This window comes from Croceivirga radicis, assembly GCF_002072105.2.
Lineage (GTDB): Bacteria > Bacteroidota > Bacteroidia > Flavobacteriales > Flavobacteriaceae > Croceivirga > Croceivirga radicis.
The window spans coordinates 173,015-230,685 of record NZ_MTBC01000003.1; the positions used below are offsets into that span (position 1 = coordinate 173,015).

At 35.6% G+C, this 57,671-nt stretch carries 52 protein-coding genes, 1 tRNA gene and 1 other RNA gene (2 of these 54 running past the window's edge); 38 read left to right on the forward strand and 16 right to left on the reverse strand.

Annotation, left to right across the window (positions count from 1 at the left end; translation table 11 throughout):
- Both BUL40_RS05690 and ribB read left to right on the forward strand, forming a co-directional pair.
- Nucleotides 1-1,172: the 3' portion of an LptF/LptG family permease gene (locus BUL40_RS05690; RefSeq protein ID WP_244901827.1), read on the forward strand. The gene continues 244 nt to the left of window position 1, outside the view; the window shows 1,172 of its 1,416 coding nt (coding positions 245-1,416); its start codon lies beyond the left edge, outside the window; its stop codon occupies nt 1,170-1,172.
- A 1-nt stretch (nt 1,173) separates the two neighbouring features.
- On the forward strand, nt 1,174-2,301 hold the full coding sequence (gene ribB / locus BUL40_RS05695) for a 3,4-dihydroxy-2-butanone-4-phosphate synthase (protein ID WP_010516561.1): 1,128 nt from the start codon (nt 1,174-1,176) through the stop codon (nt 2,299-2,301).
- 7 nt (nt 2,302-2,308) lie between these two features.
- Here ribB and BUL40_RS05700 read toward each other — a convergent pair whose 3' ends face one another.
- The gene (locus BUL40_RS05700) at nt 2,309-3,499 is read right to left on the reverse strand and encodes a DegT/DnrJ/EryC1/StrS family aminotransferase (protein ID WP_080318436.1); all 1,191 of its coding nucleotides are present in this window, start codon (nt 3,497-3,499) and stop codon (nt 2,309-2,311) included.
- Between the two features lie 117 nt (nt 3,500-3,616).
- On the opposite strand from BUL40_RS05700, the gene BUL40_RS05705 reads away from it, so the two are divergent.
- The 5 genes from BUL40_RS05705 (at nt 3,617) to BUL40_RS05725 (ending at nt 9,099) form a co-directional block, all read left to right on the forward strand.
- Nucleotides 3,617-3,701 (forward strand) — tRNA-Ser (locus BUL40_RS05705).
- Between the two features lie 598 nt (nt 3,702-4,299).
- Nucleotides 4,300-5,430, forward strand: a complete 1,131-nt coding sequence (locus BUL40_RS05710) for a TolB family protein (RefSeq protein ID WP_080318437.1) — start codon at nt 4,300-4,302, stop codon at nt 5,428-5,430.
- A gap of 57 nt (nt 5,431-5,487) precedes the next feature.
- Complete coding sequence (locus BUL40_RS05715; RefSeq protein ID WP_080318438.1) at nt 5,488-7,155, forward strand: PorP/SprF family type IX secretion system membrane protein; 1,668 nt, start codon at nt 5,488-5,490, stop codon at nt 7,153-7,155.
- Nucleotides 7,156-7,626: 471 nt separating this feature from the next.
- Nucleotides 7,627-8,271 (forward strand): response regulator transcription factor, encoded by a 645-nt coding sequence (locus BUL40_RS05720; RefSeq protein ID WP_010516553.1) that lies wholly within the window; start codon nt 7,627-7,629, stop codon nt 8,269-8,271.
- Between the two features lie 120 nt (nt 8,272-8,391).
- The gene (locus tag BUL40_RS05725; RefSeq protein WP_080318439.1) at nt 8,392-9,099 is read left to right on the forward strand and encodes a Bax inhibitor-1/YccA family protein; all 708 of its coding nucleotides are present in this window, start codon (nt 8,392-8,394) and stop codon (nt 9,097-9,099) included.
- A 70-nt stretch (nt 9,100-9,169) separates the two neighbouring features.
- On the opposite strand, the gene dnaK is transcribed toward BUL40_RS05725, so the two are convergent.
- A complete protein-coding gene (gene dnaK, locus BUL40_RS05730; protein ID WP_080318440.1) occupies nt 9,170-11,089 on the reverse strand; it encodes a molecular chaperone DnaK in 1,920 nt (639 codons plus the stop codon).
- 231 nt (nt 11,090-11,320) lie between these two features.
- On the opposite strand from dnaK, the gene BUL40_RS05735 reads away from it, so the two are divergent.
- Nucleotides 11,321-12,745 carry an L-serine ammonia-lyase gene (locus BUL40_RS05735; RefSeq protein ID WP_080318441.1) on the forward strand — a complete coding sequence of 475 codons (1,425 nt, stop codon included), beginning with the start codon at nt 11,321-11,323 and terminating at the stop codon, nt 12,743-12,745.
- A gap of 2 nt (nt 12,746-12,747) precedes the next feature.
- Here BUL40_RS05735 and BUL40_RS05740 read toward each other — a convergent pair whose 3' ends face one another.
- Entirely contained in the window at nt 12,748-14,238 is a 1,491-nt protein-coding gene (locus BUL40_RS05740) for an alpha-L-fucosidase (protein ID WP_080318442.1), read from the reverse strand.
- Nucleotides 14,239-14,324: 86 nt separating this feature from the next.
- A complete protein-coding gene (locus tag BUL40_RS05745) occupies nt 14,325-14,819 on the reverse strand; it encodes a nuclear transport factor 2 family protein (protein ID WP_244901828.1) in 495 nt (164 codons plus the stop codon).
- A 32-nt stretch (nt 14,820-14,851) separates the two neighbouring features.
- On the opposite strand from BUL40_RS05745, the gene panB reads away from it, so the two are divergent.
- The 4 genes from panB to BUL40_RS05765 are packed head-to-tail and all read left to right on the forward strand — an operon-like array spanning nt 14,852 to nt 17,383.
- Complete coding sequence (gene panB / locus BUL40_RS05750; protein ID WP_010516541.1) at nt 14,852-15,673, forward strand: 3-methyl-2-oxobutanoate hydroxymethyltransferase; 822 nt, start codon at nt 14,852-14,854, stop codon at nt 15,671-15,673.
- Nucleotides 15,674-15,680: 7 nt separating this feature from the next.
- A complete protein-coding gene (gene lspA, locus BUL40_RS05755; protein WP_080318444.1) occupies nt 15,681-16,178 on the forward strand; it encodes a signal peptidase II in 498 nt (165 codons plus the stop codon).
- 38 nt (nt 16,179-16,216) lie between these two features.
- The gene (locus BUL40_RS05760) at nt 16,217-16,849 is read left to right on the forward strand and encodes an RluA family pseudouridine synthase (protein WP_244901829.1); all 633 of its coding nucleotides are present in this window, start codon (nt 16,217-16,219) and stop codon (nt 16,847-16,849) included.
- 27 nt (nt 16,850-16,876) lie between these two features.
- Nucleotides 16,877-17,383 carry a DUF4252 domain-containing protein gene (locus BUL40_RS05765; protein WP_010516535.1) on the forward strand — a complete coding sequence of 169 codons (507 nt, stop codon included), beginning with the start codon at nt 16,877-16,879 and terminating at the stop codon, nt 17,381-17,383.
- Nucleotides 17,384-17,387: 4 nt separating this feature from the next.
- Here BUL40_RS05765 and BUL40_RS05770 read toward each other — a convergent pair whose 3' ends face one another.
- On the reverse strand, nt 17,388-18,932 hold the full coding sequence (locus tag BUL40_RS05770; protein WP_080318446.1) for a hypothetical protein: 1,545 nt from the start codon (nt 18,930-18,932) through the stop codon (nt 17,388-17,390).
- 146 nt (nt 18,933-19,078) lie between these two features.
- On the opposite strand from BUL40_RS05770, the gene BUL40_RS05775 reads away from it, so the two are divergent.
- Together BUL40_RS05775 and leuB are read left to right on the forward strand one after the other, a co-directional pair.
- The gene (locus BUL40_RS05775) at nt 19,079-20,251 is read left to right on the forward strand and encodes a 2-isopropylmalate synthase (RefSeq protein WP_010516533.1); all 1,173 of its coding nucleotides are present in this window, start codon (nt 19,079-19,081) and stop codon (nt 20,249-20,251) included.
- Nucleotides 20,252-20,264: 13 nt separating this feature from the next.
- A complete protein-coding gene (leuB, locus tag BUL40_RS05780; protein ID WP_080318447.1) occupies nt 20,265-21,383 on the forward strand; it encodes a 3-isopropylmalate dehydrogenase in 1,119 nt (372 codons plus the stop codon).
- 1 nt (nt 21,384) lies between these two features.
- Here leuB and BUL40_RS05785 read toward each other — a convergent pair whose 3' ends face one another.
- Entirely contained in the window at nt 21,385-22,614 is a 1,230-nt protein-coding gene (locus tag BUL40_RS05785) for a peroxiredoxin family protein (RefSeq protein WP_080318448.1), read from the reverse strand.
- A 127-nt stretch (nt 22,615-22,741) separates the two neighbouring features.
- On the opposite strand from BUL40_RS05785, the gene pheT reads away from it, so the two are divergent.
- On the forward strand, nt 22,742-25,168 hold the full coding sequence (gene pheT / locus BUL40_RS05790; RefSeq protein ID WP_080318449.1) for a phenylalanine--tRNA ligase subunit beta: 2,427 nt from the start codon (nt 22,742-22,744) through the stop codon (nt 25,166-25,168).
- A 65-nt stretch (nt 25,169-25,233) separates the two neighbouring features.
- Here the strand turns inward: pheT and BUL40_RS05795 are convergent, their stop codons facing one another.
- A complete protein-coding gene (locus BUL40_RS05795; RefSeq protein ID WP_176465451.1) occupies nt 25,234-25,740 on the reverse strand; it encodes a fasciclin domain-containing protein in 507 nt (168 codons plus the stop codon).
- Nucleotides 25,741-26,014: 274 nt separating this feature from the next.
- Here BUL40_RS05795 and BUL40_RS05800 point away from each other — a divergent pair, with 274 nt between their 5' ends.
- Nucleotides 26,015-26,695, forward strand: coding sequence for a hypothetical protein (locus BUL40_RS05800; RefSeq protein WP_080318629.1), 681 nt, complete (start codon nt 26,015-26,017; stop codon nt 26,693-26,695).
- A gap of 12 nt (nt 26,696-26,707) precedes the next feature.
- Here BUL40_RS05800 and BUL40_RS05805 read toward each other — a convergent pair whose 3' ends face one another.
- A complete protein-coding gene (locus BUL40_RS05805; protein ID WP_080318451.1) occupies nt 26,708-28,336 on the reverse strand; it encodes an ABC-F family ATP-binding cassette domain-containing protein in 1,629 nt (542 codons plus the stop codon).
- A 165-nt stretch (nt 28,337-28,501) separates the two neighbouring features.
- Between BUL40_RS05805 and BUL40_RS05810 the strand changes: the two genes are divergently transcribed.
- Nucleotides 28,502-29,902, forward strand: a complete 1,401-nt coding sequence (locus BUL40_RS05810; RefSeq protein WP_080318452.1) for a TlpA family protein disulfide reductase — start codon at nt 28,502-28,504, stop codon at nt 29,900-29,902.
- A gap of 76 nt (nt 29,903-29,978) precedes the next feature.
- On the opposite strand, the gene fsa is transcribed toward BUL40_RS05810, so the two are convergent.
- The 3 genes from fsa to ffs all read right to left on the reverse strand — a co-directional run bounded on the left by fsa (nt 29,979) and on the right by ffs (nt 31,629).
- Nucleotides 29,979-30,635 (reverse strand): fructose-6-phosphate aldolase, encoded by a 657-nt coding sequence (fsa, locus tag BUL40_RS05815; RefSeq protein WP_010519072.1) that lies wholly within the window; start codon nt 30,633-30,635, stop codon nt 29,979-29,981.
- 30 nt (nt 30,636-30,665) lie between these two features.
- Nucleotides 30,666-31,475 (reverse strand): SDR family oxidoreductase, encoded by an 810-nt coding sequence (locus BUL40_RS05820; RefSeq protein ID WP_080318453.1) that lies wholly within the window; start codon nt 31,473-31,475, stop codon nt 30,666-30,668.
- A 55-nt stretch (nt 31,476-31,530) separates the two neighbouring features.
- An RNA gene (gene ffs, locus BUL40_RS05825) (signal recognition particle sRNA small type) lies at nt 31,531-31,629 on the reverse strand.
- Between the two features lie 80 nt (nt 31,630-31,709).
- On the opposite strand from ffs, the gene BUL40_RS05830 reads away from it, so the two are divergent.
- From BUL40_RS05830 to BUL40_RS05865, 8 genes are all read left to right on the forward strand, one after another.
- Nucleotides 31,710-32,747, forward strand: a complete 1,038-nt coding sequence (locus BUL40_RS05830) for a glutaminyl-peptide cyclotransferase (RefSeq protein WP_080318454.1) — start codon at nt 31,710-31,712, stop codon at nt 32,745-32,747.
- A 1-nt stretch (nt 32,748) separates the two neighbouring features.
- Nucleotides 32,749-33,141, forward strand: a complete 393-nt coding sequence (locus BUL40_RS05835; RefSeq protein ID WP_080318455.1) for an acyl-CoA thioesterase — start codon at nt 32,749-32,751, stop codon at nt 33,139-33,141.
- 2 nt (nt 33,142-33,143) lie between these two features.
- Entirely contained in the window at nt 33,144-34,664 is a 1,521-nt protein-coding gene (locus BUL40_RS05840) for a hypothetical protein (RefSeq protein WP_080318456.1), read from the forward strand.
- 72 nt (nt 34,665-34,736) lie between these two features.
- Nucleotides 34,737-35,483 carry a LytR/AlgR family response regulator transcription factor gene (locus BUL40_RS05845; RefSeq protein ID WP_237705646.1) on the forward strand — a complete coding sequence of 249 codons (747 nt, stop codon included), beginning with the start codon at nt 34,737-34,739 and terminating at the stop codon, nt 35,481-35,483.
- A 144-nt stretch (nt 35,484-35,627) separates the two neighbouring features.
- On the forward strand, nt 35,628-35,852 hold the full coding sequence (locus BUL40_RS05850) for a hypothetical protein (protein WP_080318457.1): 225 nt from the start codon (nt 35,628-35,630) through the stop codon (nt 35,850-35,852).
- A gap of 121 nt (nt 35,853-35,973) precedes the next feature.
- Nucleotides 35,974-37,998 (forward strand): tetratricopeptide repeat-containing sensor histidine kinase, encoded by a 2,025-nt coding sequence (locus BUL40_RS05855; RefSeq protein ID WP_176465452.1) that lies wholly within the window; start codon nt 35,974-35,976, stop codon nt 37,996-37,998.
- Between the two features lie 64 nt (nt 37,999-38,062).
- Nucleotides 38,063-38,731: a response regulator gene (locus tag BUL40_RS05860; protein WP_080318459.1), complete on the forward strand. Its 669-nt coding sequence runs from the start codon at nt 38,063-38,065 to the stop codon at nt 38,729-38,731.
- A 185-nt stretch (nt 38,732-38,916) separates the two neighbouring features.
- Nucleotides 38,917-39,558: a hypothetical protein gene (locus BUL40_RS05865; protein ID WP_080318460.1), complete on the forward strand. Its 642-nt coding sequence runs from the start codon at nt 38,917-38,919 to the stop codon at nt 39,556-39,558.
- A 26-nt stretch (nt 39,559-39,584) separates the two neighbouring features.
- On the opposite strand, the gene glyA is transcribed toward BUL40_RS05865, so the two are convergent.
- Entirely contained in the window at nt 39,585-40,859 is a 1,275-nt protein-coding gene (gene glyA, locus BUL40_RS05870) for a serine hydroxymethyltransferase (protein ID WP_080318461.1), read from the reverse strand.
- A 215-nt stretch (nt 40,860-41,074) separates the two neighbouring features.
- On the opposite strand from glyA, the gene BUL40_RS05875 reads away from it, so the two are divergent.
- Complete coding sequence (locus BUL40_RS05875; protein ID WP_080318630.1) at nt 41,075-42,259, forward strand: hypothetical protein; 1,185 nt, start codon at nt 41,075-41,077, stop codon at nt 42,257-42,259.
- Nucleotides 42,260-42,293: 34 nt separating this feature from the next.
- On the opposite strand, the gene ytxJ is transcribed toward BUL40_RS05875, so the two are convergent.
- Nucleotides 42,294-42,680 (reverse strand): bacillithiol system redox-active protein YtxJ, encoded by a 387-nt coding sequence (gene ytxJ, locus BUL40_RS05880; protein WP_080318462.1) that lies wholly within the window; start codon nt 42,678-42,680, stop codon nt 42,294-42,296.
- Nucleotides 42,681-42,817: 137 nt separating this feature from the next.
- On the opposite strand from ytxJ, the gene clpB reads away from it, so the two are divergent.
- The 3 genes from clpB to BUL40_RS05895 all read left to right on the forward strand — a co-directional run bounded on the left by clpB (nt 42,818) and on the right by BUL40_RS05895 (nt 46,742).
- Entirely contained in the window at nt 42,818-45,418 is a 2,601-nt protein-coding gene (clpB, locus tag BUL40_RS05885; protein WP_080318463.1) for an ATP-dependent chaperone ClpB, read from the forward strand.
- Nucleotides 45,419-45,514: 96 nt separating this feature from the next.
- The gene (locus BUL40_RS05890) at nt 45,515-46,108 is read left to right on the forward strand and encodes a TetR/AcrR family transcriptional regulator (RefSeq protein ID WP_080318464.1); all 594 of its coding nucleotides are present in this window, start codon (nt 45,515-45,517) and stop codon (nt 46,106-46,108) included.
- Between the two features lie 67 nt (nt 46,109-46,175).
- Nucleotides 46,176-46,742, forward strand: a complete 567-nt coding sequence (locus BUL40_RS05895) for a SixA phosphatase family protein (protein WP_010518050.1) — start codon at nt 46,176-46,178, stop codon at nt 46,740-46,742.
- A 2-nt stretch (nt 46,743-46,744) separates the two neighbouring features.
- On the opposite strand, the gene BUL40_RS05900 is transcribed toward BUL40_RS05895, so the two are convergent.
- Nucleotides 46,745-47,473 carry a DUF6503 family protein gene (locus BUL40_RS05900; protein WP_080318465.1) on the reverse strand — a complete coding sequence of 243 codons (729 nt, stop codon included), beginning with the start codon at nt 47,471-47,473 and terminating at the stop codon, nt 46,745-46,747.
- 77 nt (nt 47,474-47,550) lie between these two features.
- On the opposite strand from BUL40_RS05900, the gene smpB reads away from it, so the two are divergent.
- Nucleotides 47,551-48,012 carry an SsrA-binding protein SmpB gene (gene smpB, locus BUL40_RS05905; RefSeq protein WP_010518047.1) on the forward strand — a complete coding sequence of 154 codons (462 nt, stop codon included), beginning with the start codon at nt 47,551-47,553 and terminating at the stop codon, nt 48,010-48,012.
- A gap of 2 nt (nt 48,013-48,014) precedes the next feature.
- On the opposite strand, the gene BUL40_RS05910 is transcribed toward smpB, so the two are convergent.
- A complete protein-coding gene (locus BUL40_RS05910; RefSeq protein ID WP_010518046.1) occupies nt 48,015-48,656 on the reverse strand; it encodes a protein-L-isoaspartate(D-aspartate) O-methyltransferase in 642 nt (213 codons plus the stop codon).
- Nucleotides 48,657-48,747: 91 nt separating this feature from the next.
- Here BUL40_RS05910 and BUL40_RS05915 point away from each other — a divergent pair, with 91 nt between their 5' ends.
- The 8 genes from BUL40_RS05915 to BUL40_RS05950 are packed head-to-tail and all read left to right on the forward strand — an operon-like array spanning nt 48,748 to nt 57,402.
- Entirely contained in the window at nt 48,748-49,713 is a 966-nt protein-coding gene (locus tag BUL40_RS05915) for a Gfo/Idh/MocA family protein (RefSeq protein ID WP_080318466.1), read from the forward strand.
- Between the two features lie 19 nt (nt 49,714-49,732).
- Nucleotides 49,733-50,620, forward strand: a complete 888-nt coding sequence (locus BUL40_RS05920) for a 3-hydroxyacyl-CoA dehydrogenase family protein (RefSeq protein ID WP_080318467.1) — start codon at nt 49,733-49,735, stop codon at nt 50,618-50,620.
- A 6-nt stretch (nt 50,621-50,626) separates the two neighbouring features.
- Nucleotides 50,627-51,853, forward strand: a complete 1,227-nt coding sequence (locus tag BUL40_RS05925) for a DUF1015 domain-containing protein (protein WP_080318468.1) — start codon at nt 50,627-50,629, stop codon at nt 51,851-51,853.
- A gap of 3 nt (nt 51,854-51,856) precedes the next feature.
- A complete protein-coding gene (locus tag BUL40_RS05930) occupies nt 51,857-52,516 on the forward strand; it encodes a YggS family pyridoxal phosphate-dependent enzyme (protein WP_080318469.1) in 660 nt (219 codons plus the stop codon).
- Between the two features lie 9 nt (nt 52,517-52,525).
- A complete protein-coding gene (locus BUL40_RS05935) occupies nt 52,526-53,818 on the forward strand; it encodes an exonuclease domain-containing protein (RefSeq protein ID WP_080318470.1) in 1,293 nt (430 codons plus the stop codon).
- A gap of 1 nt (nt 53,819) precedes the next feature.
- On the forward strand, nt 53,820-54,671 hold the full coding sequence (locus BUL40_RS05940) for an ion transporter (RefSeq protein ID WP_010518038.1): 852 nt from the start codon (nt 53,820-53,822) through the stop codon (nt 54,669-54,671).
- The gene (gene miaA, locus BUL40_RS15930) at nt 54,668-56,083 is read left to right on the forward strand and encodes a tRNA (adenosine(37)-N6)-dimethylallyltransferase MiaA (RefSeq protein WP_217983355.1); all 1,416 of its coding nucleotides are present in this window, start codon (nt 54,668-54,670) and stop codon (nt 56,081-56,083) included. The genes BUL40_RS05940 and miaA overlap by 4 nt, the downstream gene beginning before the upstream one ends.
- Nucleotides 56,068-57,402, forward strand: coding sequence for a GntP family permease (locus BUL40_RS05950; RefSeq protein WP_080318471.1), 1,335 nt, complete (start codon nt 56,068-56,070; stop codon nt 57,400-57,402). Before miaA ends, BUL40_RS05950 begins: the two co-directional genes overlap by 16 nt.
- Nucleotides 57,403-57,454: 52 nt before the next feature.
- On the opposite strand, the gene BUL40_RS05955 is transcribed toward BUL40_RS05950, so the two are convergent.
- A protein-coding gene (locus tag BUL40_RS05955; RefSeq protein WP_010518031.1) for a response regulator transcription factor crosses the window boundary here: on the reverse strand, nt 57,455-57,671 show its end. Its footprint extends 503 nt past the window's final position; 217 of the gene's 720 nt are visible here — the last part of the coding sequence; the start codon falls outside the window, past its right edge — the gene reads right to left on this strand; the stop codon is at nt 57,455-57,457.

The following is a 57,671-nucleotide window of genomic DNA, read 5'->3' on the forward strand; positions in this document are numbered from 1 at the left end:
TTTTTGTAATGGTTTTAGGTGTTGGTGCCTTTTTCTTGGCCAACAACATTATACCAGCTTCTGAACAGAAGATTTTTAACATGCGAAGAAATATTGCTAAAGTAAAACCTGCAGCGGTAATTGTAGAAGGTGTTTTTAGTGATATTGAAGGTACGGACATGAATATGAAAGTGGCCAAAAAATCTGGAGATAACGACCAATTTCTAGAGGATGTTATAATTCACCAAAAATCAAAAAATAACGTAAACACTACGGTAATTAAGGCAAAGCAAGGAGAGCTTATTAGTAGTGAAGGTTCTGATATTATATCGTTGGTGCTTAAAGATGGGCATTATTACGAAGACATGAATGCCAAATCTGCCGAAAAGAAACGTAAGCATCCTTATACCCGTTCTTATTTTGACGTATACACTAAAAATATAGATGTTTCTTCGTTAAATGAACAAGATATTGAAGCGGAGTCTGATATTATGACGGATAAGATGAAAAATGTCGTTCGGCTTAATAAAGATATTGACTCTCTAAAAGAGAGCAACCAAAAACAAGTTGCAGCCTTTTCTAAGAATATTTATTCTAGGATGGGGGCGTTTCCGGCCACAAAGAAAGATTCGATAAGCAAAACGTTTATCAAGGAAAAAGCACAAGATAGCACCAAAAAAGACTCCACTATTGCCATTGCTTCCATACCAGATTTATACAAAGAATGGCAACAGACGCAAATTTATAACAACGCGAAGAATTCCGTAAAGAATATTATGAATACGGTAAATTCCAAAAAAGATGAGCTAAACAAACGTTACGAAATTTATAACCGTCATATTTTATCCCTTCATAAAAAGTTTGCCTTGGCACTTTCCTGTATTATTCTCTTTTTTGTTGGTGCACCACTTGGGGCCATTATTAGAAAAGGAGGTTTAGGTTTGCCAATGGTAATAGCCATAGTCTTGTTTTTGGCCTATTATTTTATTGGAGTTTTTGCAGAAAATTCAGCAAAAAAAGGCGGTATCAATCCTATTTTAGGTGCTTGGTTATCTACCATCATAATGCTTCCTTTGGGGGTTTATCTAACCAAAAGAGCTACCGAAGATCGGGGCTTAATGGGAGATGGTAATTGGATCCAACAACTATCTAAATTGTTTAAAAAGAAGAAAAAGACACAAGCTGCTAATTAAAATGCAAGAGATACAATTAAATTCAATAGAAGAGGCAATTGCGGACATAAGGGCCGGTAAAGTAATAATTGTAGTTGACGATGAAAATCGGGAAAATGAAGGAGACTTTTTAGCTGCTGCAGAATTGATTACCCCAGAAACCATAAACTTCATGGCCACTCATGGCAAGGGTTTAATATGTGCTCCATTGACCGAAGGCCGTTGTCATCAGCTTGGATTACACCGAATGGTTACTCACAATACGGACCCTTTAGAAACTGCCTTTACCGTTTCTGTAGATTTAAGAGGAAACGGGGTAACCACTGGAATTTCTGCTAGTGATAGGGCAAAAACCGTATTGTCTCTTGTAGATAATAATACCAAGGCCCATGAATTAGGTAGACCCGGACATATTTTTCCACTAATTGCCAAAGAAGGTGGCGTTCTTAGAAGAACAGGACATACAGAAGCAGCTATAGACTTTGCCAGATTGGCCGGTTTAAAACCTGCCGGGGTTATAGTGGAAATTATGAACGAAGATGGTTCTATGGCTCGCTTACCACAATTGATGGATGTTGCCAAGAGGTTCAACCTAAAGATTGTTTCTATAGAGGATTTGGTGGCATACCGAATGGAACACGATAGTCTTATAGAAAAGAAAGAGGATTTTACCATTAAAACCCGTTTTGGTGACTTTCGCTTGCGCGCCTATAAACAAACCACTAACGATCAAGTACATATTGCCTTAACCAAAGGAAGTTGGAAAAAAGGTGAGACCGTTCTTACTCGTATTAATAGCACCTTAGTTAACAACGATATTTTAGGAACTTTGACCAATAATCCGGATGATAAACTATCTGATATGTTCAAGGCTATTGATAAAGAAGAAAAAGGTGCTTTTGTGTTCATAAACCAAGAACCAAAAAGCATGAACTTACTTTCTAGACTTGCTCAAGTAAAAGAGTTACAGGCCAATGGTGTTTTTAAGGCTCCTAAAATAGAAATGGACAACAAGGATTTTGGCGTAGGCGCTCAAATCTTGCATGATCTTAACCTAACCAAAATACGATTGCTTACCAACTCGGAACAAAGTAAACGCGTTGGTATTGTTGGTTATGGGCTAGAGATTGTAGATTATGTAGGCTATTAATAAGTGGCTATAGCGCGGAAATAACCGCTAACATTTTGTTTGCCCTTTCTTGCATTTCAGTTTCGGACCAACCTAATTTTATTAAACAAGAAATGTTTCTAGATACCCATTGATCAGAACTAGAAAAATCTGTCTTGTTATAATCTGGTAACTGGTCAATTACCTCATGTGGCAATTTTCCAAGAGCGGTTTTGTGAATAAGATGTTCCCATTTTCGATAGTAATGCCAATTGTTATCAAACCAATAAAAACAAGCATCTACCCCATTTTCACCAAACAACTTATGCGCTTTTTTAGCCAGTTGATGAGAGGGCAAGTAAAAATTTAAAAAAGAATAATTTTCAACTCCTCCTTCTGGAACTCGTCTAAAATTAACTTTATCTGATTGGCCCAATGTATTTTTTAGAATAGTGAAATTACGTTTTTGCAGGGCCAAAATGCCGTCTAGCTTCTTAAGTTGGGCACAGCCTACCGCCGCGTTCAATTCAGAAATTCTAAAATTATATCCCAAGAATGGATGCGCTTCTGCCCCCCTATCCATACCAATATGGTCATGACCGTGGTCTGCATACATATGGGCATTCTCATAATACGTTTTATTATTGGTAATTACCGCACCGCCTTCGCCACAGGTAATCGTTTTTACATAATCAAAAGAAAAACAACCCAAATCACCAATACTTCCTAAGGGAGCACCTTTATAGGTACCTCCAATAGCTTGGCAGGCATCTTCTAAAAGCAACAAACTATGTTTGGCACAAATAGCCTTTAATTTATCTAAATCTGCCATTGAACCACACATGTGTACTGGCATCACCACCTTTGTTTTAGGTGTTATGGCTTTTTCTACGGCCTCGGGATCTAAGGTAAGGGTGTCATCCACGTCTACTAAAATAGGTACGGCCCCAATAGCTAGAATAGATTCAAAACTTGCAACAAAAGTAAATGTAGGCATGATTACTTCATCACCAGCACCAACTCCGGCACTAGCCAATGCAACGGTTAAGGCAGCGGTACCACTACTTACTACATGTGCGTAATTAGATTGCATACGTTTTGCCAATGCCTTTTCTAGTTCTTTAGCTTTCCAGTGCCCGTTACGCATACCATCAAACCCATAGCGCATTAAAACAGTAGAATTTAATACATCATTTACTTCTTTTTTTTCTTCGTCCGAAAAAATTTCAAAACCTGGCATAGCTTATTTTTAATAGGAAAACAAAAGTAGGAATTAGAAAAGGAATAACCATTGGTAAAATTTACTTGAAATTGTTTTCTAGAAATTAAAAAAGGTTCTTATATTTGCACCCGCTTAGGAGAAATGGCAGAGTGGTCGAATGCGGCAGTCTTGAAAACTGTTGAGGGTCACACCTCCGGGGGTTCGAATCCCTCTTTCTCCGCAAATGGGTGCTAAGCCCAACAATAAAAAACCGCAGAGTTAGCTCTAGCGGTTTTTTTATTACCTCTAATTTGACCTTTTTAAACACAAGTTTCTGAGTTACGCTTTTACCTATTATCAGTTTATGTATTGGAAATGTTTTACACTACCTAATAGTTAAAAGCACCTAAAGGATATCTGAATTAAGCATAGACCATAATAGTACTGTAAACTATTAAGTAGGTTTTGTAACCATTTTAGCTATTGGAATACTTAAATATCACGGCACCATGCCAGCTTTCTTGATTATGAACTATTACTACGCTTTTAAATCATACTCGAATCAGGAAAATACTCTTGTAAAATCCGCTTTACCAAAAATTACCTGTTGAAAAAAGAAATTGAGGGAGGCCCATTACTAGTTTTTAATTTCCGTAATCAATTCAAAATCACGTTAAACGACACTTTTTTACCGCTCATCTACACATCGATCCTCATAAATATCGATGAAATGCGCATTTTTATCGGTTAAAATGCAAAACCTATGAATTTTTCATAAGTCCTTCATTTCATTCTTTACGGACATTTGTAATGTAAATAGTTCAAAAACCCAATTTGTTATGAAACCTACTTTAAAATTTTGCTTAACGGCTTTCTTTGCAGTTCTTGCCAGTAGCGCTTCTTTAAATGCGCAAGGCATAGAAAAAAACGAAACGAACAAAAACATTGATGATTATCTTGAGCTTTTAGCTTTAGGATATTCTGAAGTTGAAATCTTCCAAGATTTAGGCAATGTAAATTTTATACTTGAAAAATATGATGTTGCTGCCTTCTGGTATGAAAAATTGATGGCTACGAATGCTCTTGGTGCAGACAAATCCAAATATGAAGAAAGATTGGCTTTTGCCCAAGAAAAAATGCAAAACGGCAACACCCGACTAACCTCTGCTGAAGACTGGTTGGCTCAAATAGAAAAAGACTATCAACCTAATACCGGCAATGCACAAAACAGTGTTGCAGCCTTAAAAGAAAACTTAAAACTAAGTAGTGAGGTTGTTGTGTCTCCTAATGGTAAATATGCGTTTTTTACCATGGCTTCTTTTATAAAACCAGAATATGGAGCATTTTCTAAAAAAGAAGAAGTACATGAATTATACCGGGTAGAGTTAACTGGCGATAAGTATACTAATATTACCAAGTTAAAGGTATGTCCAAAGCATTTTTCTGCTAAACACCCAACTATTTCCGCAGATGGTAAGCAATTGTTCTTTGCATCTAACATGCCAGGTACTTATGGCAAATATGATATCTATGTTGCCAATGTATTTGCTAACGGCGCAGTTGGTAAACCATTAAACCTAGGCCCAAAGGTTAACACTAAGAAAGATGATATTAATCCAAGCTTTGGTGCAGACAACACTTTATATTTTGCCTCTAACGGTAGAAAAGGTTTTGGCGGATTGGATTTATATGCCGTAACAATAAACGATTCAAAATTAGGCGACTCTAAAAATCTTGGTAACAGCATTAATAGTTCAAAAGACGACTTTGCTATCCAATTTAATGGTCAAGATGGTTTGGCACATGTAACTACAAATAGAATCAAATCTAACACAATTAGTCAGGTTGCTGTAGCTTTTCCAAAGAGTAAAACCGCCATTAGCATACAAAAAGACGAAGACGCCCTAATGAGAGCGTTAAACCACGACACTACAAAAGATTTATCAACAACAACATTTGACGATGAATAATAGCCAATAGCTATAGAGCTCCCCATAAAAAATTTTACCCCTAAATCCCCAAGTATTATGAAAACAAGTATTAACCCCGTATCTAGATTAGCTTTAGTGGCTTTAATGTGGTTGGCGTTTGCTCCAAACATGGTTAAAGCCCAGGAAACCACGAACAACTATAACGTTGTTAGCCCTTTCCATAATCAACTGTTCTTTAATAGGTTCATGATTAACCCTACCTACTCTTTGGTAAGAGAAAACAAATCCTATTTAAACGTCCTATTAAGAAATCAGTATGCCGGTTACCAAGATAACAATCAGAACTATTACTTAGGTTTCAGCAATAAACTGGACAAAAACACGGCACTTGGTTTAGGTATGTACGGGCAATGGTCTGGAGTAATACAAGAATTTGGTTTTAATGCAAATTATGCTACGGGTGTGGCATTAGGTGAAAAAAGCGCTTTAACATTTGGGGCAAATATAAAATACATGAGCATTGGCTTGGATAAAAATAGAACGGTTGCCAATGAAAACGACCCTCTAATTCTTGAAGCTACAAAACAAAACAAAATTGCAATAGAGCCAGGAATTAACCTTTCTGTTGGTGGGTTTGATTTTGGATTGCACATGATAGATATGGTTTCTTACAACCAAACAAGTGATGAGATTGTTACCAACCTAGGATTAGAGGGTATGAGAAGTACGGTGCAGTACACGCATAAATTTGAAAACAACAGGGGAATATTTGAAGATGGAAGGGTTATGCCCTTAGTACAAGTAGGTAAAACTACAGAAGGAGAAATGACGTATACTGGATCACTATTATTGGATTTACCAAAATTTGGTTGGCTACAAGGTACTTACGACAAAAAATATGGATTTAGTTCTGGTATAGGTTTTAACCTAAACAAGAAACTATCCTTAGGGTATGTAATGGGTAAAAACTTTAGCAATACCGGTGAAAATTTAGGGTGGAATCATGAGTTATCTTTGGCATATAGTTTTAAAGACGATTTAAGAGGAACTGGTATTAATGTAAATATTGCAGAAAGCGGTTCTTCTGAAGATGCACGTGTAGACGAAATAGTTAGAAACTATGAAGAGCAATTACACTCTTTAAAAGAACAAATGAGAGAAGAAGCGGTACTAGAGGATACAGATGGCCTAGCGTATGAAAACAGATTGGTACTAGACCAATTAATCTTAAGACAAGATTCTATAGAAAAAGCTAGAGACCGTATGTTCGAAAAAAGATTTGAAACTATGGTACGTCTTATAAGACATGAGGTAAAGCAGATATTAGATAGACCAGAACCAGTTAGAAAAGAAAAGAAACAATACTATGGCTCTAGATTAGCAGAAAACAACACTAAAAAAGCTATAGAAAAAACAACTAAAAAGCCATTTAAAAGAGATTATGACGACTCGTTTATTCGTCAACACAAAAATGCAGACAACGTTGGTGTAAAGTCCGGTTACTATGTAATAGCAAATGTTTTCAAAAACAAAACCTACTTAAACAATTTTATGAGCAACCTTAGGGAACAAGGTTTGGATGCCAAGAAATTTTACAATAAAGAAAACGGACTATACTATGTATACCTAGCCGATTTTAATAGTAAAGAAGATGCATCCTTGGCCATGACTAGCAACTTAGATGGTTCTTATTCAGACGATAAATGGGTAATGGAAGTTTACAACAACCCTGTTGCAACAGCAGAAGTAACTTTTACAGAATAAAAGATGAAATAAGATTGCCAAAACAATATTGAAAATAAAGACTTGGGGAAGTTTTTTGTGGTCTTAAGCAGGTTAGCGTGCTTAAGGCCACTTTTTTTTACCTGTGAATATCAACCAGTTAAAACCAAATACCATAATTTTCTGTGTGTTTTGTCGAAAATTCCTACAAAAAATTATTAGGTTTTAAAAAAAATTATAAATTGCAGTATATTAATTTAAATCCCCGAGTCTATGATTACCTACTTTTACACTTACCAAAAATTCTGGCAGTAATTTTATTTTTTAATAGCTAACGCTCCTTTTGTAAAATCGGATGTCGCAATTTTGATTTCTATCAAAAGCGTTTACCTATTACTGTACTTTAGGCATCAAACCACTGACTGGTGGCCTACGGAAATTTTATTCTGAAATTCTAACCTAATTGAATTTTAGAAGCTAAGATTGCTTTTTACAACCCCAAATCTTTTATTTATGAACGCTAACACTTCAAGAGTTATTGTCATAGACAATGACCCCATTTCCAAAAACAAGTTTGAAACTTACTTTTCACATTTAGGTAATTATGACCTAATAGGTGTATTTGACTCTTTTAACGAGGTCTTGGACCAGTATAAAAAACTTAATCCAGATATTATAATTTCAGAAGTTAACCTTAAAGGAATCAACGGTTTAGAAGGCATTACTATGTTAAGACATAAAAAATATACTCCTAAATGTATTATGATTAGTGAGGTTAATGAGCTAGACCTAATTAAGAAAGCGTTTAAGGCTGGTGTTAACGGTTTTTTAACTAAACCTTTAACATTAGACCGATTATTAAATGCGCTGGAATCTGTTAAACAAGAAGGTACCGCTCTTAGTTATGATGTAGCCAAAAAGGTAGTAACGGTTTTTCAGAAAAAACAATTTGAGTTTTTATCAAAAAGAGAAAACCAAATTGCAGATTTATTGATGCAAGGGCATACCTACAAGACTATTGCACAGCAATTATTTGTAACACCAAGCACGGTAAACTTTCACATACAGAATATATATTTAAAGTTAAATGTGAATTCTAAATGGGAAGCTTTAGAAAAATTGAGAGAAATGGAAATGGCAGAGCTAAAGTCTGCTTAAGCTTTTAGTTACCTAAGGTATTTCGTCTATTTTCTATACAGAATACCAGATTTAAGGTTATATTGTTATACTAAAAACCGTTATTCGGTAGTTGTAACAGTATAACCTTAAATATTTAAAATGGAAAACCAACCCAACCCTGTTCAGCCCTTTGTTGGACAATTAGAAGACCAAGCGAGAGTTGCCTTTTACAAGAAAACCTATGCGCATTTAGCTGGTGCCGTATTACTTTTTATTCTAGTAGAAACCTTATTCTTTCAACTAGACGGAATATTAAATTTAGCATTATCCTTAACTGGAGGAATTAGTTGGCTACTGTTATTAGGTGGTTTCATGTTGGTAACCAATTATGCAGAGAAACTAGCATTACGTAGTAACGATAAGAAAATGCATTATGCAGGACTGGTTCTTTACGTGGTTGCGGAAGCTTTTATATTTATTCCTTTGATATTTATGGCCATGTACATGGCCCAAGACGGCGGTTTTGAAATATTAAACCAAGCAGCTATTCTAACTTTAGCTCTCTTTTCTGGCTTAACTGCCGTAGTTTTTATCACTAAAAAAGATTTTTCTTTTCTACGCTCTATACTCACAATTGGCTTTTTTATTGCTTTGGGGCTTATTATTGCCGGAGCCTTATTCGGTTTTAATCTTGGGCTTTGGTTTAGTGTAGGAATGGTAGTATTGGCTTCTGGTTCAATTTTGTATCAAACGTCCAATATGATTCATAAATATAATGAGGAACAATATGTAGCCGCATCTTTAGGCTTGTTTGCTTCTTTAATGCTTTTATTCTGGTATATACTTAGTATTCTTTCTAGAGATTAAAATTTATATACTTAAATAAAAAAACCCTGATGAATCATCAGGGTTTTTTAGTATCATATACGTTAGAAGCTTATTTTACTTCTTCAAAATCTACATCTTCAACGTTATCGCCTTCAGATGCTCCATCGTTAGAACCTGTAGCTCCACCAGCACTTGCAGTTGAATCACCACCAGCTTGTGCAGCCTCAGCTTGCGCTTTGTACATTTCTTCAGATGCTACCTTCCAAGCTTCGTTAATTTTCTCTAATGCTGGAGAAATTACTGCAAGGTCTTTAGTTTCATAAGCTTTCTTTAGCTCCTCTAAAGCTTCCTCTATCGGTTTTTTCTTATCATCAGAAAGTTTATCTCCAAACTCGCTCAATTGCTTTTCGGTTTGGAAAATCATACCATCAGCTTCATTTAACTTATCTGCTGTTTCTTTGGCTTTTTTGTCTGCCTCTGCATTAGCTTCTGCTTCTGCTTTCATCTTTTGAATTTCCTCTTCGGTTAATCCAGAAGACGCTTCAATTCTAATGTCTTGAGACTTACCTGTTGCCTTGTCTGTTGCAGATACTTTGATAATACCGTTGGCATCTATATCAAAAGTAACTTCAATTTGAGGTGTACCTCTTGGTGCAGGTGGAATACCATCTAGGTGAAATCTACCGATGGTCTTGTTATCCGCAGCCATAGGTCTTTCTCCTTGTAACACATGTATTTCTACAGAAGGCTGGTTATCTGCAGCCGTAGAGAATACTTGGGACTTCTTTGTTGGGATTGTTGTATTGGCTTCAATCAATTTAGTAGCTACACCTCCCATGGTTTCAATACCTAAAGAAAGTGGCGTTACATCTAATAACAATACATCCTTAACATCTCCTGTTAATACACCACCTTGAATTGCGGCACCTACAGCAACTACCTCATCTGGGTTAACCCCTTTGCTTGGTTTTTTTCCAAAGAATTTCTCTACAGCTTCTTGTACCGCAGGGATTCTAGTAGAACCACCAACCAAGATAATTTCGTCAATATCACTCTTAGATAGGCCCGCAGATTTCAATGCAGACTCACATGGAGCAATTGTTCGCTTTACCAAGTCGTCTATTAATTGTTCAAACTTAGCTCTACTCAACGTTCTAACCAAGTGTTTAGGACCAGAAGCCGTTGCTGTTACATAAGGTAAGTTAATCTCTGTCTGTGCAGAAGAAGATAACTCAATCTTAGCTTTTTCAGCAGCTTCGCGTAGTCTTTGTAATGCCATTGCATCTTCGCGCAAATCCATGCCTTCATCAGCCTTGAACTCTTCTGCCAACCAGTCAATTATTTTCTGGTCAACATCATCACCGCCTAAGTGTGTATCACCATCTGTGGCCAATACTTCAAAAACGCCATCTCCTAATTCTAGGATAGAAACATCATGCGTACCACCACCAAAGTCAAAAACTACAATTTTTTGGTCCGAATCTTTTTTATCCAAACCATAAGCTAAAGAAGCAGCCGTAGGCTCATTAATAATACGCTCTACTTTAAGACCCGCAATCTCACCAGCTTCTTTTGTAGCTTGTCTTTGAGAATCGTTAAAGTAAGCTGGTACGGTAATTACCGCTCTGGTTACATCTTGCCCCAAATAATCTTCTGCTGTTTTCTTCATTTTTTGAAGAATCATAGCAGACAATTCTTGTGGTGTATACAAACGCCCATCTATATCTACACGTGGCGTATCATTATCTCCTTTTACTACATTATAAGGAACTCTATTGGCCTCTTTTTGGCTTTCAGAAAATTTGTTCCCCATAAAACGTTTTATGGAATAGATTGTTTTATTTGGGTTGGTTACAGCTTGTCTTTTTGCCGGGTCTCCTACCTTTATCTCACCACCATCCACAAATGCGATTACGGAAGGGGTAGTTCTTTTACCTTCTGCATTGGGTATTACAACAGGCTCGTTACCTTCCATTACAGATACACAAGAGTTGGTAGTACCCAAATCAATACCGATTATTTTACTCATGCTAAATATTTAAATTTTTTACTATTCATTTTACATCCCAACTATGTCAATGTTCGTGCCATGTAACTTTACTATGACAAGCTGTCAGTTTTCTTCAAGAACCTTATAGTAAGACCCCACTACTTAGTAAAATACAATTTGTCATATTCTAAAATTTCATTGCTTTTTTAAACATATTCCATAATACAATGGTACTTATTTACATTATATTTGATTAATCAATAATTAGGTATGGAGTGCATTAGTGTTTTTGATATGCTAAAAATTGGTGTAGGACCCTCTAGTTCCCACACCCTAGGACCATGGCGTGCGGCCGAAAGTTTTATTTCATACCTTCAGCATGCGGGACTTTTACCTAAGGTTAGTCAGGTTTCTGTATTGTTATATGGATCCCTTTCGTTGACGGGAATTGGACATGCAACCGATAAGGCAGTAGTTCTAGGATTGTTGGGCGAAGACCCGGTAACTATGGATTGTGATACCATTGAACCTAAAATAACAGCAATTAAAGCGTCTAAACGTATAAAATTAGCTGGTCAATTTACCATAGGCTTTGATTATGAAAAGGATATTAGCTTTTTAAAAGAATTTTTACCCTTTCATGCCAACGCTTTACGCTTTATAGCATACCTAGAAAACGGAAATAAAGAACAACAAACCTATTATTCTATAGGTGGTGGTTTTATTGTACAAGAACTACTAGAGAATGCTAAAGAGAATAAAATAATTTTTAAACAATTCCCCTACCCCATTTCTAATGCTACCCAATTAATTGAATTTTGCCATACAGAAAACAAAAGTATTCCCGAGTTGGTATTAGAGAACGAACGTTCTTTAAGGTCCGATGAAGAAATAGACCTAGAATTAAACAGGGTTTGGAATACTATGTTGGAATGCATGTATACGGGCTGCCATACCCAGGGTACATTACCTGGTGGTTTACAAGTAAAACGTAGAGCTGCGGAAATACATGATAAGTTAATTGGTTCAAAACCATATAACAACCCTACCGAATGGATTTACAGTATTAGGGATACTGAAGTTAGATTTAGGCAAATTATAAAATGGGTAAGTTGTTTTGCTCTATCCGTTAATGAGGTAAATGCTTCTTTAGGCCGAGTAGTTACGGCTCCTACCAACGGTAGCGCAGGGGTTATTCCTGCGGTATTAATGTACTACTTGGTAATAGAAAATCATGATGGAAATTTTGATGATATCAAAACCTTTTTATTGGTAGCGGGCGAAATTGGTAGCATCTTTAAAAAAGGAGCCACCATTTCTGCTGCAATGGGCGGGTGCCAAGCAGAAATAGGCGTATCTTCTGCTATGGCAGCAGCTGGTTTAACCCAGCTAATGGGTGGTACGCCAGAGCAAGTGCTTATGGCAGCGGAAATTGCCATGGAGCATCATTTAGGACTTACTTGTGATCCCATTGGCGGCCTAGTACAGGTTCCTTGTATAGAACGTAATGCCATGGGGGCCATAAAGGCTATTAACGCATCTGAATTAGCCCTTGACAGTGACCCTGCATTTGCAAAAGTACCTTTAGACAAGGTTGTGCAAACCATGTGGGAGACAGCTAAAGATATGAGTAGTAAGTACAAAGAAACATCTGAAGGTGGTTTGGCGGTAGGCGTTAATTTGAGTGATTGTTAAACTTAATCTTTAAGGCTAATTTTAAAAATAACCGCTAAATTATTCTTGGTTGTTTTTGGCGCAGTAAAAGACAACCCTTTCTTAGAATGTTTATATTTTATCTTATCGGTACTACCCAACATTTCTATTTGTTGAATTTTATAGTTCTCACCTGGATGGTCCTTAGAAAAAGACTTTAAATTAATTCTAGCATTTTCTCCTGGCCAACCCATTAGTATTGCATAAAGTGTATTGCCATCTTTGCTTTGGGTAAAACGTATATTTTTGTAGGTATATGGTGATAAATTTGCTCGTCCTTTCATTTCCGTGTCTGGCCCTTCACCAAAAACTTCCCACGGTCTAGTTTCATAAATACCCTCTCCGTTTATTGCAAACCAATCCCCTATATCGCTTAAAATTGAAATAGTTTCCTCATCAAGGGTACCGTCTGCTTTGGGCGGTACATTAAGCAAAAGGTTACCATTTTTAGACACAATATCTATTAGCTTATCTATCACCGCATTTGCATCTTTGTAGTCTGCGGTTTTGTTATACCCCCAAGGGCCTATAGAATCATCTGTTTGCCACGGATCCTTTCTAATTGTTTTACTCTTGCCACGTTCAATATCCAAGGTAGCTATTCCTTCAAAATAAGGTGCTCTATTTACCCCTTTGTCACCTTTGTGCGTTATTATACCCTCAGGGTTTCTATTGTAAAACCAAGCAAAAAATTCGAACCCAGTTTTACCGTTATCCTCACCGGCAAATGGTACCGCAGAATCTAGATAAATGAAATCTGGGCTGTAATTTTCAGTTAGGTCCTTCATTCTAAGCAACCAATAATTTCGCCACATTAAAGGTGGGTTTTCTGTATCTGCTCTGTTATCATCACCGTAGGGTATGTGATATAAATCTTGAAATTCCGGTTTATTTCCATCATAAGGAATGTCTTTGTAAGGCCCTATGGTATCACTCCTATGACTAGTTTGCATCCATGAAATAGACCTGGCCATATGGGTTGTTACACCAAAACGCAAACCATACTTGTTTGCAGCTTTTCGCATCATCCCCAATAAATCTTTTTTGGGCCCCATATTAACTGCGTTGTAGGGCGTATATTTTGAATTCCATAATTCAAAACCATCATGATGAACCGCACAGGGTGTAAAATATTTGGCGCCAGCCGCTTTAAACAATTCCAACCAAGCATCAGGGTCAAATTTTTCGGCTTTCCACATGGGGATAAAATCTTTATAACCAAATTCGCTTGGATGACCATAATTCTCTAGATGGTAATTATAAACCTCATGTCCTTCCATATACATCTCCCTGGCATACCATTCCCCATATTCCGGCACAGAATAAACTCCCCAATGAACATATATGCCAAACTTGGCATCGCTAAACCATTCCGGACATTCATACTGTTGTAATGAAGTAAGATTAGGCGTATACTTTTGTGATTGAAGTTGCCAAACCGATAACCAGAGTACTAAACACAAAAACCGCTTCATTATATACTTACTTTAAAGGTGTTTTCAAGAATAAAGTAGAAATATGAAGTATCCATCCTTGACTATCCTGCTGAGTATCTGTCTGCTTACTCGCAACCTTCTTTACCTCTGGTATCAATTAAATAAACAATTTTCCAATGACCATTAAAATTTATAAGCTGAAAAGCGTTTACACCACAATGAGAAAGTGAGCCATTTAACCAAAACTCATAACCTACCCATGCATTGGCCATTGTTCGGTCCACATTAATATCCCAAGAAATCAGTTTTTCGTTAAAATTTACGGTTTTTGGTATCGCAACAATGTTCTTGTACAAAGCACTTATTTCATCCGTTTTAAAAACGGTTTGGCCGTCTTTATTTTGAGCGGTGGTCTGTAAAACCACTTGGTTATACACAACCTCTTTCATAACTAATGAATCTTGAGCGTGAAATCCCTCAAAAAAGCGTTCAACGGTTTTCTTTACCGCAGTTTTAGCATCATCTTGGGCAAATGAATTTATAGACGATAAGGAAATTACAAATAGGAATAGGCATTTTCTCATGATAATGATGATGATTAAAGATTTTAAATTAATCAAATCTGCTTACTTTTATCAGCAAAGCAAAATAAATGTCAACAGCAAAAAAGAAACAATATAAAAGAGTAACCGTAAAATCTCTTGTAGAGATGAAACAAAACGGTGAAAAAATATCTATGCTTACGGCTTACGATTATTCTATGGCAAAAATTGTAGATGCCGCCAATGTAGATGTTATTCTTGTTGGGGATTCTGCCAGTAACGTTATGGCTGGCCATGAAACCACGCTTCCTATAACATTGGACCAAATGATTTATCATGCCAGTTCTGTAGTACGTGCCGCTGCCAGGGCTTTGGTGGTAGTAGACATACCATTTGGTAGTTACCAAGGCGATTCTAAAGAAGCGTTACGTTCTGCCATACGTATAATGAAAGAAAGTGGCGGGCATGCCGTTAAAGTAGAAGGCGGTTCTGAAATACAGATATCTATTAGCAGAATACTAGAAGCCGGTATACCGGTTATGGGGCATTTAGGCCTAACGCCACAGTCTATTTACAAATTTGGAACATATACCGTTAGGGCTAAAGAAGAAGAAGAGGCAGAAAAATTAAAAAGCGATGCCAAATTGCTAGAAGAACTAGGTTGTTTTGCTTTAGTGTTGGAAAAAATACCGGCTAAATTGGCACAAGAAGTAGCTGAGAGCGTTTCTATCCCGGTAATTGGAATTGGTGCTGGTGGTGGTGTTGATGGCCAAGTCTTGGTTGTGCATGATTTATTGGGTATGACGCACGAGTTTAATCCAAGATTTTTAAGAAGATACATGAATCTTTATGATGAAATGGAAAGTGCTATTTCTAGTTACGTAAAGGACGTAAAAAGCAAAGATTTTCCTAACGAAGAAGAATCATACTAAACCAATTGTGAAAACCAAGCATATTCTTATTCTAACGCTAATTTTAATTAATTTGGGTTGCGACCAATTTTCTAAAGAATTGGTACGGCACAAAGTAGAGAACAATGCTTACATACCTTTGGTAAAAGACAATCTTATATTAACCAATGTAGAAAATACTGGGGCAGCCTTAGGGTTTGGAGCCAATTTTTCTCCTTGGATAAAAATTATATTGCTGAATTTTCTACCGCTTCTTGTGCTATTGGTTTTAATTTACCGCATATTTAAAAAATCTAATTTAGATAAATGGGTCTTGGTTGCATTTGCTTTCCTAATTGGTGGAGGATTAGGTAATTTAATAGACCGTTTTTTGTACGGTTCAGTTACTGATTTTTTCCATTTGAGAATTGGGTTTTTAAAAACAGGTATTTTTAACATGGCAGATGTATCGGTAACCATAGGTGCCATTTGTTTATTAATAGCTATGTTGAACACTAAAAAAGAGTCCAAATTAAATCCACAGTAGAAAATCTAGATGTCCTTTATGAGGACAACCATGTTATAGTGGTAAATAAACGTCCCGGAGATATTGTGCAGGGTGATAAAACCGGAGACACCCCATTGTCTGATATTGTAAAATCTTGGATCAAGATAAAATATGATAAACCTGGAAATGTTTATCTTGGGGTAGTACATAGGTTAGATAGACCAACATCTGGAATTGTGCTTTTTGCCAAAACTTCAAAAGCCTTACCTAGATTAAACAAACTTTTTGCCGAGGGTAAAACACAAAAAACCTATTGGGCCGTGGTAAAACAAATTCCAAGCACTAAAGAAGCTACTATTACCCATTGGTTAAAACGAAATCCGAAACAAAACAAATCATACGCTTATGATAAAGAGGTTCCAGATAGCAAAAAAGCCATGCTAAGTTATAAAACCGTAAAAGTTTTAGATAACTATTTTTTATTGGAAGTAGATTTACATACGGGAAGGCACCATCAAATACGTTCGCAATTATCGGCAATTGGTAGTACCATAAAAGGTGATTTAAAATATGGTGCGGACCGAAGCAATAGAGATGGCAGCATACATTTGCACGCACGTAAATTAGCCTTTGTGCACCCGGTTAGTAAAGAAGCAATTACCATTGAAGCTAAGCCTCCAAAAGACCCCATTTGGGATTCTTGTCTTTAAAGTCGTTTTTAGTATAAATTTTACATTATGAAAAATAGCCTTTTATCCCTTATGCTACTTCTTTTTCTCTCTTGTAGTAGCTATAATTCTATAGATAGTTTTTATGAGGCTCATAAAAACGATAACCAGGTTACTGCCTTTAGAGTTCCTCAATTCATGTTTTCACTTTTACGGAATATTTCGCCAGAAATGAATAGTCTTGTTGGAGACACTAAAGACTTGCGCTACATGCAGTTTCCTAGCGCAACGGACAAACAAGCCCAATTCTTAAATAGTCAGATGAACAGTTTTACGGGTAGCTCGTTTATAGAGATTTATAGAAAGAACGACAATTTAAAGCGAAACGTGGTTTCCATAAGGGAAAAAAGAGATGTAGTAAAAGAAATTTTGGTGTACAAAAACGACAATACCAACGGCTCTTTTCTGTATTTTAAAGGTAATTTTGATCCAGTACAAGTGCGTAAAATGGCTAAAAACAATGATTTTGAAGCATTTGGCCAAAAATTAGTACCACAACTATTAAATAGCAATTAAACCACTATCTAATAGCTTGTAATGACTTTTCTTTGATAATTTGGGATACCGGTCTATTTTGCAAATGACTCTCTAGCCAAGATAGAATATCTAAATATAAAAAGGCACGTTTTTCATACGGATGGTCTTCATATTTCTTTAATTCATCATAGAGCTTTTGAAATTCCGCCTTTAAATCGGTAGGGTAAATTTCGCCTAGATTTCTCAAGAACTTAATCATTTCCTTCTGCACCGCATGCAAGTCGTTCATTTTAAGTAAAAACTTATAAGTGTTTTTTAATTGTACTTCTAAATGGTAATCCATTCCGGCTTCGTAGTGAGCAACAAGACTAAGAACGCGAGAAAAACACATTAAATCTTCTCGCATTTTAAGATTTTTATTGTTGATGATGCGTTTAAGATAAGCAATACAGTTTTTATTGTCTCCTACTCCAAAATACAAACAGGCTATTTTGTAATAGAGAAGCATTACATGGTGTTCATCTATTTTGTCTTTGTGTTTTTTAATCCCATATTCAACAACATTGACTAAATAAAGCCCACCTTCAAAGTTACCCTCCATAAAGTGATGGTTCAACTTATTGCTATTTATATAAATAAATGCAAGTGAGGCAAGATTATCGTTCTTCGGAAATTTACTGTCAGAAACGGTTTCTTCCAATCTATTTAAGGTGTCCTTGAATAGGGAATTATATTTAATCAAGAATAAGGATTCTAATAAATAATGATTACCTTTTAGATAAAACACCGGATTTAGGTAGATCATTTCTTTGTGTTCATAAAAAAGCTCTACCCATTTGCTAGAATACTTAAATGCACCCAAGAAATCTTGTGTTAAAAAACTATACCATAAATGGGCTTTGTAAAGCCATAATTTTTCTCTAAAGCCTAGTTCGTCCAATCGATATTTAGGCAAATGAGAATCAAAATAATCTTTAACTTTTTGTAGATCGGCATCATTACGAACATACCCCACTTTTAGCATCATACTATACAATTGAAGGGATAGATTTGACAGTTTACTGGTCATGACATTCTGTAAACTTAATTCTTTTGCCTGTAAGGCAAGTTCATCCGCACGGTCTGGTATACTACGGGTAATATATTGTGTTTCAATAATTTTCTCTAATTCAACAATTTCATAGGCCACGTTTTTTTCTTCATTTTCAATGGCCATAGATTTTGCTTTTTCCAAAAGCTTTAAACTCTGTTTATACAAGCCTTTTTGGTATAATATTGTAGCAAAATCCAACTGCTCCCTAATCTGCACCCTTATGGACTGGTTTACTGGATTTAAACGCAAACTCACCAATATTTGCTTATACAAATGGGCTTTTAAATTAGATAATTGCGCTTTTTTTACGATTCCACTTTCTAGAATTTGTTTTTCATTGTAGGCTTTCATCTTATCCAAAAGATTAAAAAGCGCTAGAAATTTGGCGTCCGTATTTACCCCTAATCTACCAACATACAATTTAAATTGTCTCTTTTCAGATTTGGATAAAGATTTAATAAGAACGAACAACGTATCCTTAGAGGTGCTTGTCATCGTAAAAATATATAACTATTATTTTGATTATCAATTTGTTACATCGCACATTTTTACACTTAACGTTGTAACTACCCTGTCTTATGAAATAGATTTGATTTTCACCTTTTTACTTTCGTAAAGATTAGATAAAATCAAATTATAAGATGGGTAAAGATAAGGTACATATTTTTGATACAACACTAAGAGACGGCGAGCAGGTCCCTGGTTGTAAGTTAGACACGGAACAAAAATTGGTCATTGCTTCAAGATTAGATGAGTTAGGTGTAGATGTTATAGAAGCAGGATTTCCCATTTCTAGCCCTGGTGATTTCCAATCTGTAGAAGAAATTGCCAAATTGGTAAAAAATGCAACCGTCTGCGGATTAACGCGTTCCGTAGAAAAAGATATAGAAGTAGCTGCTCAAGCCCTTAAATACGCCAAAAGACCAAGAATACATACTGGTATTGGTACATCTGACTCCCACATTACCCACAAGTTTAAATCTAATAGAGAAGATATTCTAGAAAGAGCAGTTGCCGCTGTTAAATATGCAAAGAAATTTGTAGAAGATGTTGAATTCTACGCAGAAGATGCTGGTAGAACAGACAATGAATATTTAGCGCGCGTTTGCGAAGCTGTTATAAAAGCTGGGGCAACAGTGCTTAATATACCTGACACTACGGGATATTGTTTACCTGAAGAGTATGGAGCAAAAATGAAATACCTAAAAGAAAATGTTACAGGTATAGACAAAGCAATATTATCTTGCCACTGCCATAACGATTTAGGTTTAGCCACGGCCAACTCCATAGCAGGTGTAATAAACGGAGCCAGACAAATAGAGTGTACTATTAACGGTATTGGAGAACGCGCGGGCAATACTTCTTTAGAAGAAGTTGTTATGATTATGAGGCAACACCCAAACTTAAATTTAGATACCAATATAAACAGTAAGCTGCTATATGATACAAGCTTAATGGTTTCCCAGAAAATGGGAATGCCCGTACAGCCCAATAAAGCCATAGTAGGTACCAACGCGTTTGCACATAGTTCTGGCATACACCAAGATGGGGTTATTAAAAATCGTGAGACCTATGAAATTATTGACCCTGCAGAAGTGGGTGTTAGTGAATCATCTATTGTTTTGACCGCACGTAGCGGAAGGGCTGCTTTAGCTTACAGGGCCAAGAATGTGGGCTATGAATTAACAAAACTTCAATTAGATAAAGTATATCAGAATTTCTTAAAATACGCAGACCGTAAAAAAGAAATAGAAGATAATGATATACATGAGATTATAGAAACAAGTGAAGTAGGAATAAAGAGTTTGGTTTAATAAATTACTTTATATGAAGTACAAAATTGCCTTGTTGCCAGGAGACGGTGTTGGTGAGGAAGTGATACAGCAAGCAAAAAAGTGCTTAGAAGCGGTAGAAGAAGTATTTCATCACGAATTTATTTTTCAAATAGGGGTTATTGGGGCAAAAGCCATAAACACCTATGAAACCGCTCTTCCAAAAGACACCCTTAGAATTTGCAAAAATTCAGATGCCATTTTAGTAGGTACTATTGGCAATCATAAATTTAACAACAACCCCGTAGCCGAAGTTAGACCAGAACACGGTCTTATTCAATTACGCAAAGAACTGGGCCTATATGCCAACATTAGACCTTTGCGTATTTTTCCAAGCTTAGTAGATAAATCTCCCTTAAAAGCAGACATTATCAAAGGAACGGATATGTTAATCTTTAGGGAACTCTCTAGCGGAATTTACTATCAAAACAAAGAAGACGCAACTAAAGCACAAAGTGCTTCCGATGTTTGTAAGTACACAGAAGAAGAGATAAGCAGAATAGCCCATCTAGCTTTTAAAGCTGCTAAAAATAGAAACAACAGGGTAACTTTAATTGATAAAGCCAACGTACTAAACTCCTCTAAACTATGGCGCAAGGTAGTTAGGGATATTGCCCAAAGCTATCCAGATGTTGCATTAGAATATCAGTTTGTAGACCATGCCGCCATGAAAATGATAGCAGCACCAAACCGGTATGATGTTGTTTTAACAGAAAATATGTTTGGCGATATCCTAGCAGACGAGAGCAGTATGATAAGTGGTGCGGTAAACACGTTGCCCTCTGCTTCTGTAGGTGAAAAACAAGCCCTTTTTCAACCAGTACATGGGCCATACACCGAGTTAAAGGACAAAGATTTAGTTAACCCCGTAGCAACTATATTGGCTACAGCAATGCTACTAGAACATTTTAGGCTATTTGAAGAAGCCATGGCCGTTAGAGAAGCGGTAGATAAATCAATCGCAAAAGGTATTGTAACAAAAGACTTAGACGCTAATAGCCAATATGGCACCAATCATGTTGGCGATTTTATTGCCAACCATATTTTGGGGCATGATGACCGTATTAACATGAATAACGAAAATATAGATTTAGGAAAATCTACTATTATTTAGATTATTCTGCTAAAAGTGTGGCTAAGGTTTCCTTAAACTCTTCTTTAAACTCTTCGTACTTTTCTCCGGTTGCAGGACCATTGAATCCCGTGTGTATTTTACGTACCACACCTTTTTTATCAATATAAATTGTTGTAGGATAAGAGAGTAATTGGTTTAACATTGGTAATTTTTCGTTTGCCTTTGTTTTACTAGATGTACCTATTTGCGCCAAGAGAATTGGATAGGGTACCCCTACCCTATCTTTTAACCTGTTAATTCCTTGCATTGCCTTTTCTTTAGTTCTTGCATACTCAAATGCCAATGCTACGAACTTCAAATCTTTGTTAGGATTTTCCTTAAGGTATTCCACGTAGTAATTGGTCTCGTCTAAACAATTTGGGCACCAAGTTCCCATAATTTGAACCAATACTACCTTATTTTCAAATTGAGCATCTGATAAGCTTATAAGCTCATCATTGCTATCTGGAAAGCTAAAATCAAATTTATCATAGCCCTCTTTTAAATAGGTTAAGCTAGAAGCATCTGGTAATTCGTAAGCATCGTCTCTAGTAGCCTCGAATGCGGCTTTATAATGATTTCCAGAGTAAAAATTTCCGCTTAAAGTGGAATCGTTTGCTTTGGCCAAGAACAGAAATACGTGGGCCCCATCAAATGTAGATAATTTTAAACTGTCTCCATCAACCGTGCCTTCTAAATATCGGTAATCTCCAGTGGTGGTTCTAAATGTGCCCGTAAGTTTCCCTTTTTCTTGATAAAAAGTTCCTTTTGCCATGTACGTTTCACCGTTTTCCTCGATAAATTTAGTTTTCCATATGCCGGATAAGTCTAGTGAAGTAGGATTTGTATTGATAAATCTTTGGTTGTTATCATATTTTGCAACAAATGGAACGCTTCTCTCCAAACTTTCTTTGATAAACTGCCCGCGTATTTCGCTAGGCGTAAATGTACCGGCAATATATCCTTCAAATACGGGCATTCTAATATAAATTGAATCGTTTTTCAAAGAAATATCGTCAATTACAAAACGTTCGTCCGAGTTAAATACAGTTATCTTAAAATCTGATTTTGAAGCATTTACCTTTTCCCAAGTAAAATTAAAAGGAAGCATTTGATTATCCATAACTTCCATTTCTGCCCTCCAAGTACCTGCTATAGGCTCTGTTGGCTTCTTTTCTGAGCAAGATACCAACAAACAAAAAAGCGATAACAGGCTTAATTTAAAATACATATGTGATTATTTTTAAACTATAAAGAATTAAAGGTAAAACTAAAGGACCATTCTTTAAAATCTAAGCCACTCTTAAATTGAATCTACACTTGCAATGTTTTATATTTGCGAACTTTAAACATGGTCAATGAAAATATCATATAACTGGCTAAAGCAGTTTATACAGTTAGATTGGGAAGCCCCAAAAACAGGAGAGCTACTAACCGATTTAGGACTTGAGGTAGAGGGCATACAAAAATATGAATCTGTAAAAGGCGGATTGTCCGGTGTTGTAGTAGGGCATGTTCTTACCTGTGTGCAACACCCCAATGCAGACCGTTTAAAATTAACCACTGTAGATATTGGCCTTGAAGAGCCGGTACAAATAGTGTGTGGCGCACCCAATGTAGACGCGGGCCAGAAAGTACCAGTTGCCACTGTAGGTACTACCCTATACACAGCAGAAGGCGAACCTTGGAAAATTAAAAAAGGTAAAATAAGAGGCGAAGTGAGTATGGGCATGATTTGCGCTGAAGATGAACTAGGTTTAGGCAAAAGTCATGATGGTATTATGATATTAGAACCTTCTTTAGAACCAGGTACCCCTTGTGCTACTATTTTTGAAATAGAAAACGATGAAGTTTTTGAAATTGGCCTAACTCCAAATCGTTCAGATGCCATGAGCCATATGGGGGTAGCAAGAGATTTAAAAGCTGGCTTAGAACAACAAGAGATTTTTAAGGAGTTAATTACGCCATCTGTTAGTAATTTTAATATAGATGCCCGTTCTTTTAAAATAGACGTAGACGTATTAGAACCAAAACTAGCACCTAGGTATTGTGGTATTACCATTAAGGACGTTCTTGTACAAGATTCGCCAAGCTGGCTTAAAAACAAACTAAAAGCTATTGGTTTATCTCCTATCAACAACATAGTGGATATTACCAACTACGTATTGCATGAACTTGGCCAGCCTTTACACGCTTTTGATGCCTCCAAAATTAAAGGGAATAAAGTAGAGGTAAAAACGTTGGCCGCAGGTACTAAATTTATTACGCTAGACGGCGTAGAACGCTCGCTAGATGCAGATGACTTAATGATTTGTGATGTAGAAAAACCTTTGTGTATTGCTGGTGTATTTGGAGGGTTACAATCTGGAGTTACAGAACACACTACAACCGTTTTTCTTGAGAGCGCCTATTTTGACCCGGTAAGCATTAGAAAAACAGCCAAAAGACACGCCCTTAATACAGATGCTTCTTTTAGATATGAGAGAGGTATAGATATTAACCTTACCAAGTATGCGCTTAAAAGAGCGGCAATGTTAATTAAAGAAATTGCCGGGGGTGAGTTTTCTTCAGAAATAGCAGATTTATATCCGGTAAAAAAAGAAGATTACCAAGTTTTCTTAACCTTTGAGAAAATCAATAAATTAATTGGAGAAAATCTACCCAAAGACACCATAAAATCTATTTTAGCCGCGTTGGAGATTAAAGTAAATAACGTTACCGAAACCGGCTTGGGATTAACCATACCTTCTTATCGTACAGATGTACAAAGGGAAGTAGATGTTATAGAAGAAATACTAAGAGTTTACGGGTACAATAATATTGGTATTAACCAAAAAATTACTGCTTCCGTTGCTAGTACTTCTAAGTTTGATAATCACCGTTTACAAAATATTGTGGGCAATTATTTGGCTGCAAACGGTTACTATGAGATTATGACCAACAGCTTGGTGCCCATAAATCAAAAAGATAATCTAGGCCTAGCGGATAGTGGAGAACAAATTAGAATTCTAAATCCCTTAAGTGCAGACCTATCAAAATTACGAGAGTCCCTACTATTTAGTGGACTAGAAACAGTTGCTTATAACCACAACAGAAAGCAAGGAGATTTACGTTTGTTCGAGTTTGGAAAAACCTACAAGAAAAACAATGATACTTTTAAAGAGCAAAATCATTTAGGTTTATTTCTTACGGGCAACCAAACCGAAAACAATTGGTTGCAACAGAATAGAAAAAGTGATTTCTTCTATTTAAAATCTGTTGCAATTTCTATATTAGAACGCTTAGGGATTTCAAATTTTTCAGAAACACCAACAACGTCGGCTTTATTTTCTGAGGGGTTAGATTTAATCAACAATGATAAATTGATAGTCTCATTTGGACTAATAAAGAAACCTTACCTTAAGGAATCTGGAATAAAATCAGAAGTGTTATATGCTGATTTTAATTGGGATATTATCTTAGAATTGGTCAAGACCAATGATATCAAATATAAAGAGGTATCTAAATTCCCAGAGGTAAAAAGAGATTTTGCATTGTTATTAGATGACAAGGTAACCTTCAAGGATATCTACTCTTTAGCTAATGAAACAGAAAAGAAACTTCTGAAAGAGGTAAGTTTATTTGATGTTTATACGGGAACCAACTTACCTGAAGGCAAAAAATCATATGCGGTTAGCTTTACACTTCTAGATGAAAACAAAACACTTACAGATAAACAGATTGACAAAATTATGGGTAAGTTAGAAAAGACTTATGCTGATAAATTAGGTGCAAGTTTAAGATAACTTAAATAGAGAAATAAAAAAGCCCAGACAATTGTCTGGGCTTTTTTATTGAATTTATTTCGGGTTTACATTGTAGATGGCAAAATAACACGATCAATTTGATGTATTACACCATTACTCTGATTATTGTCCGCTTCTGTAATTATTGCCTTGTTGCCTAAACTATCTGTTAGTACAATATCCAAACCGCTCATTGTTGCAGTTACTTTTTTACCCTGTATGGTAGTGAAAGAAGCTCTACCGCCCCCTCTACATAAAGCCTTTAAAATTTTAGATGCCGATATGTGACCTGCAACCAAGTGGTAGCTTAAGAGCGATTTTAACTTAGCTTTATTTTCTTCTTTGAATAAACTGTTCAACTCTTCTGGAGAAAACTGACCAAAAGCATTGTCTGTTGGTGCAAAAAAAGTAAAAGGACCATCCATATCTAACACCTCTTCTAAGTCTGTTGCCTTTAAAGCTGCATATAAGGTTCGGTATTGGTCTGATTTCATTGTTTTTTCAGCAATTGTTTTTTTTGCGGAAAAATAAAGTCCTGTTGGTATTGCACTAAGCCCTTGACCTTGTGCCATGCAAACCAAATTAAAGCATAACAAGGCAAGTGTTAAGTAGGTTTTAGATTGGGGGAAATTCATTTTAATACGATAGTTACGTTGGTTGTTAGTTGGTTTTGTAATTGCAATTAATCGATAAACTGCAAATAACATCGTTAAGATATATCTTTAACACGTATTACAACCTATTTATTAGTGCATTTCATAGAATTTAACTTTTTTTTAACTTTTCATAAAGGATAAACAATTTTGCCATCTTTATTAGTATGCTATAAATTTGAGATAAATGCACATGGAAATGGAACTATTAAAACGCACGAACATAACCAATTATCTAAAAAAAACAGAGCAACATATTGACGGTAGAGATGTGTTTCTTAAGAATTTAAAAGACCTTCTTGAAAAACCTAGGGCAATCAATAATTTCCAGTTTAATAAATTAGATAGTAACAATGTTTATCATATAGATACTATTAAAACTACATGTGTAAATTATAGATTACGATTTTTAGATGTAAAATATTTTAAGCCACAACTGCCCAAGGAAGCCTTTGACAAAATAAAACAACTAGAAACTGAGCATAATACCGTTCTGGGAAACCTTAAAATAATGGCTCCATCTAAACTTTTTAAGTTAGAAGACAAGGATGACCCTTTATTATTTGTTCCTATTGGTAACCAGCACTATTATTTAATACATAAGTGGGGCAGCGATTTACACCCTTTAAGGAGAATCATGGTATGGCCATTTAAGAATGTACTTAACTTCCTTTTAGTTCTGGTGGCAGCAAGCTACTTAGCAACCTTATTGGTGCCAGATGGCTTGTTTTCTAAATCGAGTTCTAGCGCCCAATTTTTGATTATATTTTTCTTTACGTTTAAATCTTTGGTAGCGGTTGCGCTTTTTTATGGTTTTGCGCTAGGCAAAAATTTTAACCCGTTTATCTGGAACAGTAAGTATTTTAATGCTTAACACGGAATCTTTTTAAGTAGTTGCCAGGTACATTTTATCTCGCTGCTCCTTAATGGATTTATCAGACATATAATCTTCAAAACTTAAGTGCCTATCTATTGTACCATTTGGTGTTAACTCAATAATCCTGGTTGCTACAGATTGTACAAAGGCGTGGTCATGAGTTGTCATTAACAAAGTACCCTTAAAGTTTTTAAGAGAATTGTTGAATGCGGTAATACTCTCCAAATCTAAATGGTTGGTAGGCTCATCTAAACAAAGAACATTTGCCCTTAGCAACATCATTCTGCTTAACATACATCTTACTTTTTCACCACCAGATAAAACATTGCTCATTTTTAGAGCTTCTTCACCACTAAATAGCATTTTACCCAAAAAGCCCCTAATATGTACTTCTTCCCTTTCTTCTTCGGTTTTAGCATATTGTCTTAGCCAATCTACCAGATTTAACTTTCCATCAAAATAAGAATCGTTATCTGCTGGCAAATACGATTGGATTGTGGTTACGCCCCATTGAAAACTGCCACTATCTGGTTTTTTATTGCCCATTACAATCTCGTAAAAAGCTGTAGTGGCACGGGAATCTTTTGAGATTAAAGCAACTTTATCACCTTTAGCGAGATTTATATTAATATTTTGAAACAATAGGTCTCCATCTTCTGAGGTAGCAGCTAAATTCTCTACGTTCAAAATTTGGTCTCCCGCTTCTCTTTCTCGTTCAAAAATAATAGCAGGGTAACGTCTACTAGAAGGTTTAATATCATCTACTTTAAGCTTGTCTAGCATTTTCTTTCTAGACGTTGCTTGTTTACTTTTTGCAACGTTAGCACTAAAACGTTGTATAAACTCCTGTAATTCTTTAGCCTTTTCTTCTGCCTTTTTGTTTTGCTGTGCACGTTGCCTAGCGGCTAACTGGCTGCTTTCGTACCAAAAGGTGTAGTTACCACTAAACAAGTTAATCTTGCCAAAATCTATATCCGCAATGTGCGTACAAACCGCATCTAGAAAGTGCCTATCGTGAGAAACCACAATAACCGTATTATCATAATTGGCCAAAAAGTTTTCTAACCAATTAATGGTCTCATAGTCCAAGTCGTTTGTAGGCTCATCCATTATTAGAACATCTGGATTACCAAACAAGGCTTGGGCTAGAAGTACACGAACTTTTAGTTTAGAGTCCATATCCTTCATAGTGGTATAATGCAAATCTTCTGCTATACCCAGATTAGAAAGTAGCGCAGCTGCATCGCTATCCGCATTCCAACCATTCATCTCTTCAAACATCACCTGCAATTCGCCAATCTTTTCAGCATTTTCATCTGTATAATCGGCATACAAGGCATCAATTTGCTTCTTTAGATCGTACAATGGTTTGTTACCCATAACAACAGCCTCCAAAACAGTGTACTCATCATAAGCGTTATGGTTCTGTTCCAAAATAGACATCCTTTTACCAGGTTCTAGATGAACATGGCCAGATGTTGGATCTAATTTCTTAGAAATTACCTTTAAAAATGTAGATTTACCAGCTCCATTGGCCCCAATGATGCCGTAGCAATTACCTTGTAAGAAAGCTACATTAACTTCATCAAAAAGAACTCTTTTACCAAATTGAACTGATAAGTTGGATACAGATAACATGTACTAATTTTTAAATTTTGGCAAAAATAGCTAAAAATACTGGCCACGACCAACTTTAAGGTTTGTATTTTAATCGGAGAAAAGCTTTGGTTTAACAAGATTTAACTAGCCGTTAACAATGGGATATATGGCCTAAATGTTAGATTTGTTTTCCACCACTAGCGTATGAATAAAATATTACCCTTAATCTTATTTTGTATTTCAATATCCTGTACGGATAACAAAGAAAACAAAGACATAGTTTATTTTGCAGGGGAAATTGTAAACCCCACTAGTGACTTTGTAGTTTTATACAAAGACAATAAACCTATAGATTCTGCTGCATTAGATGCCGAAAATAGATTTCAGTTTAAACTGGAGAATATAGATGAGGGCTTGCACCATTTTGATCATGCACCTCAGTACCAATACGTATATCTAGAAAAAGGAGACAGTGTATTAATTAGATTGAATGCTGCCCCGGCTTACTTTGACGAATCATTAGTGTTTTCTGGTGATAATGAGGAGGTGAACAATTTTTTGATAGAAATGTTCTTGACCAATGAAGACGAGGCCGCTTTAATACGTGAATATTACAAATTGAAACCTGAGGCTTTTTCCAAAAAAATTGATTCGTTAAAAAAACAAAAAACCGATGAGTTAAAAGATTTGTTCAACAACGTTGAAATTAGCGAGGAAGCCAAGAAAATTGCATCTGCCTCTATCATCTACAATAGTTACCTCCACAAAGAAAGATACCCTTTTTACCACAAAAAATACACCGGAGAATCTAGTATACATGAGCTAGGCAAAGACTTTTATGCCTACAGAAAGGATTTGGATTTAAACAATGAGGAATTATCCTATTTTAGGCCTTATTATGATTTTCTAAAACACCACTTTGGCAACCTATCTTTTATGGATTGTTATAAAAACTGCGCAGATAACGCCATACCAGAAAATGTTAGTATGCTGCATATTAATAGACACAAGCTTAAAATGATAGATAGTGTAGTTTCTGAAAAGAAGTTGCGTAATAATCTATTTAGAAATATTGCGGTAGATTATTTGATTAAAGAACACGAAATTAGTAAGGAAAGTGAAGCATTTATTGCAGATTTTAAAGCACTTTCTACTAACAAGGAGCACATAGAGGAAATTAACGATTTGTATGGTAATATAAAATCTTTACAGATAAATCAGGATTTACCAGATTTGGTCTTGGAATGTGCCACGGGAAAAGAAAAGACCTTAAAGAGCATCGCAAAAAATCAAAAAACCGTGTTCTATTTCTGGACCTCTGATCGTAAAAGACATTTTAGAAATACCATAAACTTGATTAATCAACTACAAAAGGAAAACCCATCCTATACATTTGTTGGTATTAATCTTAAAACTGGAAATGAAGAATGGCTAAATATGATTGCCGAGAGAAATCTTAATAAAGAGAATCAATATTGGGCAAAAGATTTTAAAACAGTTCAAAAGACGTTGATTTTAGACAACCTAAATAAATGTATCATAGCTAATGACACAATTATTGTAAACGGTTTTGGTACTATCCAAAATGCCTTTGCTACTAATTAAAGTATATTGGTTTTATGAGCAAAAAAAAGCCTTGGAAAGAATCCAAGGCTTTTTTAATTGTATCGATAGGATGTTATTAGCTATTTCCCTTCTTGTAATCAGCTAAAAACTTTTCCAAGCCAATATCTGTTAATGGATGTTTTAATAAACCTTTTATAGCAGAAAGTGGTCCCGTCATTACATCAGCACCAATTTTAGCACAATCTATTACATGCATCGTATGCCTAACAGATGCCGCAAGAATTTCAGTAGTAAAACCGTAATTGTCATATATTAACCTAATTTCATTGATTAGGTTTAAACCATCCGTAGAAATATCATCTAAACGACCGATAAAAGGAGAAACATAAGTGGCACCAGCTTTTGCCGCCAACAAGGCTTGGCCTGCTGAAAAAACCAAGGTTACGTTTGTTTTTATGCCTTTATCAGAAAAATATTTACAAGCCTTAACCCCATCTGCAATCATGGGAAGTTTAACTACAATTTGTGGGTTTAATGCCGCTAAAGCTTCGCCCTCTTTAACCATTCCATCAAAATCCGTGGCTATAACCTCTGCGGACACGTGACCATCTGTTATGGCGCAAATGTCTTTATAATGTTGTAAAATATTTTCTTCCCCAGTTATACCCTCTTTGGCCATTAAAGAAGGATTGGTTGTTACACCATCTAAAACCCCTAATTGTTGGGCTTCTTTAATCTGGTCTAAGTTTGCCGTATCTATAAAAAACTTCATTTTAAGTGTGTTTTTAAGGTTTATGTAAAACTACAATTTATAATGGTTTAAAAGTAGTTTTTCAAATGCTTTATCGGGAAGGATTCGTTTTAAAAACTGCGAAATCCTTTGCGTAAAAGCCCCTACCCTGTAATGTACTTTAGGCGATTTTGTATTTATAATTTTTAATACGGCTTTCGCAACTTCAAGAGGGTCTCCCCCAGCATCTACATGTTCATTCATTAACCCTAACGCATCACCATATGTTTTTTGGTAGGCAGAACCTTTTATAACCGGAGCATGAAACCTACCTGCAGCTATATTAGTAGCAAAATCTCCTGGTGCTAAATTGGTAATGTTTACCCCAAAGGCCTTCGTTTCCATCCTAATAGCCTCTGTAACCAATTCTAAAGCTCCTTTGCTCGCAGAGTATATACCTCTAAAAGGAAGCCCCATATAACCTGCAATAGAAGTTACGTTTATAATTAAACCGCTTTTTTGTTTTCGCATAAAAGGCAAAACTGCCTGCATTAAACGAATTGGTCCATTAAAATTAGTATTGAAGGCGTTGTTTATTTCTTCAATAGGAGTTTCTTCTATAGGTCCGGTAATGCCAACACCCGCATTGTTTACCAAAACATCTATTCTACCTTCTTTGGCAATAACTAAGTCTACTGCCTCCTTAATGGTGTTTTCCTTGGTAACGTCCAAGGATACCAACTCAAAATCCTTAAAATCCGGATACTTAGAAACGTTTCTTGTTGTGCCGTAAACCTTGAAACCTTTTTGGACAAGATACTGCCCCGTTGCTTTACCTAGGCCAGAAGAACCTCCGGTAATTAAAACAACTTTTGCTTGCATGCTGCGTAATATTGGTTAAATGTTAAGCAAAAGGTACTTAACTTTTGGGTACAAAAAAAGGCAAGCTACCTACATCGCACCGCTACGACCGCATACCCTTGCTGCGTTCCCACCCTGGGGGATTCTGCAGGAGCTGGTCGTGTAGGACTTGCCGGGTGCAAATATACAATCTTTTAAATTTGCCACAATCGTTTGTTAACAGTAATTTGCTTAAGATTTTATAAACTATAGATTGTGAGATTTTTATCTGTATTATTTAGTTCTCTATTTTTAATCATAACTAGCTGTGGCAGTACCGCTAAGCCTTCAGATTTATTTGGAATACACCTAGAAGGCAACAAAAAAGACTTTTCTAAAGGTTCTACTGTTGGTATTGCCCTAAATAATAAAAAAGGCGTCAAGGTAAGTAAGGTCTCCTATTTTTTAGAAGACGAAGCACTACAGGTCTCTAACGGCAAGATAACCTTGAACCCAGAAAGATTGGGGTCTAAAATGCTTAAAGCCAGAATTATTTACGATGATAAGGAAGTAGAAATAACCAAAAGCATTAAAGTTTTAGCAGAAAAACCGCCATCCATTTACACGTACGAGGTTATAAATACCTACCCGCATGATATAAATGCATTTACCCAGGGTTTAGAATTCTACAATGGTGTGTTATATGAAAGTACTGGTATAAAAGGAGAATCATCTTTACGAAAAGTTGATTTTGAAACAGGTAAAATTTTACAGCAAATAGATTTAGACGCTACATTATTTGGAGAGGGGCTAACTGTTTTAGACAATAAAGTTTATTTGCTAACCTGGCAAAGTGGGTTGGGCTTCGTGTATAATGCGGATTCTCTAGAGAAAACAGGTTCTTTTACCTATGGCAAAAGTAAAGAAGGGTGGGGATTATGTAATAACGGAAAAGAACTTTTTAAAAGCGATGGTTCTGAGAAAATATGGTTGCTAAATCCAGAAAACCTAAGTGAAACAGGATATTTTACTACGGTAACAAACAAATCCGTGTTCAATAAAACCAATGAACTAGAATACGTTGATGGTAAAATTTATGCGAACGTTTGGCAAAAACCTAGTATGATGATTATAGATGCCAAGTCTGGTGCAATAGAAGGGGTTATTAATTTTAGCGGACTTAAAAATCGTGTAAAACAACACAGTAAATTAGATGTTTTAAACGGTGTAGCCTACCATCCAGAAAGAGGTACATTTTTTGTTACCGGTAAACGCTGGAACAAACTCTTTGAAGTTAAGATTAAAAAGAAATAGCATGAAAAGCTATTCCAAAAAAATTACGGTTCAAGAGTCGGATTTAGATGATTTGAACCATGTTAATAACATTAGATATATAGAATGGATTCAGGATATATCAAAAGAACATTGGCAAGCAACCGTTCCTGAACCAGAATTAGAAAATTATATTTGGGTAGTTCGCCACCATGACATTACCTATTATGGTGCCGCACTCTTGGGCCAGAAATTAGAAATAAAGACCAATATTGAAAAGTGGCATGGTGCTTTATCGCAAAGAAAAGTTACCATTACCAATATAAAGAACAACAAAGTCTTGGTTTCTGCCGTTACAGAATGGTGCCTGCTAAACCCGGTAAATAATAGACCAACAAGGGTACCAACAGATATAGCTGCCTTATTTATTGACTAGTTTTGAAATCTTTTAGATACGTTTACATCTTTGCATTTGTTCTGCTTCTTAGCTGGAGCTGTAGAGAAGATTTTGAATATACCCCAAAATCTGGAACTCTTAGTTTTTCAAGGGATACGGTTTTTCTAGATACTATTTTTACCAATCTTGGGAGTGCAACCTTTGGTCTAAAAGTTTACAATACTAGTACAGAAGATATTTTAATCCCCAATATTAGCCTTGAGAATGGTGAAAGCAGTAATTATAGATTAAATGTAGATGGGCAAGATGGAAAATCGTTTACAGACGTACCCTTAAGAGGTAAAGACAGTCTATTTGTCTACATAGAAACCACGGTTGCTAATTTAGAACCAAGCCAAAAACAGCTTTTGTACACAGACGAAATAATGTTTGGCTCAAATGGCAACTTTCAAAAGGTAGCCTTAGTAACACTAATTAAAAATGCTATTTTTCTGTATCCGCCAAGTGACAATCCAACGCAAGAAATAAGTATTTCCACAATAACAGGAACAGTTACACTCCCTGGATTTTATTTAAACGACGAGGAATTAAACTTTACCAATAACCTACCTTACGTTATTTACGGATATGCGGCTGTGCCCGCTAACAAAACACTTACCATAAACGCCGGTGCAAGAGTTTTTTTTCATGAAAATTCCGGAATTATCTTAGATGATGGCGCCAGCCTAATAATCAACGGTGAATTAAGTGAAGATTCAACTGCCTTGGAAAAGGAGATAATCTTTCAGGGCGATAAATTAGGAGAATCCAATGAAGCTATACCTGGGCAATGGGATGCACTTTGGATACCAGAAAATGCTGGGTCCGTAACCATTAACTATTTAACACTTAAGAATGCTACAACGGGCATACGGATAGAAGGCAGGGGCAATAACAATACCTCAAAAGCTATTTTAAATAATAGCCAAATAGTGAATAGTGCCAACACCAATCTTTTGGCCATTGACACCGGTATTACTTGTACAAACACCATTTTTGGGGCTGCTGGCAATAACAGCATTGGTATTTACGGAGGAAATTACTTGTTTAATCATTGTACCATTGCCAACTACTATAATGGGGGATTTAGGACCAATCCAGCTTTGTTTATAAGTAATTTTATTAAAACAGATTTGGGCGCCAACAGACTTTACGGTCTAGATAATCTTATACTAACTAATTCAATAATAGACGGCAGCTTAGATGTAGAAATTGCCTTTGACCAGGATACTTCTGCCAATTTCAATTATAAATTAGACCATTGTTCTTTAAAGTACAATGAATCCATAGACAATCCGCTTTATAATGTTAACAATACGGATAGTTATGAAGCTATTACCCTTAATCCCGCGATAGATTATCTAGATGCATTTTTGTTTAAATATTATCCTACTACTGCCTCAGAAGATTTATTAAACGTATCTACAACCAACAGTAATACTGTTCCAACAGATTTATTTGGCAAAGACAGAACAATGAATACAAATCTAGGCGCAACCCAATTTGTACCCACAACCAATTAATTTGTAGGAAAAACCCACTTTTTTTAAGGTAAATCTTTAGTCTACAACAGCTTACAGCCACTATCTTGCGGTATGGAATTATTAGATATGACATACCGGTATATGATTGTAGACTCTGATAGTTCTTCTGCTTATGAAGTTCAGCAAAGAATGCTTGAGTATGAAGAGTTTCAACATATAGCATCTTGTAGTGAGCAAGCAGAAAGTTTAAATACCATATTAAAAGAACAACCCACCTTGGTTATTCTAAATCTGGATAAAAATCCGGCAGCAATGTTTGGTATTTGTTTAGAAGCCCAAATTCATCTAAAAGAGATTCCAATTTTTATTGGAATATCCTCTAAAAAAGATGCGGCATTTGATGCGATCAAAAACGGTTTTTTTGATTACTGGCTTCTACCTACTACAGAATTAGATATCAGAAAAACAATTTTAAAACTAAGGCTTAAACTAGAAAAAGAAAAAGAAGCCCCTACCCTTTGTCTTAAATCCTACAAGGACTTTCATTACCTAAACACAGACGACATTCTCTATCTTAAAGCAGATAATAATACAACAGACTTTTATTTAAAAGATGGCAAAAAAGTAAGTGCCTACAAAACCTTAAAATCTTTTGAACAAAGTTTACCAAAAAACTTTATTCGAATACATCAGAGCTATATTTTAAACACCAAACATGTATCTAGAATAAATTTTGGTAAAAACACCTGCGCCATTAAAAACTCTGAAGAAAAGTTGCCTTTTTCAAAATCATACCGGGAAAAGATAGATACTTTAAAAAATATTTTGTCCAAAAATGCAATTAGGACACTTGGGTAGCTAAATTCTCACAAAAACATAACAAACACCCCGAAAACCTAGCTGAATACTAGACTGGTGATTATTCTAAAAATTACAGCCTTAACAGGCTGTAATTTAGCAGCATAGAAATAATAATCATAATCCAATCTTAAATTTTTACTCATGAAAAATGTATTCAGCTTCCTTTTAATCTTAACCTTAACTTTTGGATTTATAGCTTGTGAAAATGACAGCGTTGCAAACCAAGAAGAATTATATGTAGATTCCCCTGACGGTGATGATATCCCAGATATTGAAACTGATTCTCCTGATGGTGATGACATTCCAGATATTGAAACTGATTCTCCAGATGGTGACGACATTCCAGATATTGAAACGCAAGGATAATTGTTTTAAAATATAATTATAAAACACCCTAAATTAAATCAATTTAGGGTTTTTTTGTACCTTGTATTTAGGTAAAAAAATGTTTAGCCCCCTATTAAATATAAAACCGACCACCCTAACTTTGCTATCAATTATAGTACTAGTTGTAGCTTGTAATAAGCAAAAAGCTAACAATGAACTAATACAAGAAAGTAGTAAGGATTCTCTTTACAATATAGTAATTTGGGCCAAAGACAGTACCGCTTTACCAATTGGCGAAAGAAAGGACCTATTACATGATGCTTATACCAAACTTAAAAATGAAAAGAGTACTGTTATTAAATTAAAAAATTTGCGAGCCATCAGCGCCGCTTACAAATCTATAGACGACACCTCCAAGTTCAAAATACTTCAAAAAGAATACATAGGTCTAGCTGATCGGACAAAGGATTATTTAGGAAAGGGAGATGCCCATTTAGATTTGGGCAGATTCTATTATAAAACACAAGCAGATAGTTCTTACTATCATTTTAGAGAGGCTTACAATGCTTATCTTCAAATTGCCAGTGCCAACCAAAACACAAAGAACAAACCAGCCGTTGCCATGTATTACATGGCGGCCATTAAGCAAAACAATAAGGATTATGTTGGTGCAGAAAATGAAATAACCAAAGCCATAGCCTATGCCGAAGAAAATAAAATAAACGAATTACTATTTCCCTTTTACACCTTACTTGGGGTAATACAAAACGGATTGTTAAATTTTGATGAAGCCATAGCCTATCACAATCAAGCCAAACAATATATAGAAGACACACCAACTACAAAACATTTAGAAAACTCGTTTATCAACCAAAATAATATTGCCAGCACTTATTTAAGGGAAGAAAATTTTGAAAAAGCCTTAGAAGCATATACGCCATTACTAAACTCAAAAGAACTAAAAAATATAAGACCGCAACTTTATGCAAAAGTGTTAACGAGTTACAACTATTCGGCATTCAAAACAAAAAATATTACCTCATATGAAGCCTCAGATAACATATTTAATTCTAACAGGATATTAGACAGTATAAAATATGGCTATGATTTAGCAAGAAACTATCATTTTTTGTCAGAAATAAATAAGGAAACCAGTACTCCAAAAGCAATAGAGTATGCATATCTAGCAAAGGCAAAGGCAATTGAAACGGAGAACAGGGACAGGCTTTTAAATACCTTGGAACTCTTGACCTTGGTAGATTCTAAAAATAGTAGTAAACATGCTAAAGATTATTTTGAATTAAACGAAACCCTACAACAAGAAGAACGGAACGTAATAGACAAATTTGCCCGTATACAATTAGAGACAGACCAAATAATTGATAGAAATAAAGATTTAACCGCAAAAAACGATCTGTACACCAAAATTGGAATAGGAATTGTAATTTTTGCTTTGGGTTTAACTATTATCATTAGCCAGCGTATAAACAACCAACGACTAAGGTTTAAGCAGAAACAGCAAGAAACCAATCAAGAAATTTACAACCTAATGCTTTCCCAGCAAGGGAAGCTAGAAGAAGGCAAACGAGAAGAACAAAAAAGAGTTTCACAAGAATTACACGATGGTATTCTTGGCGAAATGCTTGGTATTAGACTGTTGTTATCTGGCCTAAACGAAAAAACGGACGAAGCATCTATTAATCAAAGAAACCAATTGATAACCAAGCTTCAAGAATTAGAGGAGGAAATTAGAACAATAAGCCATGAATTAAATGACGCCTCTAACAAAAAAGTGGGAAATTTTGTTTCTACCATTAGCTCTTATTTAAATCAAATGCAGCAATCCACCAATATTCCTATCTATTTTAATTATGATATTAATTCTGATTGGGATGAATTGGATGGGGAAATTAAAATCAATAGCTATAGAATAATACAAGAATGTATCCAAAATAGTATAAAACATGCCAACTGCACCAAAATAGATTTAGATTTTTACCTGTATAAAAATAGTTTTGACTTTCATGTTAAGGACAATGGGATTGGATTTGATACCAAAAAAGAAAAGTCTGGCATAGGATTAAAAAATATAAAATCTAGAATGGAAAAATTAAACGGAACCTTTTCTATGAACAACGCTTCTCCCAATGGTACAATATTTGTTTTTAATGTGCCTTTGATTTAAAAAAAAACAAGAAAAGTATTACTTTTAAGACATATTTATTTACTACCCAAAGCGCCCATAAATAATGAAAACCTTAAGAATTCTTGCTATTGATGACCATGAAATGACCATGCTTGGTTATAAGTTTATCTTAGAACGTATCGTTTTTGATGATTACAATATTTTAGTTGATACGGCCAATAGCTTTGAGCAAGGTAAAGCCAAGATTGAGGATAGCGTCAGTTCTTTTAATTATGATATTATATTTTTAGATATTCAATTATTTCCACCAAATGAGGATCAACCTCACAATGGAGAAGATTTGGGTATTTTGGCAAGAAATCTAGTGCCTTCAAGTAAAATTGTATTCATGTCTTCCTTTAGCGATAATTACAGGATCAACAGCATTCTAAAGTCGGTAGATCCAGACGGTTATTTAGTAAAGACTGATATTGATCCAAAAACATTGGAACAAGCGGTTAGAACAGTATTAAAGGAACCTCCCTACTATTCGCCAAAAGCATTGGGTGCCATAAGAAAAAAAATGGCAAATGATTTGAGTTTGGATGAAAACGATAAAAAAATTCTTTACCATTTATCTATAGGTACAAAAACAAAAGATTTAGAAAATCACATTAAACTTTCTTCTTCTTCCATAGAAAACAGAAAACGACATTTAAAAACATTATTTGGCACAGAAAAAGAAAATGACCTAGCACTTATAGTTGCTGCCAAAAATAGAGGCTTTATTTAAGCAAACCGTTCATTTGTTATTTATAACCATTCAACATAGACCTGTAACAATTCGCTTAAAACAAAGTATTAACTATATTTTAACATAAAAAAAGCGAAAAACTAGCGGTTTCAATAGTGCAATTGTGTTAATATTCCTTAATTTACAATAAAAATCAGTTTATTTAAGGGTACATTGATAGCGCTATGAAAAATTTTTTCCATAAAAACCTAACGAGGCAACATCTAGATGGTCTTAAGATAAAAGGCATTCCTTCTTTAAAGAAAAGTCTAGAAAAAGAGTTTTTCGCAAATGTTGATATCAAACTTTTAAAAAGTTTTAATCACTTTAACTGTATAACCATTGCCATGGATTGCAATTTTAAATTGCACGAAGCCCTTTTCCAATTAAATAGTTTTAACTGGGGAAATTTAAATAATCACCCCTTACAAACCAGCAATTTTTTAAAAGAACAAATTCAAACTATTTCTTTTATTAATAATTCAACCTTTCACCTAACTGAACTTGCTATTAATTTTACGGATACTACGTTAGTAATAAATAAAATTCAGGGACTATTAATAGAAGATAATCTATCTAACATCTTAGACTCGTTAAGTCAGAACTATGTAAACCTAACCAAAGGGTTAAAGAAAATGCCTTTTGAAATGTATACAACGGTTTTTGAGCTAGATGAATTAGCCAATAATGTCTCGCAAAACACCCCCTTTATGGATTACCTTTACGTTTGGGGCGTTTACTTTTCAGACGAAGAAGAGATGCAAATTTATGATGTGCAGAACAAAAAATTCATGCAAGATTCTGCCGTAGATATTATAGATGAATAATACCTACGGACCAACCTTACAATTATTTATCCCTTAAAAAGCGGACGACCGCCCATAAAGTCGTTTACTTTGGTTTTAATGGCACCAATCTTAGCTTCATCACTAGAATTGGTTATAATTTCATTAATATGACCTACAATAACCTCCATGTCTTTTTCTACCAAACCTCTTGTGGTAATGGCCGGTGTTCCAAAACGTATTCCTGAAGTTATAAAAGGCGACTGATCATCAAAAGGAACCATATTCTTATTAGCGGTAATATCCGCTTTCCCAAGTACAGCCTCGGCATCTTTACCTGTAATATTCTTGTTCCTTAAGTCTATTAACATCATATGATTATCCGTACCCCCGGAAATCACTTTATAATCCAAGTCCATGAACGCCTTTGCCATTGCAGCCGCATTTTTCTTTACTTGTATCATGTAATGTAAAAAGTCGTCCGTTAATGCTTGGCCAAATGCAATTGCCTTACCTGCAATTACATGTTCTAACGGCCCACCTTGATTACCTGGAAAAACAGCCAAATCTAGCAAACCGGACATTTTTCTTAGGTTTCCATTTTTTAATTTTATGCCGAATGGATTTTCAAAATTTTCACCCATCAATATAAGACCTCCTCTAGGCCCTCTCAAGGTTTTATGGGTAGTAGTGGTAACTATATGGCAATGCGGAATTGGATCGTTCAATATTCCTTTTGCGATTAATCCCGCAGGGTGGGAAATATCTGCCAATAATATAGCGCCTACACTATCCGCAATCTCCCTAAAGCGCTTAAAATCAATATCCCTAGAATAGGCAGAAGCACCAGCTATTATTAGTTTTGGCTTTTCTTTATCCGCAATTTCTTGAATGGCATCATAATCCAACACTCCGGTTTCTTTGTCTACGCCATAAAAAACAGGATTATACAATTTACCACTAAAATTTACTGGTGAACCATGGGTAAGGTGCCCCCCATGAGATAAATCAAAACCTAAAATCGTATCACCAGGTTGCAAGCATGCATGGTATACAGAAGCATTGGCTTGCGATCCAGAGTGTGGTTGTACATTGGCATAAGATGCGCCAAACAATTCTTTAGCTCTGTCTATGGCCAATTGTTCTATTTGGTCTACAACTTCACAACCTCCATAATAACGTTTTCCAGGATAGCCTTCCGCGTATTTATTGGTAAGTACAGAACCTGCAGCTTCCATAACCTGCGGACTCGTAAAGTTTTCAGAGGCAATTAGCTCTATACCCCTTAATTGTCTTTCTTTCTCTTCAGAAATTAGGTCGAAAATTGTTTCGTCTCTTTGCATAAAACCATAGTTGGATTAGGCTGCAAAAATACGAATAGCTGACTTAAAATTAATGACTTGAATTGTTATTTTACTTCACTTTTCAACACAATCATTAACAAAATTTAAATTTTACAACCCTTGTATATACTAGGCTCAGAGCTTGTACGTTTCTTAAAAACAACTTTTGGCATACAAATTGGAACTTGCTTATTGAAACCATAAAACCAGAACCCATGAAAAAATTTTTACTTTTTATAACAACTGGAGTATTGATTTCCTGCGGTGGGGTTAAAAAAACCCAAGAAGCTTTAAATAGTGGCAACTACCAACTAGCCATGAATAAGGCAATAAAAAACCTTAGGGATAATAAAACCAAAAAGGGGAATCAAGAATATGTATTGCTTTTAGAAGAAGCCTTTGCCAAAAACCAACAAAGAGAATTAGAACAGATAAATTTTTTAAAAAAAGATGGCAACCCCGCTAATTTGGAAAAAATATACAATAGCTATGTTTCTTTAAGAAACTTGCAAAACCAGATTAAACCCTTATTGCCATTACCAATTTATGATGAAAATAGAAATGCCTCTTTTCAATTTAAAGATTATGCCAATGCCATAGTCAATACTAAAGAAGAGCTGGCTAATTATTTATATGATAACGCCGTACAACTGAGCAAAAATGCAGTTAACAAACAAGATTATAGGGCCGCCTACGAAGATTTTGCGTATTTATTAAAAATAAACCCTGGGTTTAAAGATGCAACCAAAAGAATGGAAGAAGCCCGTTTACAAGGGCAGGACTATGTAAAGGTAGCCCTTTACAATGCCACGGAACAAATTATACCACAACGCTTAGAAGACGCACTTTTGGATTTCAATACTTACGGAATAAACGATTTTTGGACACAATACCACGCAAATCCATTAGACAATATCAACTATGATTATGAAATGGCATTAGATTTTCAAAACATCTTTATTTCTCCAGAACAGGTAACTGAAAAACAGTTAGTGAAAGAAAAAATAGTAAAAGATGGTTTTGAATACGTTCTAGATAAAAATGGTAACGTTGCTAAAGATAGTCTTGGTAATGATATTAAAGTTGATAAACTTAAAACCGTAAGATGCGATTTCTACAGGTTTACCCAATCTAAAACTGCAGAAATTGGAGCAAAGATTAGTTTTACAGATTTAAAAACAAATCAAGTTATAAACTCATATCCGTTAAGCAGTGGTTTTGCCTTTGAGCATGTCTATGCTAGCCATAGTGGGGACAAACGCGCTTTAGAGCAAGACTTAATTAATCTGTTAGCAGTTAAATCGGTACCATTTCCAAGCAATGAACAAATGGTCTTTGATGCCGGCGAAGATTTAAAATTAAGGTTGAAAGAAATTGTAAAAAAACATCAATTCAATTAATAAAAAAGCCCTGTTTATTCAGGGCTTTTTTTATTTAAACATATTCTTTTAAGTCTACTTCTGAAATTGCACCGTGAGAATTATGATAAACTACCCTACCATCTTTTAAAATCAATAATTGGGGTGATTGGTGCTGCACATTAAACGTACTGGCTACAGCATTGCTTACAGAACGGTTGGCCAATAAGTCCAAGAAATAGAAGTCCATCTGATCGGGTCCCAAATCATAGTTAGAAGTAAACATATTCAAAACCATTCTGCTAATACCACAAGAGGTCGAATGTTTAAAAATAACCTGTGTACGCTGCTTAGATGCCAATACAATTGTTTCTAACTGCTCTATATTATCAAGAGGTATCCATGGAATTTTCGATTCCGAATTCTCATTTTCATTACCAAATAACCTTCCAAATATTCCCATATGGCAAAGGTATAACTTATCCAAATCATTTAAAAACTGACGATTTGACCGGTGATTAGTACTAAATTTCAGACAGATTGACAGTGGCAACAGAACGGCAAGATAATTGACCTTTCTCCAGAAAAACAGCAAAAAAGATGAACTTTAATAATTTCACAATAAAATCACAAGAGGCTATACAGCAAGCACAACAGATTGCGCAAGGCTATGGGCATCAACAGATAGAAAACGAACATATTTTTAAGGCAATAACAGAGGTAGATGAGAATGTTCTACCCTTTTTATTAAAAAAGTTAAATGCTAATTCCAGTCTTATCAACCAAGTTGTAGACAAAGAAATAGAGCGTTTTTCAAAAGTTTCAGGGGCAGATATCATGCTTTCTAGAGAAGCAGGTAAAACACTTAATGAGGCTGCTATTGTTGCCAAAAAAATGGGAGATGAATACGTCTCCATAGAACACTTGCTTCTAGCCATCTTTAAATCTAAGAGCAAAATAGCACAGATATTAAAAGATAACGGAATAACGGAAAAGGATCTAACAGCAGCTATTACAGAATTAAGAAAAGGCGGAAACGTAACTTCTCAAAGCGCAGAAGACACCTATAATTCATTGGATAAGTTTGCAAAGAACCTAAATAAATTAGCAGATTCTGGCAAACTAGATCCTGTTATTGGTAGGGATGAAGAAATTAGACGTGTGCTGCAGATTTTGTCTAGACGCACCAAAAACAATCCTATGCTGGTTGGGGAGCCTGGTGTGGGTAAAACTGCCATTGCAGAAGGTTTAGCACATAGAATTGTTCAAGGAGACGTCCCTGAGAATTTAAAAGACAAAATAATCTATTCCCTAGATATGGGTGCCTTAATTGCGGGTGCCAAGTATAAGGGTGAATTTGAAGAAAGGTTAAAGTCTGTAATTAAAGAAGTTACCAGTTCTGAAGGAGACATTGTTTTGTTTATAGATGAAATACACACACTGGTTGGTGCAGGTGGCGGACAAGGAGCTATGGATGCGGCTAATATTTTAAAACCGGCATTGGCAAGGGGTGAGTTAAGGGCAATTGGCGCAACAACCTTGGATGAATATCAAAAATACTTTGAGAAAGATAAAGCGTTGGAAAGACGTTTTCAAAAAGTAGTGGTAGACGAGCCAGATACAGAAAGTGCTATTTCTATTTTAAGGGGTATTAAAGAGAAATATGAGGCGCACCATAAGGTTAGAATTATGGACGAGGCCGTAATTGCTGCGGTAGAATTATCACAACGCTATATCACAGACCGATTTTTACCAGACAAAGCTATAGATTTAATGGACGAGGCCGCATCTAAACTACGTATGGAAATTAATTCTAAACCAGAGGAATTAGATGTTTTGGACAGAAAGATTATGCAGCTTGAAATTGAAATTGAAGCGATTAAACGAGAAAATGATGAAAGCAAATTAAAAACCTTAAATCTAGACCTAGCAAACTTAAAAGAAGAACGTAAAGATATTTTTGCCCAATGGGAAAGCGAAAAAACTGTGGTTGATAATATTCAAAAGACCAAACAGGATATTGAAAACTACAAAATAGAAGCAGAACGGGCAGAGCGCAATGGAGATTACGGAAAAGTTGCTGAGCTTAGGTATGGTAAAATTAAAGAGTCTCAAGCACTTTTAGATCAGTTACAAGAAGAATTACAAGAACAACAGGCTTCGGCAACCTTAATAAAAGAAGAGGTAACCAATGAAGATATTGCAGAAGTGGTAGCTAAATGGACTGGAATACCGGTTACTAAAATGTTGCAAAGCGAAAGGGAAAAATTGTTGCAACTAGAAAACGTTTTACATAAACGCGTAGTTGGTCAAGAAGAAGCCATTGAGGCAGTTTCCGATGCCATAAGAAGAAGCAGGGCCGGTCTGCAGGACACTAAAAAACCAATAGGTTCTTTTCTGTTCTTAGGTACTACAGGGGTGGGTAAAACAGAGTTGGCCAAAACCCTAGCTGCGTATTTGTTTGATGATGAAAACGCAATCACAAGAATTGATATGAGTGAGTATCAAGAAAGACACTCGGTTAGTAGATTGGTAGGGGCGCCTCCAGGATATGTAGGTTATGATGAAGGCGGACAATTAACGGAAGCCGTTAGAAGAAGACCGTATTCTGTTGTGTTGTTAGATGAGATAGAGAAGGCCCACCCAGACACATTTAATATCTTATTACAGGTTCTGGACGAAGGTAGGCTAACAGATAACAAAGGACGTGTTGCAGACTTTAAAAATGCCATTATTATCATGACAAGTAATATGGGCAGCCATATTATCCAAGAAAAGTTTGAAACCGCTAATGATATATATAGTGCAACCGAAGCTGCACGTGTAGAAGTCTTAGGGTTACTTAAAAAATCCATTAGACCAGAATTTCTAAACAGGATAGATGATATAGTAATGTTTACACCTTTGAGCAGGGAAAATATTAAGGCCATTGTTGGCTTACAAATAGAAAGCCTTAAAAAGATGTTGGCAAAACAGAACATTACTTTAGATGCTACAGCAGAAGCAATTGCTTACTTAAGCGCTAAAGGATATGATCCACAGTACGGAGCAAGACCAATTAAACGATTGGTACAAAAAGAAGTCTTGAATAAACTTTCTAAAGAACTTTTAAGCGGCTCCATAAAAAGTGAAAGTATTATTCTTTTAGATTCTTTTGACGATGCTTTAGTGTTTAGAAATCAAAACGAATTGGTGAACTAAATACATGATTTTTAACTAAAAAGCCCTTTAAATTTGAAGGGCTTTTTTTATACCTTTTAGTATTTTATAGCTATCTTAGCTACAAAATTTTCCGCTATGGCCAGTAAAGCAGAAAGGACTACTAAATACATAATTGAAACCGTTGCCCCAATTTTTAATAAGCATGGTTATGTTGGCACCAGCATGAGCCATCTAACAGAGGCAACTGGCCTTACAAAAGGTGCTATTTATGGCAATTTTGAGAATAAAGAGGCTTTAGCTTTAGCTGCTTTTGATTATAACCGGCAAATACTTTTGGAGAAAATAGACCATGTTCTTAATAGCGAAGAAAAAGCTATTAGCAAGATACAAGCTCTTATCGCGTTTCATAAACAATATGATGTTTTTACCATTGAATTGGGCGGCTGCCCTATTTTAAATACGGGTGTAGACGCACAGCACAACAATAATTTACTTGCTGCTGCAAATAAAGAGACCATTAGGGAAATAGAAGGTAAAATTGCCTTGGTATTAGAAAATGGTGCCAATAACGGAGAATTAAGGTTATCCGTGCCACCACTACAGTTTGCCAAACAATTGTATACCATGATACAAGGTGCCATAGCCCTATTTACTATGACACAAGACCGAAAGTATTTGGCCAATACAATGGCATACCTATCGCATCTAGTTAACAGAGAATTTAACTAATTTAAAAAAATATAATTCCCACAGACTCGTTTAATAAACACCTAAATTCAGACTAAATAATAAATACATGAAAAATATAGAGGGTAAAACTTCAAATTATAACCTTTTTCATGCAATGGTAATGTTACTTTGCTTTCTTACTTTTTTAAGCTGTAAGGAAGATAAAAAGCAAGAGCCCCCAAAAGATCCGGTAATCACCACTTTTTATTTAATTAGGCATGCAGAAAAGGATAGAAGCAACCCAGAGGACAAAGACCCAGAGTTAAATCAAGACGGTTTAGGCAGGGCAATGCTTTGGGCCAATATGTTCGACACCTTAGATTTAGACGCTGTTTATTCTACAGATTATACCCGTACAAAAATGACGGCTGCCCCAACATCTGTAAAACACAATATTGATATTAAAATATTTGACCCAAAAGAAATTGATGTGAAACAGTTGTTGTTAGACAACTATGGTGCAAGTGTTCTAATGGTAGGCCACAGCAACACTACCCCGGCCTTGGCCAATAAGTTAATTGGAGAAGAAAAATATCAGTCAATGGACGATAATGATAATAGTAGTGTGTACATCATTAAACTTGCAGATAGCATAGGTAACGTTGTATCCGCTAAAATTCAAAAAGTAGATTAATACTACTCCACCTTAACATTTTCTAGCTCTATTTTGGATAGCAGCTTTAATTTGCCCGCTTCAAAGAGCCTTCCAATCTCATCTAAATGTATATTGGAATTTATTGGTGCATAATTCTCGTAATCTACAAAACGTATTGCTTTTACAAAACGCTCGTTATATGCTCTTCTAAAGCGATAACCGCCACCGTTAACAGTAAAGGAATAGGCCAAAAAGTCAATTTTGAAATCATTCTTTCCTATCCAATACAAGTATACATCTTCAAAATCTTCTCCCCCATTTTGTTGGTTAAAGGTTACTTTTACTTTATAGTATTCTTTTTCAAATAATGTTTCATCTGCTAACAATTCTTTGTTTACCGCCTCATCATTTAAACCATAGGGTAATTTAGCAAAGTAGTGAACCGAATTAATTGAATTAGCAAAATTTTGTGCAGTACTATCGGCCAACGAAACCAAGGAATTATTTATACTCCGGGTAAAATCCTGTCCATTTTTTATATCTAATAAGGTATCGTTACCTTTAGTTCTGGAACGTGTTAACTTAAATCCTTGTCTAGATTTAGAAGAAGTATACAGGTAATCTCTAAATTTAAACGTTACTTTTTTCGCTTCAAAAAGTTCTCCTCCAGATACCTTAATAGCATTATCCACAACCTGTTGCGCAGTAACGTTGGTTTTAGAATGGCAACCATAAACAGTTATAACTAGTATTATTAAGATAAATCGCATAAATCACTATTTTCTACTTAATCGTAAATATCAATATTTCATTACAAATTAAAACAGAACTTCTATTTTTGTAGCCTATGAACAACAACATAAACATAAAGAACAAGAGGGCTAAATTCGATTATGAGATTTTGGACAAATACATGGCAGGCATTGTTTTGTCTGGTACAGAAATTAAATCCATTCGATTAGGAAAAGCTTCTATTTCTCAAAGTTTTTGTGAGTTCAATCCTAAAGGAGAATTATTCATCATAAACATGCAGGTAGATGAGTATAGCCACGGCGGCCATTACAACCATGCACCTAAAGCAGAACGTAAACTCCTTTTAAATAAAAGAGAGTTAAAAAAGTTGAATAAAGAAGTTACCGCTAGCGGACTTACCATTATACCGCTTAATCTTTTTATCAACGAACGCGGATTGGCGAAAATAAACGTTGCTTTGGCCCGTGGGAAAAAACAGTACGACAAAAGAGAAACTATAAAAGACCGAGATAACAAACGGAATTTGGCCCGGGTCAAAAAAAGCTTTAATAACTAAGGCTAATTCTTATCTTCTAAAAGTGGAACAAACCTAAAGTTTCCGTAGGTTGTTTTTTCAAATTCTTTTTCAGATTTCCGAACAAACAAAGTCATAATTTGGTCTTCAATACCTACAGGAATTACTAACCTACCACCAATTGCTAGCTGTGAAAGTAATGCTTTGGGAACCTCTGGAGCGCCTGCGGTTACAATTATTCCTTTAAATGGCGCTTCTTCTGGCATCCCTTTGTAACCATCACCAAAAATTTGCTTCTTGGGCCTAAACCCCATTCGGTCAAAGAAACGCTTTGTGGTTTTAAATAGCTCCAATTGGCGTTCTATGGTGTAGACCCTAGCTTTTAATGTTAACAACACAGAAGTCTGGTAACCACTACCCGTACCTATTTCCAATATTTTATCGTTAGGAGAAACCTTCAACAATTCGGTTTGAAAAGCTACCGTGTAAGGTTGTGATATGGTTTGGTCTGCTCCAATAGGGAAAGCCTTGTCTTGGTAGGCATGTGCTTCAAAGCTACTGTCTAAAAACAAATGCCTTGGCACCTGTCTTATTGCTCCTAATACGTTCTGGTCCTGTATTCCTTTCGCTTCCAATAAGTTTGCCAACTTATTGCGCATTCCTTTATGTTTTAAGGTATCTCGCATGTTTTGGTTTGGTTCTCAAAATTACAGAAACCTTTAAAAATAGCAATCCTCAATTTAATGGATATGCGTATTTTTGAAAAAACTATTCCACATGTTAAAAGTTGGCGTTCTTGGAGCCGGTCATTTGGGTAAAATCCATTTAAGACTTTTAAATCAATCTGAAAAATATGAACTAGTAGGGTTTTATGACCCAGACGAAATTAATGCGCAAAAAGTAGCAAAAGAATTTGGCTATACCTACTTTGAAAATGTGAATATCCTATTAAATCAAGTAGACGTTATAGACATTGTTACCCCTACTCTTTCTCATTTTGAAACGGCCAAAAAGGCCATAGAAAAAGGTAAACATATATTCATAGAAAAACCCATCACCAATACATTAACAGAAGCCGAAACAGTAATTGAATTGGCCAAAAAACATAAGGTTAAAGGTCAAGTTGGGCATGTAGAACGTTTTAATCCTGCTTTTCTTGCCGTTAAAGAAAAAGTAGAAAACCCAATGTTTATAGAAACGCATCGTTTAGCAGAATTTAACCCTAGGGGAACAGATGTACCCGTGGTATTGGACCTTATGATACATGATATAGATGTTATTTTAAGTGTGGTACCAAGTAGGGTTAAACAAATTAATGCGAGTGGTGTTTCTGTTATTAGTAATTCTCCGGACATTGCCAATGCCAGGATTGCCTTTGAAAATGGCTGTGTGGCCAACTTAACGGCCAGTAGAATTTCTTTAAAAAACATGCGTAAATCGAGGTTTTTTCAAAAAGATGCCTATATCTCCGTAGATTTTTTAGAAAAAGCGGTTGAAGTGGTAAAAATGAAGGATGCGCCTGAGGTACCCGGAAGTTTTGACATGATTTTACAAAACGCGGAAGGTGAAAAAAAACAAATTTACTTTGAAAATCCAGAGATAAACCCAAATAATGCCATCTTGGACGAGTTAGAAACTTTTGCAGATGCCATTACAAATAATACAGAACCCGTTGTAACTCTTGAGGCGGGTACAGAAGCGCTTAGGGTAGCCCTAGCCATAATAAATGCATTCAACGACTAAAGACTAAAGACTAAACATAATGAATAAAATTGCAGTTATAGGTGCAGGTACCATGGGCAATGGTATTGCACACGTTTTTGCCCAGAATGGATACCGTGTTAACCTAATAGATATATCACAAGAATCCCTAAACAAAGGAATAGCTACCATAAGCAAAAACCTAGATCGTTTATTGGCAAAAGAAAAAATTACGGAAACCGTAAAAGAGAACACTTTAGGTAATATTACCACATTTACCCAACTAGAAATTGGTGTAAAAGAAGCTGACTTGGTTGTAGAAGCGGCCACTGAAGACTTAGAAGTTAAATTGAATATCTTTAGAGAACTAGATACCATTTGTGATGCCAATACTATTTTGGCCACCAACACTTCTTCTATATCCATTACACAAATTGCAGCCGTAACAAAAAGACCGGAAAAGGTGATAGGAATGCACTTTATGAATCCTGTACCTATTATGAAATTGGTAGAGATTATACGAGGTTACAACACCAGTGATAGTGTAACAGAGCAAATAATGGCGTTGTCCAAAGCACTTGGTAAAACGCCTACGGAAGTAAATGATTACCCTGGCTTTGTGGCCAATAGAATTTTAATGCCCATGCTAAACGAAGCTATTGAGACTTTGTATAATGGTGTTGCAGGAGTAGAAGAAATAGATACGGTAATGAAATTGGGAATGGCACATCCAATGGGGCCCTTGCAATTGGCAGATTTTATAGGGTTAGATGTTTGCCTTTCTATTTTAAATGTAATGTATGATGGGTTTAAGAATCCAAAATATGCTCCATGTCCGCTATTGGTTAACATGGTTACCGCTGGCAAACTTGGTGTTAAAACTGGTGAAGGGTTTTATGACTATAGCGAAAGTAAAAAAGCAGAAAAGGTTTCCAAACAATTTGTTTAATAGCTTATGGCAACCATAAAGCCGTTTAGAGCGGTAAGGCCCGTAAAGGACAAAGTAGCTCTAGTCGCGTCTCGTTCTTACGAAGAATATTCTGAAGACGAGTTGCAATGTACCTTGGCACATAATCCTTTTTCGTTTCTCCATATAATTAATCCGGGTTTTAAATACCATAAAATCCTTGCCGGAGAAGAGCGTTTTAGTTTAGTAAAAAATAGGTATTGGGAGTTTTTAGAAGAAAAAACGTTTATTAAAGACCAAAAGCCAGCTTTTTACTTATATCAGATTAAGAAAGACCAATTTAAAACCTTGGGTATTTTTGCTGCCACCAGTGTAACCGATTATGATTGTGGTAAAATAAAAAAGCACGAAGAAACCCTGGAGAGTCGAGAAAGCTTATTTGCCCATTATTTGGAAACTGTGGGGTTTAACGCAGAGCCGGTGCTTATTACCTACGAATCTACTAAAGAATTAGAGGTTTTATTAAATGAGCAAACTACTGCCCTGCCCGAGTATGATTTTACTACTACGGACAAAGTAAATCACAAACTGTGGCCCGTGTACCAAGCAGATGCCATCAGCAAAATCACATCCATTTTTTCACAAATGGATGCACTCTACATTGCAGATGGGCATCATAGGTGCGCATCTTCTTCCTTACTGGCCAAAGCTGCTAAACTAGCCGGTAATGATACAATGCATCATGATTTTTTTATGAGCTACTTAATTCCAGAAAAAGAGGTTAAAATTTACGAGTTCAATAGAATGGTCAAAGATTTAAACGGATTGAGCAAAGAGGAGTTCTTAATTCGCTTAGATACCAATTTTAGAATAGAGCAAAAACCCAATAATGGAAACAAACCAAAAGAAAAACATCATTTTAGCATGTATTTAGATGGTGAGTTTTATTTGCTTTACTTACGCAAGCAAGCCTATACCTTTACAGATGCCTTAAGCCGATTAGATACCCAAATACTGTATAAAACTATTTTGGAACCCGTATTGGGAATAAAGGATTTAAGAAATGATAAACGCATCTCTTACGGTTATGGCAAGCACAATATCATAAAAATGAAAGATTGCATTGATAAAGGCGATTTTAAAGTAGGTTTTAGCTTGGTTCCTATTACCATGGAAGAAATTAAGCAGATAGCAGACGCCGGACTTGTAATGCCACCAAAAAGCACTTATATTGAACCAAAACTCAGAAGTGGCCTTACCATTTATGAATTGTAACTTATGCCCATAAAAGAAAACTTAGTTCAAATAAAAAACAGCTTGCCCAACCACGTTACCTTGGTGGCTGTTTCCAAGACCAAGCCTAAAGAAGATTTGATGGAAGCATATGACGCAGGACAACGAATTTTTGGCGAAAACAAAATTCAAGAAATGACGGAAAAATGGGAAGCCCTACCCAAAGACATTTCTTGGCACATGATTGGGCATGTACAACGTAACAAGGTTAAATACATGGCGCCATACGTTTCTTTGATTCATGGCGTGGATAGTTTTAAGTTGTTAAAAGAAATAGATAAACAAGCCAAAAAAAACAATCGGAATATAGCGTGTTTGCTGCAAATGCATATTGCAGAAGAAAGCACAAAATTTGGATTGGATAGCGAAGAATTGTTTGCTATGTTAAACAATGCCAATTTCAAGGCTTTGGATAATATTACCATAAAAGGACTTATGGGGATGGCTACTTTTACCGATGATGAAGCACAGATAAGAAAAGAATTTCAAAACCTTAGACAGCTTTACAATAAAGCCAAAGAATTAGTACCAAGCCTAGAGGTTTTATCTATGGGCATGAGCGGAGATTACAAAATTGCCATTGAAGAAGGTAGTACAATGGTACGTATTGGCAGTAGTATTTTTGGAGCAAGAAATTACAGCTAAACCATTTCTATGTACGCTATTTTAGACATTGAGAGTACAGGAGGCAAGTACAATGAAGAGGGAATAATGGAAATAGCCATACATCAATTTGATGGTGAAAAAGTAACAGACACTTTTATAAGTCTTTTAAACCCAGAAAGAGAAATACAACCTTTTGTTGCCAAACTTACCGGAATTAACAATAAAATGGTTAAGAACGCGCCTAAGTTTTATGAGGTTGCCAAACGTATCTTAGAAATTACAGAAGATTGTGTCATTGTAGCACACAACGCTCAATTTGATTACCGAATATTACGGACGGAATTTAGGCGACTAGGTTATGATTACCAGCGAAAAACCTTGTGCACGGTAGACCTTTCTAAAGAATTGATTCCAGATGCAGAATCCCATAGTTTGGGTAAATTGGTACGATCTCTAGGTATTGCGGTTAGTGATAGACATAGGGCCAATGGAGATGCCTTGGCAACCTTAAAACTCTTTAAATTATTACTAGCCAAAGACACAGAAAAGAAGATAGTAAAATCCATTATCAAAGCAGAAACATTGGGCGAACTTTCCCCAACCCAATTAGATATTGTAGAAGCTCTTCCCTCAGAGAGCGGATTGTATTATATGCATGATAAAGATGGAGATATCCTTTTTATTGGTAATAGCAAGAATATTAAAAAAAGGGTAAACCAACACTTTACCAATGTGGGCGATATAGCCCGTAAACTACAAAAAGAAACCAAAAAAGTAACATTTGAACGTACCGGTGGCGAATTGGATAGTTTGATCAAAGAGGCAGAAGAAATTCGTAGAAACAAACCCAAATACAATAGAAAGCAAAAGCCTATAGGGTTTAGCCACGGAATTTATTTAATTGAAAATGAAGAAGGAGATATTCTTTTAAAACCGCAAAAAGCAAACCATAAAAATGCACGGTTAAGTAGTTTTGGCTCATTAAAAACCGCAAAGACGTTTTTAACGCGTCTAAAGGAAAAATATGGCGTAAACCTAGAGCAGAACAGAGATGAACAAAACAATATAGTTCAAGAATTATTTATGGATTATAGCACTTTTAACAGAGACTTGATCATTATTGACCGTGGAAGAAGTCTTGGTGAAAAAGCGGTGTTCTTAATTAAAAAAGGCACATTGGTTGGTATGGCTTATACTGATTTAAATCATCAAATTAATAATATTGCTATCTTAGAGACTCTCTTAACCCCTATTAAAGGTACGCCTTATATTACCTTTATCATAGAGACTTTACTAAGAAAAAAGAATAGGTTAAACATAATAGATTTAAACCAAAATTAGTTTGAAAAACCACAAGGTGCATTCTGGCTGGAGGCATAAACTTCACGAAATTATTTATGAAGCAGATACGCCTAATGGCAAAATATTTGACCTTACCCTAATTTTTTTGATTGTTGCTAGTGTAATCTTGGTTATGCTAGAATCCGTAGACGAGTTCGATGCAAAATACCATCAAACACTTTATGTATTAGAATGGATTATTACCATATTCTTTACCATAGAATATATTGCCAGAATCATCAGCATAAAAAAACCTTTAAAATATATTTTTAGTTTCTATGGCATAATAGATTTACTATCTACCATACCGCTTTATCTATCCTATATTTTTGCGGGCTCTCAAGTTTTATTGGCGGTAAGGGCTTTTAGGCTTTTAAGAATTTTTAGAATTCTAAAACTTGTTAAGTTTATTGGAGAAGCGTCTCAATTAAGTAGGGCCCTAAAAGCCAGTAGAACCAAAATTGCCGTGTTTATTTATGTGGTTTTGATTCTTTCGGTAATTATGGGCACAATAATGTATATAATTGAAGGAGATGAAGCTGGGTTTACAAGTATACCTAGAAGCATTTATTGGACCATAGTTACGCTTACTACCGTAGGATATGGTGATATTGCGCCACAGACCAATTTGGGTCAATTTATGGCAACCGTTATCATGATATTAGGTTATGGTATAATTGCGGTGCCAACGGGTATAGTTACCTCAGAGATCAACAAAGAATATAGAAGCGGCAAACCAAAAATTGGGGACGACAATTATGTGCACGTTAATACCCAAGCGTGTCCTAGTTGTGCTGCAGAAGGCCATAGAGACAATGCCAAATATTGCTATAATTGCGGACATCTATTATGAGCAATAAAACTGTTATAGCGGTAGTTGGACCTACCGCAATTGGTAAAACGAAAATGGCTATAACTTTGGCCAGACATTTCAATACAGAAATACTATCGGCAGATTCTAGACAATTCTTTAAAGAAATGGAAATTGGTACAGCTGTACCGTCTAAGGAAGAATTAAAGCAGGCCCCACATCATTTTATTCAGCATAAAAGCATTCATGAGCCTTATTCTGTAGGCGATTTTGAAAGAGATGCCCTTGAACTTCTTGGCAAACTGTTTCAACAAAAAGATATAGTTATTCTTGTAGGTGGTTCTGGGTTATATGTAGATGCGGTCTTGTATGGATTAGATTCGTTTCCAGATGTGCAACCAGAAATTCGTGCTAAACTGAATAGAGAATTAGAACAAGATGGTATTGGAGGTTTACAACAACAGTTAAAAAAATTAGACCCAACGTATTATGATAAAGTGGATTTAGAAAATCCACATAGGATAATTAGAGCGTTAGAGGTTTGTATCTCCTCTGGAAAGCCTTACTCTTCTTTTCTTAACCAACCCAAAAACAAAAGACCGTTTAATCATTTAATAGTAGGTATAGATGCGGATAGGCAATTAATTTATGATCGTATAAACCAAAGAGTAGATTTAATGATGAAGGCCGGCCTATTAGATGAAGCAAAAAATATCTATTCTTACCAAAATTTAAATGCGCTACAAACTGTAGGTTACCGTGAATTATTCGAGTATTTTTCAGGAAAACGAGATTTAGCAAGTGCCATAGAGGAAATCAAAAAAAATACCAGACGATTTGCAAAGCGACAACTAACCTGGTATCGTAAAAACAAAGGCATTCATTGGGTTCCTTTTTCCATAGAAAAAACAACATTGATTAAACAAGTAGAAAATAAATTAATACAAATGGAAATACCAAAAATAATCTATGTAATGGGTGTTTCCGGAACGGGTAAGAGCACTATTGGTAAATTGCTATCAGAGCAATTGGGTTATCCTTATTTTGATGGGGACGATTACCATCCTGAGGTCAACGTAACAAAAATGGCTAGTGGTACTGCATTAAATGATGATGACCGCCAAGGTTGGTTAGAAAAATTAAATACATTAGCTCTAAAAAATTTGGATACTGGTGCTATCATAGCTTGTTCTGCTCTTAAAGAAAAATACAGGGAAACGCTGCGTAAAGAAATAGCGGAACAGACCGTATTTATTCATTTAACTGGTAGTTTTGAATTGATTAAACAACGATTAGATGCGCGCAAAGGCCATTTTATGAGTGCAGCACTCTTACAATCGCAGTTTGATACACTAGAACCACCTTCCTACGAAATTGAAGTTTCTATTGCCAATGAACCACAAGCCATTTGCCAAGAAATATTAGCCAAACTAAAAACATGGAAACTACCTTAATCCTTGCCATTGTTGCCGGAATAGCAATTCTATTAGTTCTAATTCTTAAATTTAAAATCAATGCGTATTTAGCGCTTTTAATTGCAAGTATTGCAACAGGAATTTTTGCAGGATTAAATCCTAATGCCATTATAGATACCGTTAAAGAAGGCATGGGAAGTACATTATCTTCTGTGGCCACCATTGTTGGGTTGGGTGCCATGTTCGGCGCCATTTTAGAAACATCTGGCGGAGCAAAGGCTATAGCTAACTTTTTAATTGGAAAATTTGGGTTAAAAAATGCACCACTTGCAATGGTTATTGCCGGTTTTTTAATAGCTATTCCTGTTTTCTTTGATGTTGCCTTTATTATTTTGGTTCCTATGATATATGCCTTACAAAGGCAATCTGGTAAATCTTTATTGCTATACGCTATTCCATTGTTGGCGGGATTAGCCATAACCCATGCTTTTATACCACCTACTCCTGGACCTATTGCTGTTGCAGATATTATAGGGGCCGAATTGGGCTGGGTAATTTTGATTGGTTTTTTAGTGGGCATACCTACCGCCATCTGTAGTGGACTTTTATTTGGAAAATATATTGCCAAACGCATATTTGTGGCTGCTCCAGACCAAATGCAAGAACAAACAAATGAAAAATTACCTAACATTTATCTAATTCTTACTATTATAGGAATACCCATTGTACTAATATTGCTTAGAACCACTTTAACAAGTGGAATTTTAGGAACATTAGATGAACGCATAAATCAGGTTATATTACTAATTGGCCACCCATTCTCAGCATTGATTATTGCCAATCTTTTGGCTTGGTATTTTTTAGGCATCCGTTTAGGATATACTAAAAAAGAATTGTTTACCATAACCCAAAAATCTTTAATGCCCGCAGGCACAATAATTCTACTTACAGGTGCAGGGGGTGTATTTAAACAAACATTAATCAACACAGGCGCAGGTGAAATGCTTGCCAGTTCTTTACATAATCTTGGATTTCCTATTCTACTATTTGCGTTTATAGCTGCAGCAATTGTACGTATAATTCAAGGCTCCTCTACCGTTTCAATGATTACGGCAGCAGGTTTGGTAAGTCCATTATTAGCCAGCGTGGCCTATTCTCCAGTACAAATGGCCTGTTTGGTTATTGCCATTGCATCTGGTGCCAGTATATTCTCTCATGTTAATGATAGTGGGTTTTGGTTGGTTGGGCAATATTTGGGCATTACCGAAAAGGAGTCCTTTAAATCTTGGACCATGATGACTACCATCTTGGCCATCACAGGAATGATTACGGTAAGCATCCTTTTTATAATTCTATAAAAAAAGCCGCAAAACAATTTCGCGGCTTCTTTTATTTTAGACTTGGTGCTTTTTAACTGGCTTCATCTTCGGTTTTTACAACCAAACGGAAGCCTTCACCATGAATATTTAAGATTTCTACTACATCGTCTTTCTTTAGATATTTACGCAGCTTTGCAATGTAAACATCCATACTTCTAGAAGTAAAGTAATTATCATCTCGCCAGATTTTAGTTAAGGCTAATTCTCTTGGCATCAAATCGTTTTCATGCAAAGCAAGTAGTCTTAAT

Bases quoted from the DNA above. Each gene is read 5' to 3' on its own strand.
- ribB (WP_010516561.1), top strand. From the start codon at position 1,174: ATGCAAGAGATACAATTAAATTCAATAGAAGAGGCAATTGCGGACATA.
- BUL40_RS05700 (WP_080318436.1), bottom strand. From the start codon at position 3,499: ATGCCAGGTTTTGAAATTTTTTCGGACGAAGAAAAAAAAGAAGTAAAT.
- BUL40_RS05710 (WP_080318437.1), top strand. From the start codon at position 4,300: ATGAAACCTACTTTAAAATTTTGCTTAACGGCTTTCTTTGCAGTTCTT.
- BUL40_RS05715 (WP_080318438.1), top strand. From the start codon at position 5,488: ATGAAAACAAGTATTAACCCCGTATCTAGATTAGCTTTAGTGGCTTTA.
- BUL40_RS05720 (WP_010516553.1), top strand. From the start codon at position 7,627: ATGAACGCTAACACTTCAAGAGTTATTGTCATAGACAATGACCCCATT.
- BUL40_RS05725 (WP_080318439.1), top strand. From the start codon at position 8,392: ATGGAAAACCAACCCAACCCTGTTCAGCCCTTTGTTGGACAATTAGAA.
- dnaK (WP_080318440.1), bottom strand. From the start codon at position 11,089: ATGAGTAAAATAATCGGTATTGATTTGGGTACTACCAACTCTTGTGTA.
- BUL40_RS05735 (WP_080318441.1), top strand. From the start codon at position 11,321: ATGGAGTGCATTAGTGTTTTTGATATGCTAAAAATTGGTGTAGGACCC.
- BUL40_RS05740 (WP_080318442.1), bottom strand. From the start codon at position 14,238: ATGAAGCGGTTTTTGTGTTTAGTACTCTGGTTATCGGTTTGGCAACTT.
- panB (WP_010516541.1), top strand. From the start codon at position 14,852: ATGTCAACAGCAAAAAAGAAACAATATAAAAGAGTAACCGTAAAATCT.
- BUL40_RS05765 (WP_010516535.1), top strand. From the start codon at position 16,877: ATGAAAAATAGCCTTTTATCCCTTATGCTACTTCTTTTTCTCTCTTGT.
- BUL40_RS05770 (WP_080318446.1), bottom strand. From the start codon at position 18,932: ATGACAAGCACCTCTAAGGATACGTTGTTCGTTCTTATTAAATCTTTA.
- BUL40_RS05775 (WP_010516533.1), top strand. From the start codon at position 19,079: ATGGGTAAAGATAAGGTACATATTTTTGATACAACACTAAGAGACGGC.
- leuB (WP_080318447.1), top strand. From the start codon at position 20,265: ATGAAGTACAAAATTGCCTTGTTGCCAGGAGACGGTGTTGGTGAGGAA.
- BUL40_RS05785 (WP_080318448.1), bottom strand. From the start codon at position 22,614: ATGTATTTTAAATTAAGCCTGTTATCGCTTTTTTGTTTGTTGGTATCT.
- pheT (WP_080318449.1), top strand. From the start codon at position 22,742: ATGAAAATATCATATAACTGGCTAAAGCAGTTTATACAGTTAGATTGG.
- BUL40_RS05795 (WP_176465451.1), bottom strand. From the start codon at position 25,740: ATGGCACAAGGTCAAGGGCTTAGTGCAATACCAACAGGACTTTATTTT.
- BUL40_RS05800 (WP_080318629.1), top strand. From the start codon at position 26,015: ATGGAAATGGAACTATTAAAACGCACGAACATAACCAATTATCTAAAA.
- BUL40_RS05805 (WP_080318451.1), bottom strand. From the start codon at position 28,336: ATGTTATCTGTATCCAACTTATCAGTTCAATTTGGTAAAAGAGTTCTT.
- BUL40_RS05810 (WP_080318452.1), top strand. From the start codon at position 28,502: ATGAATAAAATATTACCCTTAATCTTATTTTGTATTTCAATATCCTGT.
- fsa (WP_010519072.1), bottom strand. From the start codon at position 30,635: ATGAAGTTTTTTATAGATACGGCAAACTTAGACCAGATTAAAGAAGCC.
- BUL40_RS05820 (WP_080318453.1), bottom strand. From the start codon at position 31,475: ATGCAAGCAAAAGTTGTTTTAATTACCGGAGGTTCTTCTGGCCTAGGT.
- BUL40_RS05835 (WP_080318455.1), top strand. From the start codon at position 32,749: ATGAAAAGCTATTCCAAAAAAATTACGGTTCAAGAGTCGGATTTAGAT.
- BUL40_RS05845 (WP_237705646.1), top strand. From the start codon at position 34,737: ATGGAATTATTAGATATGACATACCGGTATATGATTGTAGACTCTGAT.
- BUL40_RS05850 (WP_080318457.1), top strand. From the start codon at position 35,628: ATGAAAAATGTATTCAGCTTCCTTTTAATCTTAACCTTAACTTTTGGA.
- BUL40_RS05860 (WP_080318459.1), top strand. From the start codon at position 38,063: ATGAAAACCTTAAGAATTCTTGCTATTGATGACCATGAAATGACCATG.
- BUL40_RS05865 (WP_080318460.1), top strand. From the start codon at position 38,917: ATGAAAAATTTTTTCCATAAAAACCTAACGAGGCAACATCTAGATGGT.
- glyA (WP_080318461.1), bottom strand. From the start codon at position 40,859: ATGCAAAGAGACGAAACAATTTTCGACCTAATTTCTGAAGAGAAAGAA.
- BUL40_RS05875 (WP_080318630.1), top strand. From the start codon at position 41,075: ATGAAAAAATTTTTACTTTTTATAACAACTGGAGTATTGATTTCCTGC.
- ytxJ (WP_080318462.1), bottom strand. From the start codon at position 42,680: ATGGGAATATTTGGAAGGTTATTTGGTAATGAAAATGAGAATTCGGAA.
- clpB (WP_080318463.1), top strand. From the start codon at position 42,818: ATGAACTTTAATAATTTCACAATAAAATCACAAGAGGCTATACAGCAA.
- BUL40_RS05890 (WP_080318464.1), top strand. From the start codon at position 45,515: ATGGCCAGTAAAGCAGAAAGGACTACTAAATACATAATTGAAACCGTT.
- BUL40_RS05895 (WP_010518050.1), top strand. From the start codon at position 46,176: ATGAAAAATATAGAGGGTAAAACTTCAAATTATAACCTTTTTCATGCA.
- BUL40_RS05900 (WP_080318465.1), bottom strand. From the start codon at position 47,473: ATGCGATTTATCTTAATAATACTAGTTATAACTGTTTATGGTTGCCAT.
- smpB (WP_010518047.1), top strand. From the start codon at position 47,551: ATGAACAACAACATAAACATAAAGAACAAGAGGGCTAAATTCGATTAT.
- BUL40_RS05910 (WP_010518046.1), bottom strand. From the start codon at position 48,656: ATGCGAGATACCTTAAAACATAAAGGAATGCGCAATAAGTTGGCAAAC.
- BUL40_RS05915 (WP_080318466.1), top strand. From the start codon at position 48,748: ATGTTAAAAGTTGGCGTTCTTGGAGCCGGTCATTTGGGTAAAATCCAT.
- BUL40_RS05920 (WP_080318467.1), top strand. From the start codon at position 49,733: ATGAATAAAATTGCAGTTATAGGTGCAGGTACCATGGGCAATGGTATT.
- BUL40_RS05925 (WP_080318468.1), top strand. From the start codon at position 50,627: ATGGCAACCATAAAGCCGTTTAGAGCGGTAAGGCCCGTAAAGGACAAA.
- BUL40_RS05930 (WP_080318469.1), top strand. From the start codon at position 51,857: ATGCCCATAAAAGAAAACTTAGTTCAAATAAAAAACAGCTTGCCCAAC.
- BUL40_RS05935 (WP_080318470.1), top strand. From the start codon at position 52,526: ATGTACGCTATTTTAGACATTGAGAGTACAGGAGGCAAGTACAATGAA.
- miaA (WP_217983355.1), top strand. From the start codon at position 54,668: ATGAGCAATAAAACTGTTATAGCGGTAGTTGGACCTACCGCAATTGGT.
- BUL40_RS05950 (WP_080318471.1), top strand. From the start codon at position 56,068: ATGGAAACTACCTTAATCCTTGCCATTGTTGCCGGAATAGCAATTCTA.